The organism is Lactiplantibacillus mudanjiangensis, from assembly GCF_005405385.1.
Classification (GTDB): Bacteria; Bacillota; Bacilli; order Lactobacillales; family Lactobacillaceae; genus Lactiplantibacillus; species Lactiplantibacillus mudanjiangensis.
Genome location: NZ_BJDY01000004.1, coordinates 115,343 through 173,013 on the forward strand (window position 1 = coordinate 115,343; position 57,671 = coordinate 173,013).

The 57,671-nt window shown below is 42.5% G+C and carries 46 protein-coding genes and 1 tRNA gene (2 of these 47 running past the window's edge); 40 read left to right on the forward strand and 7 right to left on the reverse strand.

Translation table 11 applies throughout. The features are described 5' to 3' along the window. The 3 genes in view from lgt to galU are tightly spaced (at most 40 nt apart) and all read left to right on the forward strand, a layout consistent with a single transcriptional unit that may run on beyond the window. A protein-coding gene (lgt, locus tag FFM84_RS08785) for a prolipoprotein diacylglyceryl transferase (protein ID WP_130844896.1) crosses the window boundary here: on the forward strand, nucleotides 1–774 show its 3' portion. Its footprint begins 63 nt before the window's first position; 774 of the gene's 837 nt are visible here — the last part of the coding sequence; its start codon lies beyond the left edge, outside the window; it ends in the stop codon at nucleotides 772–774. A 27-nt stretch (nucleotides 775–801) separates the two neighbouring features. Further along, nucleotides 802–1,818 (forward strand): NAD(P)H-dependent glycerol-3-phosphate dehydrogenase, encoded by a 1,017-nt coding sequence (locus FFM84_RS08790; RefSeq protein ID WP_130844897.1) that lies wholly within the window; start codon nucleotides 802–804, stop codon nucleotides 1,816–1,818. 40 nt (nucleotides 1,819–1,858) lie between these two features. Further along, entirely contained in the window at nucleotides 1,859–2,773 is a 915-nt protein-coding gene (galU, locus tag FFM84_RS08795) for a UTP--glucose-1-phosphate uridylyltransferase GalU (RefSeq protein ID WP_130844898.1), read from the forward strand. Between the two features lie 41 nt (nucleotides 2,774–2,814). Here the strand turns inward: galU and FFM84_RS08800 are convergent, their stop codons facing one another. After that, on the reverse strand, nucleotides 2,815–3,495 hold the full coding sequence (locus FFM84_RS08800; RefSeq protein ID WP_130844899.1) for an EAL domain-containing protein: 681 nt from the start codon (nucleotides 3,493–3,495) through the stop codon (nucleotides 2,815–2,817). 392 nt (nucleotides 3,496–3,887) lie between these two features. Between FFM84_RS08800 and FFM84_RS08805 the strand changes: the two genes are divergently transcribed. The 9 genes from FFM84_RS08805 (at nucleotide 3,888) to trxB (ending at nucleotide 15,855) form a co-directional block, all read left to right on the forward strand. Then, complete coding sequence (locus FFM84_RS08805; RefSeq protein WP_130844900.1) at nucleotides 3,888–4,871, forward strand: glycosyltransferase family 2 protein; 984 nt, start codon at nucleotides 3,888–3,890, stop codon at nucleotides 4,869–4,871. 47 nt (nucleotides 4,872–4,918) lie between these two features. Next, a complete protein-coding gene (locus tag FFM84_RS08810; RefSeq protein ID WP_130844901.1) occupies nucleotides 4,919–6,322 on the forward strand; it encodes an FAD-dependent oxidoreductase in 1,404 nt (467 codons plus the stop codon). A 14-nt stretch (nucleotides 6,323–6,336) separates the two neighbouring features. Then, the gene (locus FFM84_RS08815; protein WP_130844902.1) at nucleotides 6,337–7,467 is read left to right on the forward strand and encodes a glycosyl hydrolase family 8; all 1,131 of its coding nucleotides are present in this window, start codon (nucleotides 6,337–6,339) and stop codon (nucleotides 7,465–7,467) included. Between the two features lie 18 nt (nucleotides 7,468–7,485). After that, on the forward strand, nucleotides 7,486–8,982 hold the full coding sequence (gene wsfD / locus FFM84_RS08820) for a glycan biosynthesis hexose transferase WsfD (RefSeq protein ID WP_130844903.1): 1,497 nt from the start codon (nucleotides 7,486–7,488) through the stop codon (nucleotides 8,980–8,982). Next, nucleotides 8,979–10,556, forward strand: coding sequence for a hypothetical protein (locus FFM84_RS08825; protein ID WP_130844904.1), 1,578 nt, complete (start codon nucleotides 8,979–8,981; stop codon nucleotides 10,554–10,556). The genes wsfD and FFM84_RS08825 overlap by 4 nt, the downstream gene beginning before the upstream one ends. 44 nt (nucleotides 10,557–10,600) lie before the next feature. Next, a complete protein-coding gene (locus tag FFM84_RS08830; RefSeq protein WP_371852223.1) occupies nucleotides 10,601–11,827 on the forward strand; it encodes a glycosyltransferase family 2 protein in 1,227 nt (408 codons plus the stop codon). After that, nucleotides 11,766–13,955, forward strand: a complete 2,190-nt coding sequence (locus FFM84_RS08835; RefSeq protein WP_225425299.1) for a cellulose biosynthesis cyclic di-GMP-binding regulatory protein BcsB — start codon at nucleotides 11,766–11,768, stop codon at nucleotides 13,953–13,955. Before FFM84_RS08830 ends, FFM84_RS08835 begins: the two co-directional genes overlap by 62 nt. Then, on the forward strand, nucleotides 13,948–14,805 hold the full coding sequence (locus FFM84_RS08840; protein ID WP_130844907.1) for a diguanylate cyclase: 858 nt from the start codon (nucleotides 13,948–13,950) through the stop codon (nucleotides 14,803–14,805). Before FFM84_RS08835 ends, FFM84_RS08840 begins: the two co-directional genes overlap by 8 nt. Before the next feature lie 111 nt (nucleotides 14,806–14,916). After that, nucleotides 14,917–15,855: a thioredoxin-disulfide reductase gene (gene trxB, locus FFM84_RS08845; RefSeq protein ID WP_130844908.1), complete on the forward strand. Its 939-nt coding sequence runs from the start codon at nucleotides 14,917–14,919 to the stop codon at nucleotides 15,853–15,855. A gap of 38 nt (nucleotides 15,856–15,893) precedes the next feature. Here trxB and FFM84_RS08850 read toward each other — a convergent pair whose 3' ends face one another. Beyond that, nucleotides 15,894–16,526 carry a DUF421 domain-containing protein gene (locus tag FFM84_RS08850; protein ID WP_130844909.1) on the reverse strand — a complete coding sequence of 211 codons (633 nt, stop codon included), beginning with the start codon at nucleotides 16,524–16,526 and terminating at the stop codon, nucleotides 15,894–15,896. 7 nt (nucleotides 16,527–16,533) lie between these two features. Beyond that, the gene (locus tag FFM84_RS08855) at nucleotides 16,534–16,980 is read right to left on the reverse strand and encodes a DUF3290 domain-containing protein (protein ID WP_130844910.1); all 447 of its coding nucleotides are present in this window, start codon (nucleotides 16,978–16,980) and stop codon (nucleotides 16,534–16,536) included. Between the two features lie 219 nt (nucleotides 16,981–17,199). Between FFM84_RS08855 and FFM84_RS08860 the strand changes: the two genes are divergently transcribed. After that, nucleotides 17,200–18,927: a phospho-sugar mutase gene (locus tag FFM84_RS08860; RefSeq protein WP_130844911.1), complete on the forward strand. Its 1,728-nt coding sequence runs from the start codon at nucleotides 17,200–17,202 to the stop codon at nucleotides 18,925–18,927. 87 nt (nucleotides 18,928–19,014) lie between these two features. Here FFM84_RS08860 and FFM84_RS08865 read toward each other — a convergent pair whose 3' ends face one another. Beyond that, nucleotides 19,015–19,572: a M15 family metallopeptidase gene (locus tag FFM84_RS08865; RefSeq protein WP_130844912.1), complete on the reverse strand. Its 558-nt coding sequence runs from the start codon at nucleotides 19,570–19,572 to the stop codon at nucleotides 19,015–19,017. Between the two features lie 686 nt (nucleotides 19,573–20,258). On the opposite strand from FFM84_RS08865, the gene FFM84_RS08870 reads away from it, so the two are divergent. From FFM84_RS08870 to whiA, 11 genes are all read left to right on the forward strand, one after another. Next, a complete protein-coding gene (locus FFM84_RS08870) occupies nucleotides 20,259–21,455 on the forward strand; it encodes an MFS transporter (protein ID WP_130844913.1) in 1,197 nt (398 codons plus the stop codon). A gap of 106 nt (nucleotides 21,456–21,561) precedes the next feature. After that, nucleotides 21,562–22,209 (forward strand): YfbR-like 5'-deoxynucleotidase, encoded by a 648-nt coding sequence (locus FFM84_RS08875; protein ID WP_130844914.1) that lies wholly within the window; start codon nucleotides 21,562–21,564, stop codon nucleotides 22,207–22,209. A gap of 144 nt (nucleotides 22,210–22,353) precedes the next feature. After that, nucleotides 22,354–24,357, forward strand: a complete 2,004-nt coding sequence (uvrB, locus tag FFM84_RS08880; protein ID WP_130844915.1) for an excinuclease ABC subunit UvrB — start codon at nucleotides 22,354–22,356, stop codon at nucleotides 24,355–24,357. A gap of 11 nt (nucleotides 24,358–24,368) precedes the next feature. Next, nucleotides 24,369–27,224, forward strand: coding sequence for an excinuclease ABC subunit UvrA (gene uvrA / locus FFM84_RS08885; RefSeq protein ID WP_130844916.1), 2,856 nt, complete (start codon nucleotides 24,369–24,371; stop codon nucleotides 27,222–27,224). 58 nt (nucleotides 27,225–27,282) lie between these two features. Then, nucleotides 27,283–27,759, forward strand: a complete 477-nt coding sequence (locus FFM84_RS08890) for an S-ribosylhomocysteine lyase (RefSeq protein ID WP_130844917.1) — start codon at nucleotides 27,283–27,285, stop codon at nucleotides 27,757–27,759. Nucleotides 27,760–28,532: 773 nt separating this feature from the next. After that, a complete protein-coding gene (locus FFM84_RS08895) occupies nucleotides 28,533–29,768 on the forward strand; it encodes an argininosuccinate synthase (RefSeq protein WP_130844918.1) in 1,236 nt (411 codons plus the stop codon). Then, nucleotides 29,768–31,168, forward strand: a complete 1,401-nt coding sequence (argH, locus tag FFM84_RS08900) for an argininosuccinate lyase (protein ID WP_130844919.1) — start codon at nucleotides 29,768–29,770, stop codon at nucleotides 31,166–31,168. The genes FFM84_RS08895 and argH overlap by 1 nt, the downstream gene beginning before the upstream one ends. 199 nt (nucleotides 31,169–31,367) lie before the next feature. Next, the gene (locus FFM84_RS08905; protein ID WP_130845315.1) at nucleotides 31,368–31,904 is read left to right on the forward strand and encodes an HdeD family acid-resistance protein; all 537 of its coding nucleotides are present in this window, start codon (nucleotides 31,368–31,370) and stop codon (nucleotides 31,902–31,904) included. Nucleotides 31,905–32,025: 121 nt separating this feature from the next. After that, nucleotides 32,026–32,910 carry an RNase adapter RapZ gene (gene rapZ / locus FFM84_RS08910; RefSeq protein WP_130844920.1) on the forward strand — a complete coding sequence of 295 codons (885 nt, stop codon included), beginning with the start codon at nucleotides 32,026–32,028 and terminating at the stop codon, nucleotides 32,908–32,910. Further along, the gene (gene mgfK / locus FFM84_RS08915; protein ID WP_130844921.1) at nucleotides 32,907–33,908 is read left to right on the forward strand and encodes a gluconeogenesis morphogenetic factor MgfK; all 1,002 of its coding nucleotides are present in this window, start codon (nucleotides 32,907–32,909) and stop codon (nucleotides 33,906–33,908) included. Before rapZ ends, mgfK begins: the two co-directional genes overlap by 4 nt. 12 nt (nucleotides 33,909–33,920) lie before the next feature. Beyond that, complete coding sequence (whiA, locus tag FFM84_RS08920) at nucleotides 33,921–34,853, forward strand: DNA-binding protein WhiA (RefSeq protein WP_130844922.1); 933 nt, start codon at nucleotides 33,921–33,923, stop codon at nucleotides 34,851–34,853. Nucleotides 34,854–34,900: 47 nt separating this feature from the next. Here whiA and FFM84_RS08925 read toward each other — a convergent pair whose 3' ends face one another. Then, nucleotides 34,901–35,563 carry an MmcQ/YjbR family DNA-binding protein gene (locus FFM84_RS08925; protein WP_130844923.1) on the reverse strand — a complete coding sequence of 221 codons (663 nt, stop codon included), beginning with the start codon at nucleotides 35,561–35,563 and terminating at the stop codon, nucleotides 34,901–34,903. Nucleotides 35,564–36,266: 703 nt separating this feature from the next. On the opposite strand from FFM84_RS08925, the gene yjeM reads away from it, so the two are divergent. Together yjeM and FFM84_RS08935 are read left to right on the forward strand one after the other, a co-directional pair. After that, entirely contained in the window at nucleotides 36,267–37,751 is a 1,485-nt protein-coding gene (gene yjeM, locus FFM84_RS08930) for a glutamate/gamma-aminobutyrate family transporter YjeM (RefSeq protein WP_130844924.1), read from the forward strand. 312 nt (nucleotides 37,752–38,063) lie between these two features. Continuing rightward, on the forward strand, nucleotides 38,064–39,716 hold the full coding sequence (locus tag FFM84_RS08935) for a peptide ABC transporter substrate-binding protein (protein ID WP_130844925.1): 1,653 nt from the start codon (nucleotides 38,064–38,066) through the stop codon (nucleotides 39,714–39,716). Nucleotides 39,717–39,829: 113 nt separating this feature from the next. On the opposite strand, the gene clpP is transcribed toward FFM84_RS08935, so the two are convergent. Beyond that, nucleotides 39,830–40,420, reverse strand: a complete 591-nt coding sequence (clpP, locus tag FFM84_RS08940) for an ATP-dependent Clp endopeptidase proteolytic subunit ClpP (protein ID WP_130844926.1) — start codon at nucleotides 40,418–40,420, stop codon at nucleotides 39,830–39,832. Between the two features lie 329 nt (nucleotides 40,421–40,749). Then, nucleotides 40,750–40,821: transfer RNA gene (locus FFM84_RS08945), tRNA-Arg, on the reverse strand. Between the two features lie 83 nt (nucleotides 40,822–40,904). Between FFM84_RS08945 and rpoN the strand changes: the two genes are divergently transcribed. From rpoN to FFM84_RS09015, 14 genes are all read left to right on the forward strand, one after another. After that, nucleotides 40,905–42,239: an RNA polymerase factor sigma-54 gene (gene rpoN, locus FFM84_RS08950; RefSeq protein WP_130844927.1), complete on the forward strand. Its 1,335-nt coding sequence runs from the start codon at nucleotides 40,905–40,907 to the stop codon at nucleotides 42,237–42,239. A gap of 219 nt (nucleotides 42,240–42,458) precedes the next feature. Then, on the forward strand, nucleotides 42,459–43,487 hold the full coding sequence (locus FFM84_RS08955; protein ID WP_130844928.1) for a sugar-binding transcriptional regulator: 1,029 nt from the start codon (nucleotides 42,459–42,461) through the stop codon (nucleotides 43,485–43,487). A gap of 65 nt (nucleotides 43,488–43,552) precedes the next feature. Further along, nucleotides 43,553–44,575 carry a type I glyceraldehyde-3-phosphate dehydrogenase gene (gene gap / locus FFM84_RS08960; protein WP_130844929.1) on the forward strand — a complete coding sequence of 341 codons (1,023 nt, stop codon included), beginning with the start codon at nucleotides 43,553–43,555 and terminating at the stop codon, nucleotides 44,573–44,575. A gap of 120 nt (nucleotides 44,576–44,695) precedes the next feature. Next, complete coding sequence (locus FFM84_RS08965; RefSeq protein ID WP_130844930.1) at nucleotides 44,696–45,898, forward strand: phosphoglycerate kinase; 1,203 nt, start codon at nucleotides 44,696–44,698, stop codon at nucleotides 45,896–45,898. 27 nt (nucleotides 45,899–45,925) lie between these two features. Beyond that, nucleotides 45,926–46,681: a triose-phosphate isomerase gene (tpiA, locus tag FFM84_RS08970; protein WP_130844931.1), complete on the forward strand. Its 756-nt coding sequence runs from the start codon at nucleotides 45,926–45,928 to the stop codon at nucleotides 46,679–46,681. 82 nt (nucleotides 46,682–46,763) lie between these two features. After that, nucleotides 46,764–48,092, forward strand: coding sequence for a phosphopyruvate hydratase (eno, locus tag FFM84_RS08975; protein ID WP_130844932.1), 1,329 nt, complete (start codon nucleotides 46,764–46,766; stop codon nucleotides 48,090–48,092). A 616-nt stretch (nucleotides 48,093–48,708) separates the two neighbouring features. Beyond that, entirely contained in the window at nucleotides 48,709–50,451 is a 1,743-nt protein-coding gene (gene spxB / locus FFM84_RS08980; protein ID WP_130844933.1) for a pyruvate oxidase, read from the forward strand. Nucleotides 50,452–50,566: 115 nt separating this feature from the next. Beyond that, the gene (locus tag FFM84_RS08985; protein ID WP_130844934.1) at nucleotides 50,567–51,466 is read left to right on the forward strand and encodes a phosphotransferase; all 900 of its coding nucleotides are present in this window, start codon (nucleotides 50,567–50,569) and stop codon (nucleotides 51,464–51,466) included. A 5-nt stretch (nucleotides 51,467–51,471) separates the two neighbouring features. Continuing rightward, on the forward strand, nucleotides 51,472–53,022 hold the full coding sequence (locus tag FFM84_RS08990) for a ClC family H(+)/Cl(-) exchange transporter (RefSeq protein ID WP_130844935.1): 1,551 nt from the start codon (nucleotides 51,472–51,474) through the stop codon (nucleotides 53,020–53,022). A 100-nt stretch (nucleotides 53,023–53,122) separates the two neighbouring features. Continuing rightward, on the forward strand, nucleotides 53,123–53,359 hold the full coding sequence (gene secG, locus FFM84_RS08995; RefSeq protein ID WP_130844936.1) for a preprotein translocase subunit SecG: 237 nt from the start codon (nucleotides 53,123–53,125) through the stop codon (nucleotides 53,357–53,359). Between the two features lie 52 nt (nucleotides 53,360–53,411). Beyond that, nucleotides 53,412–54,167, forward strand: a complete 756-nt coding sequence (locus FFM84_RS09000) for an alpha/beta hydrolase (RefSeq protein WP_130844937.1) — start codon at nucleotides 53,412–53,414, stop codon at nucleotides 54,165–54,167. Between the two features lie 23 nt (nucleotides 54,168–54,190). Continuing rightward, on the forward strand, nucleotides 54,191–56,596 hold the full coding sequence (gene rnr, locus FFM84_RS09005; RefSeq protein ID WP_130844938.1) for a ribonuclease R: 2,406 nt from the start codon (nucleotides 54,191–54,193) through the stop codon (nucleotides 56,594–56,596). A gap of 27 nt (nucleotides 56,597–56,623) precedes the next feature. Further along, a complete protein-coding gene (gene smpB, locus FFM84_RS09010) occupies nucleotides 56,624–57,094 on the forward strand; it encodes an SsrA-binding protein SmpB (RefSeq protein WP_130844939.1) in 471 nt (156 codons plus the stop codon). 287 nt (nucleotides 57,095–57,381) lie between these two features. Next, nucleotides 57,382–57,671, forward strand: the beginning of a protein-coding gene (locus FFM84_RS09015; RefSeq protein ID WP_130844940.1) for an amino acid ABC transporter substrate-binding protein/permease. Its footprint extends 1,147 nt past the window's final position; the window shows 290 of its 1,437 coding nt (coding positions 1–290); it begins with the start codon at nucleotides 57,382–57,384; its stop codon lies off the right edge, out of view.

Sequence of the window (57,671 nt, forward strand, 5' to 3'; positions counted from 1 at the left end):
TGGTACGGTGTCTTTATTGCCACCGCAGTTTTGATCGCGGTCGCATTAGCCGTTCGAGAAGGCGCCAAACGAGGGATTCGTTCAGACGATATTTATGACATGATTTTGTGGGCGCTACCGTTTACATTAATTGCGGCGCGTACTTATTATGTGGTGTTTCAGTGGTCCTATTATAGTCAACATCCTGGTGAGATTATCCGAATTTGGGATGGCGGGATCGCGATTTACGGTGGCCTAATTGGCGCTGCTATCGTCGTGGTCTTGTTCTGTCGGTCACGGTTAATTCCAGTCTGGTTGATGTTAGATGTTGCGGCACCTACCGTCATCATGGGCCAAGGAATTGGTCGCTGGGGTAACTTTATGAATCAAGAAGCTTTCGGCCGGGTAACTAGCTTGAGTTTCTTACAGGGGTTACATTTGCCTGATTGGCTGATTTCACAGATGTATATTAATGGCGCTTATCGTCAACCCACTTTTTTGTATGAATCGGTTTGGGATTTGTTAGGATTTGTGTTGTTGATGGTGACACGGCATCGATCAGGGTTATACAAGCAAGGGGAAGTTTTCCTTGCCTATGTGGCTTGGTATTCCTTTGGCCGCTTCTTTACAGAAGGGATGCGGACGGATTCCTTAATGTTGTTTAATGTCATTCGGGTTTCACAAGTCTTATCGGTTATTTTATTTGTCGGTAGTCTTGGAATTTTGATTTGGCGGCGGCGACATTTAACAGAAAACCGCTGGTATTTGGCTGGTTCTGGTCAAAAGATGGCGTAGAAAAAAATAGATTAGAGGGTTATTAGTATGGCAGAAAAAATTGCCGTTTTAGGCGCTGGCTCATGGGGTAGCGTGCTTGCAAACTTATTAGATGAAAATGGAAACGATGTGCGACTTTGGTCGAATAATCCCGATCAAGTGGCTGAATTAAATGAAAAGCACACCAATGAACATTATGTGCATGATTTTAAATATTCCGAATCGCTTAAAGCGTATACGGATTTAACGGCTGCATTAGACGGTGTGGCAGCGATTTTATTCGTTGTGCCAACTGGTGCAATCCGGATTGTGGCGCAACAAGTTAAAGCCGTGTTACAATCAACGGACAATCAACCAATCATTATCCATGCTAGTAAAGGTTTGGAACTTAATACACACAAGCGGTTGTCAGAAGTCTTGTCGGAAGAAATTCCAGCTGACTCACGACAAGCCGTGGTGGTCTTATCAGGTCCAAGTCATGCGGAAGAAGTGGCTAAGCGTGATATCACGTTAATTACGGCAGCAAGTGCCGATAATGCGGCAGCTAAGTTTGTCCAACAATTATTTATGAATGATTACTTCCGGATTTACACCAACAATGATGTTATCGGGGTCGAATTAGGCGCCGCTTTGAAAAATATCATTGCGTTAGGTGCGGGAGCATTACATGGCTTAGGCTACGGGGATGACGCTAAGGCGGCGTTAATGACACGTGGTTTGGCCGAAATCAGTCGGTTAGGGGTTGCGTTAGGCGCACAACCACTGACGTTTATTGGACTCTCTGGGGTTGGTGATTTAATCGTCACGGCTACCAGTGTTCATTCACGTAACTGGCGGGCTGGTAATGAATTAGGTCAAGGTCAAAGTTTGAAGTCAGTGATTGACACGATGGGCATGGTGATTGAAGGAATTCCGTCAACTAAAGCCGCGTATGAACTGGCTCAACAACAAGGCATCGAAATGCCAATTACCGAAGCTATTTACGATGTGTTATACAATGAAGCGGATATTAAGAAAGTTATTCCGCAATTGATGCAACGTGAAGGTAAACCAGAAATTCAGTAGGCAATTAGTTAGGATTTTTCATTCTTAGGAGGTTCAGCACATGTCAAAAGTTAGAAAAGCGGTTATTCCAGCTGCCGGATTAGGGACACGTTTTTTACCAGCTACTAAAGCAATGCCCAAAGAAATGTTACCAATTGTTGATAAACCCACGATTCAATTTATTGTGGATGAAGCCCGTAAATCAGGGATTGAAGACATTGTCATTGTCACTGGGAAAAGTAAACGTAGTATTGAAGATTACTATGATTCCAATCCCGAACTAGAAGATAATTTACGCGCTAAGCACAAGGAAGAAATGTTGAAGTTAGTGCAAGAAACCACTGACATCAATTTGTACTTCATTCGTCAATCTCATCCCCGTGGCTTAGGTGACGCCGTTTTAACGGCCAAAGCCTTTGTTGGTGATGAACCATTCGTCGTCATGCTAGGTGATGACTTGATGGAAGATAAGGTGCCATTAACGAAACAGTTAATGAATAGCTACGATAAAACCCACGCTTCAACTTTAGCCGTGATGAAGGTGCCACACGAGGAAGTATCTAAGTATGGCGTCATTAATCCTGAGAGTGAAAAAGAACCCGGCTTATACAATGTGAATAACTTTGTTGAAAAGCCAACGCCTGAAGATGCACCAAGCGACTTGGCGATTATTGGTCGGTACTTGCTAACCCCTGAAATTTTCGATGTGCTCGAAAAGCAAAAACCAGGGAAGGGCGACGAAATCCAATTAACCGATGCCATTGATACGTTGAATAAAACCCAACGCGTCTTTGCCCATGAATTTAAAGGTACTCGGCATGATGTCGGCTATAAATTTGGTTATTTGAAGACAACGATTGAATATGGGTTGACTCATCCAGATGTAAAGGATGATTTACGGACTTACCTTAAAGATCTTGGTCAACAACTAACCAAAGAAGATCAAGCGGCGACTAAGAAGCCGACTAAAAAATAGTACTAAAAAACCACTTGAATTTTAAAATTCAAGTGGTTTTTTTAATGGTCAGATTTCAATTGAAATAGATGCGGTTTGCCGTAGTAATAACCTTGGCGAAGCGGAATTTCAAGATCGTCAGCAAGCTGATCTTCTTCATCGTTTTCGACCCCTTCAAGAATTAAGCGCATATCATGTTCGACTGCCACTTCACGCCAAAATTTAAGTTGAGCGGGAATTTCATCAGTTCGTTCTTCGTTACGGAAGTTTTGCATGGCGAACTTAATCTCTTCAGCATAACCCAATAAGGGCTTGATATGATCATAGACATTAATCCCAGTGCCCACATCATCCAAGCTGAATTGTAGCCCGTGCGACTTGATCAATTCAATTTGTTTTTGCATATCTTCCAAGGCATAATTATCTTCACCTGGTTCTTCAGTGACTTCGACAATCACTTTTACGGGGAATAATTTTGCTTGAGCCTCAATCACAGCTGCGGCAATATCGGGATTTAAAAATTGTTTCCGATTAAAGTTAATCGAAACGGAACCGATCTTTAAAGACAGCTCACTAGCCGTCGCCTTTAATAAGTCAATTTGAACATCAATCGGAATGGCTTCAAAGTTAGCCGGTAACGTCCAACGGTCGTCGGCTGTAGCCCGATAGCGAATGAGCATTTCATAACCGATTAATGAGTTATTGAATTTATCTAATTGTGGCTGAATAAAATAGCGATACATAGATTTGCCCCTTGTATTTTTTAAGTGTGTATTTAAAGTCCTTTACAAGTTATCATAACCCAAATACCATGTTAACGGAATAATTAACCCTCGTAATTTTTAACGTGTTCATGGAATTTGTGGGCTTAAATGACTATTGGATAGTCGTCAGTTATCCTATTATTCTTTTAAGTATAATATTTATTTATATTGATTGCCAATTTTTTGCCTACAATTAAAGGATTGTTACTAAAATATTATAATTAAAAGTAATACACTGGCTTATTAAGGTGGTGATTAATTAATGAGATTTGCAAGTTTTTTGTTAAAAACAGGTTTCCCCTGTAAAAAATTAAAGTATAATTGATGTGTCATAAACTTTATTATATCTAAGGGGAATTGGGGGCGTTAAAATGGCGGCTTTACAGCAATTAACGATTATTGTACCGTGTTATAACGAGCAAGAAGTCTTACCTGAAAGCTCGAAAGAACTATTGGCGGTGGTCAGGCAGTTAATTGATGCTCATTTAATTGCAGCGACTAGTCGATTGCTATTTGTCGATGATGGGAGTCATGATCGAACTTGGTCTATTATTCAGGATTTAGAAGCAACCGACCCTATTTATACCGGAATCAAGTTTAGTCGTAACTGTGGCCATCAGAATGCTTTAATGGCTGGCATGACAATTGCTTATCCAGTATCAGATATGATCATTACGATTGATGCGGATTTACAGGATGATGTGCAGGCGATTCCTAAAATGGTGCAACAACACTTAGCTGGTTTTGATGTTGTCTATGGCGTGCGCAGCAGCCGTGATACGGATACGTTTTTTAAACGGGATACCGCGCTAGCCTTTTATAACTTAATGCGGCATTTAGGTGTTGATATGGTGCCCAATCATGCTGATTATCGGTTATTGAGTAAGCGTGCATTAGGTGCATTATTGAGCTTTAGAGAGCGAAATATGTTTTTGCGTGGAATCGTGCCTTTAGTCGGGTATCCAGCGACTAAAGTTTATTATGCCCGTAAACCACGGTATGCAGGGACATCGAAATATCCGCTTAAAAAGATGTTGGCATTTGCGTTGGATGGCATTACGTCCTTTTCGATTATCCCAATTCGAATGATTTTAAACTTAGGTATACTATCAGTTGTTGGGGCGATTATTGTGATTGTGTATTCGTTAATTCAAAATTTTCGTGGTAACGTTATTCCAGGCTGGACGTCATTAATGACGTCAATTTGGTTTATCTCGGGTGTTCAGTTGATTGCGATTAGTATTATCGGGGAATATATTGGTAAGATTTTTACCGAAGTTAAGCATCGCCCACGTTACATTATTCAAGAAGATGATTTCACTTCCAAAGTGGGTCAGTCGAAATCATTAGATTAAAAAAGTTGGTTAGCACAGACTAAATAAAGTTAAATGGAGGGTTATTCATGAAAATTGTTATTGTTGGTTGTACCCATGCTGGAACTGCAGCCGCAGCACAGATTTTACAAAATCATCCCGAAGCAGAACTAACGATTTATGAACGGAATGATAATATTTCGTTCTTATCTTGTGGGATTTATTTATACTTAGGTGGCAAAGTTAATCGTTTGGAAGATATGTTTTATTCGTCACCAGAAGCACTCACTAAACTAGGTGCAACGGTTAAAACGAAACATAATGTGTTAAAGATTGATGCTGAAAATAAGACATTACAAGTTGCTGATATGGAAACTGGGGATGTCTTTGACGATACGTATGACAAACTCATTATGACAACAGGATCGTCAGTTAAGGTCCCACCGATCTTTGGGATTGATGAATCAAAAGTTTTACTTTGTAAGAACTACGATCAAGCTCGTGAAATCTATAAAACGGCTAAAGATAATCAACGGATTGCGATTGTTGGTGCTGGGTATATTGGGACTGAGTTATCAGAAAGTTATGCCAACACGAACCATGAAGTGACGTTATTCCAGTCACATGATCAAATCTTAAATCACTATATTAGTAAAGATATGTCAGATCGGGCGGTCACTTTATTGAAGGAACACGGGGTTAATGTGAAACTAAACCATCGTGTTAGTGCCTTTACTGGGAACGATAAAGGTGAACTTGTCATTGAAACCAATCAAGGGGATTTTATCGCTGACTTAGCTATCGTGGGGACTGGGTTTGTACCCGTAACTGAATTATTACGAGGCCAAGTTGAGATGGATAAACATGGTGCCATCGTTATCAACGATTATGTTCAAACTTCTGATCCTGATATTTATGCTGCGGGGGATTCATGTGTTCAAAACTTTAACCCAACTGGTGAAGCGGCCTACACACCATTAGCCACTAATGCAGTGCGGCAAGGGGCTTTAGCCGGGATTAATATTTTTGGTAATCTCCAACGATACATGGGCACTCAAGCAACATCGGCCATGCAATTGTTTGACCATACGTTAGCCACAACTGGATTGACGTATGACATTGCCAAGTTAAGTCATGTTCCGGTTGAACGCGTGGTCTTTGAAGGCAACTGGCGGCCAGCCTATATGGAAACAACGGACCCATTGACGATTGAACTGACTTATAATCCCGAAAATCGTAAAATTTTAGGGGCTCAATTATGGAGCCCTCATGAAATCGCACAGTCAGCCAATGCCTTATCAATTGCCATTCAAAATGGAAATACGATTGATGATTTGGCGTTTGTCGACATGCTCTTCTCACCAAATTTTGACGATCCATTTAATTATTTGAATGTTGTTGGTCAGATGGCCGTGGCCCAAGAACGTGAAAATGGTCGTGATAATCCACGGATTACGGCGATCGGTAATTGGGAAGAACAACATCAAGATTAAGCTGGAGGGGTAATATGCGTTGGAAATGGGGCTATGTTTTGTTGTTGCCGTTATTGGTGATGTTAAGCGGATGTCAAAAAAAGGTGACAGTTAAAACGCCAACCCAGGCACCAACCGCTTTTGCGACATCAAGTCAGTATGCGACGCAAACTGATCAAAGGCATCGGCAACAACTTATCGCTTTTATAAAAAAAGGGTTGTTGACTAAGCAGGGTATTTACACTAACTATCGTGATACAAAGAAACGGACAACAGGTGCTGCGACTGGTCATGAACTGTTAAGCGAATCATCGGGCATGTGGTTGCAGTATCTAGCGACAACAAAACAATGGAAAAAATTTCAAAGGTTTTATCGAGTCACAAAGAAGACGTTCGATGATCATGGTCAATTTAGCTATCGCTACGATCCACGTACTAAGAAGCGGCATACCGTTAATGCCACGTTAGATGATTTACGGATTATTCGGGCGTTACTCGCGTATGATCAGATGCATCAGACCAAAACGTACCGTCGTGAAGCGACTCAACGGTATCAAACATTAGTGAACACAAGTATTAAAGATGGTCATCTTGTTAATTATTATGATACACATACGAAAAAGGCAACGACGACTGGTAGTCTGGCGTATTTTGATTTAAAGACGTTAGCTTACTTTGAAAAAGGAACCAAAAAAGGTCGTGCTAACTATCGTAAACAGTTAACAGTTGTGCAAGGTGGTTATTTAGGTGATGTCTTTCCACTGTATGCTGCAAGTTATCAATGGACGACTAGTAAGTATAGCAGTGCTAGCTTGAATACGTCAGAAGCCCTGACGACGCTGCTGCATTTAGCAGAAGTTGGTAAATTAAAAGCGACTAGTCGGCGTTGGTTAGTTCAACGATTACAGCAACATAACTTGGAAAATGGCTATACCACGACTGGGACCGTTAGTGTAGGTGGTGAGTCAGCTGCTAATTATGCATTAGCCGCCATGATCTTTGCGGCGATTAAAGATCAGGCCCACTATCAATTGGCGATGAAGGATGTCTGGCGTTTGCAAGTCACCAAATCATCAGCAGCAATTGTTGGTGGCATTGGCGATGCTAAGACTGACCAGGCCTATTCGTATAATAACTTGACGGCCTTAAATGCCGCATTGAAATAAGATTAAGGTGGGATAGAGTTGCCAAAGCTAAAACAAGCATATTTTCGTGCGATTAAGGTTTTTAAAAGAATCTTGCCGCCGCCATTACTAGCCATGTTAATATGTGCGGGATTAGCGGGTTATTTAATCTTTATTCCGCCCATTAATGGTTTGGCGGATAATGGGGATTTTTACCGAGCCATGTACAGTAACGGCATTTATAAATTACTTGGGACGCATTATAGCTATTTTAGTTATGTTACGCAGCATTTTGGCTTAATGCAGTACTACAATGAAAATCAGTCAGTAATCTTTTCATCACAACCATGGTTTGTACATTTAGCCGTTTTTTTTAATAAAATTTTTTATAGTAAAACGGTTTTTGATTTACGGTTTATGGGATTGGTTAATTATGTCCTCTATTTAGGCGCGATTTATCTTTTAACGGATGCGTTAACCTTTCCGTCAAAACGGCTACGTAACTATTTAATTGCGGCGTTGGTGGTCTTTGTATTTGGGGACTCATCGTTCACCTTGTATTTCAATTCTTTTTTTGCGGAGCCGCAGATGTTGAGTTTAACGATGTATTCATTTGCCTCATTTATCCTTTTGGCAAGGCAACGTTACCAGCATCGGTGGCCACTGTTACTCTTGTTTGCGATCAGTACATTAGTTTTGATTGCTAGCAAATCGCAGAATGCACCGTTAGCGTTGAGCTTTACGGTGGTCGCGTTAGGGTTATTATTTTTACCGCACTTTCAGGCACAACGACTCTATATTTTTGCCGGAATTGGTGTGTTATTAGTTACTGGTGTTTTAACATATAAGTTAATTGGAAAAGATTTTGCTTACGTTAATCAGTATCAAGCCTTTTCACATGGGGTTTTAACCCAAACTGGTGATCCTAGTAAAGCCTTGGCTAAGAATGGGATTGATGAACAATATGCTTTGATGAAAGACCAGGATTATTATGCCAAACAATTCGCGACGATTCAACCGTCACAAAGTTATGTGGAAAAGAACTTACTTTCTAAATACGGCTTTGGTTGGATTGTGAAGTATTATTTGCAGCATCCAAAGCAGTTTGGCAAGTTAATGGATTTAGCCGCAGCTGATGTCATGATCACGCAAACAAAGGCGGTCGGGGATTATACCAAAGCCTCGGGGGCTTCACCTGGCAAACAGCTCACCTTCTTTACGGGTTACAGTTCGATCGCTGGCGCATTCTTTCCACAAAAGTTTGCCTTTAATTGTTTGTTAGCAGTGGCGCTGGTCATGGTTTATGCGGTTGGCTTTTATAATGATTTAAAACATGGTGAAATTGAGGGTGTTTTAAAGTTTTTCCAAGTAACGGGGTTATTAACCATTTTCATTTTTGTACCGATTATTGCGATTGTCGGTGATGGGGATGCCGATTTAGCTAAGCATATTTTTATGGCCCCCGTTAGCCTCGATTTGATCTTTGTCCTGTTTGTCTCGGATATCTTAAATCATCGCCTCTGGCATGCTTATCATGAAGGGGGGCCAACCACGTGAAGTTAAAAACATTGTGGCGTTGGGGACTGCTGATCGTGGCCTTGTTTAGTTTTTGGTATTGGGGTCAGCCATCGTCAGTTGAAGCAGCGACAAGCAAAGTTTTATTAGTCTATGATTCTCAAAATGTGGCCCAAAATGATCAAACTAAAATTGCTGCTGTTCAGCGCTTGTTAACGAGCGTGGGTGTACGAGTGACAACCAAAGCGGCAGCTGATTATCGGGCCGGTACGTTAAAACATTATCAAGGTGTCATTACGATGATTAACTGGCCCCAGACGGACCTAAATAATGCGGATTTTGTACGTGATCGTCAGCGATTCAAGGGTATTCGGTTGCATATTGGTCAAAATTTAACGGCGGCAGAAGCGCAAGGCCTACAGGCAAAGCGACAAAAGTTATATCATCAACAATTTACCTTGCAGAATAAAAGTGGATCACGTCATCAGTTATTGGCTTTTAGTGAGACAATGACGACGTTAACGCAATTACCAGCCAAGGCGCAAACGATTGGTTGGTTGAAAAGTCAATCGGTGACCAAAAAGACGTATCCGTATGGCACGATTGTTGGTAATCAAGGCTATTTGCCTTACTTTTCAGCTGGTGGCTATAGTTTTGTATTAGCGGCACAAACGATTGCACAATTATTTGGTAAAGTCGGGCATTATCAACCGTTATTGACGATTACGAAAGTGACACCATATTCAAATATGGCGGTTCTAGATCGATTGAGTCGTTATTTATATCAGCAAAGTATACCATTTGCCATTAGTACGACGACCGTTGGATCCAATGTACACTTTAAGGCTTATCAACGTTTTGCACGGGTCTTACGTAATATTGAGAATCGTGGTGGCGTCGTTTTTCTAAAGACACCAGCGGTTGGTGGGGTAACGGCCAGTAGTGGCAAAGAATTAGCAACATTAATGGATAACTATTTGATTCAATTTGCGCAAAACCAAGTTTTTCCAGTCGGTATTAGTACATCTGGTTATTGGAATCAAGATCAAGTTTATCGTCAGTACGCGTTAACCAAAGCCGATCATATTCTACTGTTGCCTAATCCAGCTAGTCCGGTATATGCCAAGCAAGATAATCAGGCAACGACTTTTAAGCAGGCCATTTATGGATTGAATGCCACTTCGTTAGAAACCGTAAGGCAAGGGTCAGCATTAGGGAAATTAGCGGATGATTTCCCAGTGCCAACAGCAGTGACGTTCACGATGCCAAACAGTCAACGTAGTTTGAACAATTTGAAGCGACGACTTAGTCAATTGAATTATCAGTGGTTTAATCCGGCTACTGAAGGCACGGCAACTAAAATTGTGAGTGGCACGGCAACTTTTCAGTATCGAAATGGCACTTATTTTCTTAACGGTCAAGCCACTACGATAACAGCGACACAGCCACATACTAAAACGTTGGCGGCGGTGAAACCAGAAGAACTTTGGGTTAATCGCTTCTTTAAAATGCAAGGAACAGTCTTACTAATCTTTTTTGCCATTACTTTTGGTGTCTTTGTCCTGTTTATCTTCTTAGGACGACGTGTCTACGTGAATATGTTTAAGCGAAAATGAGTTAGGAGGGTCTAGCTATCACTATTTTAGATGGGTTCTTGTTTGTGGCTATTTTGGCAATTTGGGGGATTTTGGTTGTCAATGTGGTCCTAACAATTGCGGGTTACGTCAATTATTTACAAAAGGCTCGACGACCAGAACCGGTGTTGCCAGCCGAAGTACCATTTGTCAGTATCATGGTACCGGCTCATAATGAAGGGATCGTCATTGTCAAAACGCTCCAGTCGTTATTGAATTTTGATTATCCACATGATCGCTATGAGATTATTGTGATTAATGATAACTCTGATGACAATTCGGCAGAATTATTGGCTAGGGTACAAACTTTATACCCGCAACGTAATTTAGAAGTGATTAATACGGATAAAGTAACGGGGGGCAAGGGAAAGTCTAATGCGTTAAATATTGGACTTAAACGTGCTAAAGGATCAATCATTTCAATCTATGACGCTGATAACACGCCACAAGCGAGTGCGTTACGGTATTTGGTTGCCGAATTAATGAGTGATGATCACTTGGCAGCGGTTATCGGCAAATTTCGAACTCGTAATAAAAATGCCTCATTGTTAACTCGTTTTATTAACATCGAAACGTTATCTTTTCAATGGATGGCGCAAGCTGGTCGTGAGCGGCTATTTAAGTTATGTACGATTCCTGGGACCAATTACGTTATCCGGCGGGATATTTTAGAGAAAATTGGTGGCTGGGACGTTAAAGCGCTAGCCGAAGACACCGAAATTAGTTTTCGCGTGTATCGTATGGGGTATCGGATTCGGTTCCAACCGTTAGCGGTGACTTGGGAACAAGAACCGCAAACTTTGGATGTGTGGTTTCATCAACGTACACGTTGGGTTAAAGGCAATATTTATGTCATTCTAAAGAATGCCCGGCTAATGTTTACCAAAACGGGGCGGCCGATTCGATTTGATCTATTGTACTTTTTAGCCATTTATTTCCTATTAATGACCTCGCTGATATTGTCGGATACAATGTTTGTGTTATCAGTAGCTGGTGTGGCACATTCGGATCTAATCGGGTTTAGTAATGCACTATGGTTAATGGCCGTCTTGACGTTTGTGATCAGCACCTTTGTCACAATTACGACGGAAAAAGGTGAAATGACCATTGCAAATTTTATGATCATTATCTTTATGTATTTAGTTTATAGTCAAATGTGGTTAGCGGTAGCGGCACATGGAATGGTGGGATATATACGTGAGCAAGTTTTTCATCAACAAGCCAAATGGTACAAAACGAAACGGTATCAGTAAATGGCTCATTTTAATAATTAGTTTTGGATTATTGAGTGGATTTTGGGCAACGATAGATCCGACAATTCCAATTGTGGGGCAGGCTAAGACAACACAGTCGAAATCCAAACAGACTAAGAAAAAGTCTAGTTCAGCATTAAAGTCATACACGCAAGCTTTTCAAAATTCCACGACAACCTTATCGGGAACGTCGGTTGAAGCTAATATGTATTTTATCAAAATGGATTATTGGCAAGTCAAGCAAGCAACGTTGAATTTAAACTTTCAGATTTCACAACTGGCTAATCGGGCAACTTCAGATATTACGTTGTCGTTGAATGGGACCAAGTTTTACTCGTTTCGACCTAAAAATCGTACCGGGTTACAAACTAAAGCGATTAAGGTGCCATTGCGGTTGATTCAGGGCGAAAATCAATTGACGATTAGTGGTCAAATTTTAAATAAGGCTGGCAGCAAAGACTATCGATTGGCGCAAACACCGGCTAATTGGTTAACGATTTATGACGGCGCTAACGTCAATTTCCAATATATTTTGAAGCCACCGACGACGGCGATTAAGTCGTTTTATGCGCATTTTTCGGGAACGGATACGATTGCCTATCAAAACTCATACATTACGGTGCCACAAGCGGCTAGTAACGCAGAGTTGACGGCAGCCATGTATGCCTTGTCCGGTGAAGCACGGACAATCACGACCGAAAATTCACAAATTCAGGTGACTACTTATCAAGATAAAGCCGCACAAGCTGCAGATTATCAAATGGTGATAGGGACTTATGATCACTTGCCGGCCCGGTTTAAAAAATTATTATCGAAGCAACAGTTGCAACAAAATGCCGTTATAAAAACAGTCTACCAGGGTGACAAGCATTATTTGATTGTTAGTGCGAAAACGGGCAGTCTATTAAAGAAGGCTAGTCGCTTCATTGCTAACCAAGAATTGATGCAAGAAACCCGTTCTAGTACGGAACTAGTGAGCGATCAGACCCGGACTTATACATCATCGCTTCAGTATGATGGCAGTTATCAACTGACAAGTAGTGATGATACCTTGACGGGAGCTAAACATCAGTCTAGTACGTACTTTGTGAGTTTACCGGTTGATCGAACGAATGCGAATGGCTCACAAATTCGAGTTCATTTCCGTTATTCAAAAAATTTGAATTTTAAACGATCATTAGCGACAGTTTCAATTAATGGCAGTCCATTAGGCAGTAAAAAGTTGAGTGCTGCGCATGCGGATAATGATTCCTTAACGGTCGATCTACCAAAAGGTAAGGCCCTTGGTAATAGTTTTACAATTCAAGTCGCGTTTGATCTCGAAATGCACGACCAGACTAGTTCGGATAACGCGCAAACCCCATGGGCGACGATTGAATCTGACTCGAAGGCTTATATTAAGTCCAAGCCAGTGAGTGATTTATTATTGACGAATTATCCAAACTTATTCTTAAAGAACAATACGTTCAATAATATTGCCGTTGTCCGGCCAGCCAAGTTAACCAAGTACGATTATCAAACGATGTCGAATATCTTTAACCTGATTGGCAACTACGCCCAAAGTAATACCGGGAACGTGCAGTTTTATACGAAAACGCCTAGTAAGTCAGTGCTGAAGCAGAGTAATGTGATTGCGTTTGGGACGCCCCAGCAAAATGCGTTTATCAAAAGTTTAAACAACAAGCTCTACTTTAAGTTTGGTGCTGGTGATAAGGGCTTCGTTTCCAATGAAAAATTGAGTATTGAACATCAATACGGGCAAAATATTGGGACGGTTCAGTTGTTAAGATCACCTTATAATGCCCGTTCCGGGTTACTCGTCTTAACGGCGGGCAAATCGAGCGATGTTTATCGGGCGTCAACCCAAATTAATTTTCAACGTAATATTGAACAATATAAAGGCGATGCGATTGTCGTGGATCATGATAATAATCACTACAACTATCGCTTTAAGAAGCATAAATCAGTCGATGATCAGGCTAATATTAAAACGGTGCTCAGTAATAATTCTCAACTCGTGATTTATTTGGCCATTGCAATTGCCATTTTGATCTTAATTGCGTTTGCGGCTTTCTTAGTCTTACGTAAAAACGGGTTGATGAGTCGAAAGGGGCGACGGCATGAATGATGATCAACGGTCAGCGGTGATGGCTGACATCTATTTATTGTTGTTTTTGGCACTCTTTAGTGTGACGGCGATTTTAATGACGTTGACAGCTAACCTAACGTTAAATACCATCTATTTGGGGTTAACGTTAGTGATGATCTTGATGACGTACTTCTTTGGTGCAATCACTGGCTTAACTGCCAATTTGATTTTTATCTTTTTACAAGCGATCGTGATGATTTATATCAACACGACCCACCATGCCACGATTCCAATGATCATGATCTTTTGGCTGGTGATGCCGTTACTTTTATCAGCGACATTTTATGGGATGACGCGTCATCTAACCCAATTACAAGTCGCTAACGCGAAGTTACGTGGCGATATCATGAAGCGTGGGGCCTTTGATGAACGGACCGATCTACGGACGACGGTGGCTTATATTCAAGATGCCCAAGTGTTCATTGAAACGAATCGACGGTTCCAATTGCCAGTGACGACGGTGATTATTCGGATTCGCTACTTTAATGAAATCAAGCGGATGATGAATGAGCAACAGTTTTCAGACTTATTGCGATTAACGTCTGATACGATTGCATCAACAACCCGGGATAATGATATTACGTATTCGCTAGATCAAGATAATCCTACTTGGGCGGTGTTGCTTTTTTCCGATACGCCAGGGGCTCAAATCGCGGCTAACCGGTTAAAGTCGGCATTTGATAAACGCTTAAAAGAATCGGTCAGTTTAAATTCGCTAGAAATTTTGCTGGTTGTCGGGATTGCGAGTTGGGATGCCGATAAGATGAAGAGTCCATACGACTTGATGAATACCGGGATTAAAGAAACTGAGTACGACGTTGCTCGTTAAAAGTACTTTTTTCAGTTGTGTACAAAACAAGTTAGTCGACAAATGTAAATTTTCGGGGTATATTAAGCGACATAGGAATTTAAGGCAGTTAGTGAAAGGGGCTTTTTAGACATGGCAAAGCGTTACGACGTGATTATTATTGGTGCGGGTCCTGCAGGGATGACGGCTGCGTTATACGCATCTCGCGCTAATTTATCAGTATTAATGTTAGATCGCGGGATTTATGGTGGTCAGATGAACAACACCGCCGCAATTGAAAACTATCCAGGGTTTAAATCCATTTTAGGACCAGACCTGGCTAAGGATATGTATGAATCTTCAACTCAATTTGGGGCTGAATATGCATATGGGAGCGTTGAATCAGTTGAAGATCAAGGCGATATTAAGATCGTCAAAACGGATTCTGATACGTTTGAAACAAAAGCAATTGTGATTGGAACTGGGTCTGAATATCGTAAACTTGGCGTTACTGGCGAAGAAACTTACGGTGGTCGGGGTGTTTCCTACTGTGCAGTTTGTGATGGGGCATTCTTCCGTAACAAGCACGTCGTTGTCGTTGGTGGTGGTGATTCAGCCATTGAAGAAGGGACTTACTTAACCCAATTAGCGGCTAAGGTAACGGTTATTCATCGGCGTGATCAACTCCGGGCGCAACAGATCTTACAAGATCGGGCTTTTGCAAACGATAAGATGGAATTTGTCTGGAACAGCAACGTGACGGAAATTGTCGGTGACGACAAGAAGGTTACTGCAGTGAAGGTCAATAACAACCAGACTGGTGAAGATACTGAAATTCCAGTTGATGGTGTCTTTATCTATGTCGGTATCAACCCAATTACGAAGCCATTCACTAATCTTGGGATTACGGATGAAAATGGTTGGATCGAAACGAATGATCATATGGAAACCAAAGTTCCCGGCATCTTTGCGATCGGTGACGTGCGTAAGAAAGACTTACGTCAAGTTGCGACCGCTGTTGGTGAAGGTGGCACGGCTGGTCAACAAGTTTATAGTTATATTACTGCATTGGGCGATAAAGCCCGCGTGTAAGGAAAAAAGATTCCCGACAGTTTTGTCGAGAATCTTTTTTAGTGTTGATAAGGAAATAATAGCAGTTGTTTATTCGTATAAGTGGCCAAATAAATCTCGCTAATCTCGTAATGTTTGGCAGCCAATTGGGCCATTAACCAGGCCTCGTCATGGTCGCTGGTTTCTAGGGCGTCCAAATTTAATTGGCCATCAACAATCAGCGGGTACTTAATCGAATCATCACCGACTTGAGTGATGGTTAGTTGGCCATTTTGTTCAAGCACGGCCCGTTTGACGTAACGAATGTCAGTGATCCCTTCAGTTCGTAAACGAAAGGCTAAATCATTGGCACTGAGGCCGTTTTTTAAAGCCGTATTGACTAGTAATTCACCATTTTTAATGAGTAGCTGGGGCTTACCATCAATGAGTTGTTTCAAGTAATGGTTATGATGGGTTAAGAAACGCAAGACCAGCACTAAGACAGTCCAGATTAAGAGCACTAAGATGTACTGGAGTACCGTCACACTGGTACTATAAATCATGCCCCCAACGATGGCCCCGAGTACGTAGTTTTGCACTTGATCTAACGCGCTGATTGGCGCGAGGTTACTCTTACCTGATAAATTGATTTGTAAAATAATGGTTAACAAGCCTAAAGCAAGCTTGATGGTGACGTCCCAATAAGAAAACATCGTTTACTCACTCCCGTACGTATTTGATTGGTTGATTAATTGGGGTGGCTTTGGTTAATGTATAACTATTGCCGTCTGGGTTAATGGTGACATTATAGATGTGACCAGCGACTGAAATCAGCATGCCGTTATTAACCGAGGCTGTATTGGACCAAACTTGCGATGGCTTAACCCCTTTGTCCTTAGCGACGCGTTGCATAATTTGTGTCACTTGGGATTTTTGTGAAAACGTGGACTGTAAAGTTTGCCATTCATTCACTTGAATCCCAACCAGCAGTAGCAGAACTAAAACCATGATGATGAATAAGTCGCGGTATTTTAAATCCGTTTTATGCCGATACCAGAGCCAACTGAGTAACGCGATGATCAAAATGATGATACTGATGACCGTCAGCTGGATGAGCAAATGATTGCTATTCTGATTGGTTAAATAAGTGTAAGCGTAAAAAGTCATCGACAATCCCCTCCATAAATTATATTATAACAAGATTCGGTGTTGTGGTAAGGAACCCTAGACTTAGATCGGTTAAGTTACTCAATTAATCAACGTAAATTTTAGTAAGGATTCGATGACAAAAGCTATTTTTTCAGTAAAATTTACTTGGCTAATGAATGACATGTTGTATACTGTGATTGTAAGCACTAACAATTATACGAATGGGGATGGCCTATTTTGAATTGGAAAGAAAACTATAACACTTGGAACGCGCAAACAACGCTCGAACCGAGTTTAAAAAAAGAATTAACCACCTTAGCTGGTGATGATGAAACCTTGGAAGATGCCTTCTATCAACCAATGGAATTTGGGACAGCCGGGATGCGTGGACTATTAGGACCTGGTATCAACCGGATGAACATTTATACGGTACGCCAAGCAACTGAAGGCTTAGCACGTTTTATGGATACGCTAGATGCCGATGTTAAAGCACGTGGGGTAGCGATTAGTTTTGACTCTCGTCATCATTCCGAGGACTTTGCCCATGAATCAGCGCGGGTTTTAGGCGAACATGGCATTAAGTCGTTTGTCTTTGAAAGCTTACGGCCAACACCAGAACTATCATTTACGGTACGGCACTTACACACCTATGCCGGGATCATGATTACGGCGAGTCATAACCCTAAGCAATATAATGGTTACAAGATTTATGGTGAAGATGGTGGTCAAATGCCACCTAAGGAATCTGACATGATTACGTCATACATTCGTAAGGTCACTGACTTGTTCGCCATTAAAGTCGCTGACGAAGCGGCCTTATTAGCTGATGGCACGATGAAGATTATTGGCGATGACGTCGACCAAGATTACTTAGCCAAGGTTAAAACAGTCACTATCAACCAAAAATTAATCGACGAAACTGGTAAGGACATGAAGCTGGTCTTCACGCCATTACACGGAACTGGTCGGATGTTAGGCGAAAAAGCCTTACGTAACGCCGGCTTTGAACACTTTAGTGTGGTTAAAGAACAAGCGGTTGCTGACCCTGAATTCTCAACGGTTAAATTCCCGAACCCTGAATTTCCAGCGGCCTTCAAGATGGCGATTGATTTAGGGAAAAAGGAAGGCGCTGATGTTTTAATCGCGGTCGATCCTGATGCTGACCGGTTGGGGACAGCGGTGCGGCAACCTGATGGCGAATACGTCTTGTTGACCGGGAACCAAATTGCGGCGGTCTTATTACACTACATCTTACAAGCCAACAAAGACGCCGGGACGTTGCCAGCCAATGCAGCAGCTGTGAAGTCGATTGTCTCTAGTGAATTTGCAACCAAGGTGGCAGCTTCATACAACGTTAAGATGATCAATGTCTTGACTGGATTTAAGTATATCGCCGAACAAATTGAACATTTTGAAGCGTCTGGTGATCATACTTACATGTTTGGGTTTGAAGAAAGCTATGGCTACTTAATCAAACCATTCGTGCATGATAAGGATGCCATTCAAACGACGGTCTTATTGGCTGAAGTGGCAGCTTACTACAAGCATCAAGGCAAGAATTTATATGACGGCTTACAAGAATTATTTGCTGAATATGGGTATTTCCGTGAAAATACGACTTCTGAAGAATTTGACGGTGTTGGCGGTAGCGACAAGATTGCGGCGCTAATGACGAAGTTCCGTGAAGAAGCGCCAACGAGTTTCAACGGTTTCGATATTGTGGCCACTGAAGATTTCCAAACACAAGTAGAAACCTTCGCCGATGGTCATACGGAAACAATTGCGTTACCACAAGCCAATGTATTGAAGTACAAATTAAGCGATGGGACTTGGATTGCGATTCGTCCATCTGGGACAGAACCTAAGATCAAGTTCTACATCGGGACGCTTGGTGACTCATTGGATCAAGCCAATAGCAAGTTAGCTCAATTCGAAAAAGCTTTACAAGATTTTATTAAAGCCTAAATTGATTGTAAAAAAAGACGCCTAAGTGGGCGTCTTTTTTGATGGGGTATTAAAGGTTAAACTTAACGTTTTTGCTGACTAGTTAAGTTAATAGTCGTTAGGATCAGCACTCAACGGCTGATAATCATCCATCTGACTATCACGATAATCCCACCATTCATTTTCATAACCGATGAAGCCAGCTTGATGCATAGCCTGATCGAGGATTTGATAATTAGCGTCTTGTTGTGTGGCTCGTGTTGCTTGGCGATGGGCTTGCGGTGAAAAGTCATCAAAAGCGGTTGGCATGAGACAATCATGACCAGCCATATCGGTTAACGTTAAATCTAAAGTTACCCCTTTTTGATGGCTAAAATTAGGATCGGGTGGGGCCACAAAGTTGGGATCAGGGTAGACGTCAAAAAGACGTTTTTGTGCACTTACTGGTCGATACGCATCCCAAATCTTAAGTCGATAACCTTGTGCCTGGACTAACGCACTCGCTTGAGCCAGCTTTTGAGCGGTGCCGGTGCGAACGATGGCGGTTGTGAAGTCATAAATGACTTGATGAGTGAAATTATTAGTCGTGGCATACCGCAAGTCGACGAGGATCATTGGGTCTAGTGTTTGTACATTAGTAAAACCAGTTAGATCTTTGGGTAACATGGGGATAACCTCCTTTAAATGGCACTTTGTTAAAGTGGCTTTTTAGCAATTATTGTTGATCTAATAAGTGTTCATCGGAAACTTGCCGCCTTACCGTTCGCCCACATTGAGCCGGAACGCTGTGGGTGGACCGGTTCAGCCAAAAAGCGGTCTGAACCGTCGTTTTGAACCGCAAAAATCCGCGTTTCAAAAGCGCCGAGCTCTAAGCGATAAATCGCTAAGAGCTTCCCACGGCTGGGCTCAATGTGGACTCGCTCTCGGCTATTATAGCGATTACTAGATCGATCCGTATTCGCAAATTAGCCGGAATCAGGTAGTGGTGGCGCCGGCCGTGAAAACATCGTTAGTCCGGATGATTTTACCGGACTTTACGATGTGGACGACTTTTGAGACTAGTGGTTTTGACTAGGCTTAAAAGCGAGGTGGAAGCCTTTACTGTGGCTGGAACCGGTCCCCACAGCCGGCAGAATCACTGGCTGACGGAGGTGGCCAATTTAGCCTAGTACTGATATGAGTTCTACCACCATATTTAACTTTCAACCTCTAGTTACTTTTCTTTTATTGTACGTAATTGATACAAATTTGTCTGATGAGATGACTTGGGGAACCTTTAACTAGACATTTAGTTAACAAGCTTGGTAAGATAGCAGCATTGTGGTTTAAAAAATTCGGAGAAGGTGAAGTTCATGACGCGTCAAACCAAGCGGGCTATTTTTATTTTAGTTTTTAGTGAGTTTCTAGTTTGTTTAGGCATTAGTCTGGTTATTCCAGTGATGCCGTTTATTAAGAATGAGTTGCACTTAACGGCAACCGATATGGGGATTATGAACGCCTTGTTTGCGTTGGCGCAGTTTGTGGCTTCGCCAATTATTGGGCGTTTATCGGATAAAATTGGTCGAAAACCAGTGTTAGCAACGGGCTTGTTTTTATACATGGTTTCTGAAGTATTATTCGCCTTAACTAATCAATTGTGGGTCTTTAATATTTCGCGGTTAGTCGGTGGGGTGTCGGCTGCTATGGTCGTACCAACGGCGATGGCTTTGGCTTCTGATATCACGACTAAACGGCAACGGGCTAAAGTTATCGGCTGGTTATCAGCAGCGTTTAGTGGTGGCTTGATCTTAGGCCCTGGGATTGGGGGCATCTTGGCAGGGATTAGTTATAAAACGCCATTTTGGGTAGCTGGGGCGTTAGGCTTAATTAGTGCGATTGTTTTAATTGTCCTATTACCGAGTGATAAAGATGTTTTGGCTGCTTCAGATTTGGAACCGGCAGCTGATGCCCAAGAGCCAGCTCATCATCCGATGTCACGAGCCTTTTGGACGGTCCCAATTATTATTTTATTTACGATGATCTTAGTCTCATCGTTTGGATTACAAGGCTTTGAAAGTATTTATAGTATTTATGTTAATGAAGTCTTCCACTTTAGTTTGAGTAACATTGCGTTAGTCTTGACCTTAAACGGGTTGATTTCACTTTTTCTACAAGTGGCACTATTCGATACGATGGTTCAACGCTGGGGTGAACGGCATGTGATTCGATTCTGCTTTGCGGCAGCCGCAATCTGTACGATTTGGATCACGCAAGCTCATACGAAGTGGGAAGTGATTGTGGCCACCTTAGTGATTTTCTCAGCATTTGATTTATTACGGCCAGCGATTACAACCTTGTTGACGAAAGCTAGTGCAAGCAATCAAGGCCTGATTAATGGGTTGAACATGTCACTCACGAGTGTTGGGAACATTGTTGGCCCGATTATGTCAGGGATGCTACTTGATATGAACTACCACTATCCTTATTTAGTGGTTGCTGGATTCTTGATTGTGTCTTATTTAATGGCATTCATGTTACGTTATCCAGGCCAGAAACCGGCGAATAATTAACAAAACGCGACGTTACCTGCGGGTGACGCCGCGTTTTGCTTGCAACGAGAATGGGTCTTTGCTAGAATTAATCAAATTTAGGTCAAAATGACGGGAGGTTGATCGCATGGGGATGCATCAATATTTACAAAGCTTAAGCAATTTAGAAACGATTCAACGGGCACCGGGATTTTTCAAATATCAAAATCATTCGGTAGCGGCGCACTCTTTTAAAGTGGCAGAAGTCGCACAGTTTTTAGGCGATGTCGAAGCGCATAGTGGGCAAACCGTTAATTGGCGGGCGTTATATGAAAAAGCATTGAATCACGATTATAATGAGCGGTTTATTGGTGATATTAAGACACCGGTAAAATATGCCACACCGTCCTTGCGATCAATGCTGGCCGATGTCGAGCAAAAATTGTCGCAAAATTTTGTTGAAAATGAAATTCCAACCGAATTTCAGGCCGATTATTTACGGCGGTTATCTGAAGGTAAGGATGAGACCCTGGAAGGGCAAATTCTCTCAGTTGCGGATAAAGTGGATTTGTTATATGAGTCTTTTGGTGAGATTCAAAAAGGAAATCCGGAGTCAGTTTACACGGATATCTATCGTGAAAGTTTACGGACTATTGTGAGTTTCAAACAGTTAGCCAGCGTGCAGTACTTCTTAAAGGAAGTCTTACCAGAAATGTTGGCTGAGTCATTTATGAATCAAGATAAATTACAAGCATTGACGAAACGAATTCTGAGTGACAATTCGCAATCCGTTTAATGGCGAAAGTATGTTCGATGTGCTAAAATGAATAGCGGTTTTGTAGTTGATAGGGAAGCAAGCAGCTTGCCTATTTTTTGTTGAGCAGCGTGAATAGAAACGCTGATAAATAAGTAAAAAGAGCACCTTGAAGGAGGAGTTACCTTGATTGATCGGGTTGATAATAATCGGTTTGACTTAGTTTCAGACTACCAGCCAACGGGGGATCAACCGAAAGCGATTGAACAGCTGACGGCAGGCCTCAATGCTGGCGAAAAAGAACAGATCTTAATGGGGGCAACGGGGACTGGGAAAACCTTTACGATTTCCAATGTCATTGCCCAAGTGAATAAACCGACGTTGATTTTGTCACATAATAAGACGTTAGCCGGCCAATTATACGGCGAATTTAAGAAATTCTTCCCGAATAATGCGGTGGAATATTTTGTGAGTTATTACGATTATTATCAACCCGAAGCGTATGTGCCTTCGAGTGATACCTATATTGAAAAAGATTCTGCAATCAATGATGAAATCGATAAACTCCGACATTCAGCGACCAGTTCGTTATTGGAACGTAATGATGTCATTGTCGTTGCTTCTGTTTCCAGTATTTTTGGTTTAGGGGATCCGCACGAGTATCAAGATCATGTGGTTTCTCTACGTGTTGGGATGGAATTAGAACGCAATGACTTGTTACGGCGATTAGTGGATATTCAATTCGATCGTAACGATATTGATTTCCAACGAGGCCGGTTCCGAGTGCATGGTGATATCGTTGAAATTTTTCCAGCTTCACGTGATGATCATGCCTTGCGCGTGGAATTTTTTGGTGACGAAATCGATCGAATTCGTGAAATCGACGCGTTAACGGGTGAAGTTGTTGGCGATCGTGATCATGTGGCGATTTTCCCAGCGACTCACTTTATGACTAATGATGACATCATGGAACACGCCATCAATGGGATTGAGCATGAAATGGAAGATCAATTGGCTAAGTTCACCAAGGAAGGCAAACTACTTGAAGCCCAACGCCTCAAGCAACGAACTACTTACGATATTGAAATGTTGCGGGAAATGGGGTATACCAGTGGAATTGAAAACTATTCGCGTTTTATGGATGGTCGAAAACCTGGTGAACCACCTTATACGTTACTCGATTTCTTCCCGAAAGATTTCTTAATGGTCGTCGATGAATCACATGTAACGATGCCACAAGTTCGTGGGATGTATAACGGTGACCGGGCGCGGAAACAAATGTTAGTGGATTATGGTTTCCGGTTGCCAAGTGCCTTAGACAACCGACCATTAAAGCTTGAAGAAGTCGAACAACACATTAATCAAGTGGTTTACATGTCAGCGACACCAGGTCCTTACGAAATGGATCGGACCAAGCATGTGATTCAACAGATTATTCGACCAACTGGCTTGCTTGATCCAACCATTGATGTGCGGCCGATTATGGGTCAAATTGATGATTTAGTTGGCGAGATTAATCAGCGAATTGAACGCGATGAACGAGTCTTTGTCACCACGTTAACTAAGAAAATGGCCGAAGATTTAACGGATTACATGAAAGACCTCGGTATCAAAGTTCGTTACTTGCATAGTGATATCAAGACATTGGAACGGACCAAGATTATTCGTGACTTGCGACTAGGTAAATTCGACGTCTTAGTCGGGATTAACTTGTTGCGGGAAGGGATCGATGTACCGGAAGTGTCATTAGTGGCGATTTTGGACGCGGATAAGGAAGGCTTTTTACGTAACGAACGGTCATTGATTCAGACGATTGGTCGGGCAGCCCGAAACGAAAACGGGGCGGTCATCATGTATGCTGACCACACAACAGATTCAATGCAGGCTGCGATCGATGAAACGGCGCGTCGGCGTCAGATTCAGGAACAATATAATATCGATCATCATATGACGCCACATACGATTAAGAAGTCAATTCCAGATCTGATTGCGTCAACGAAGACCACCGAAGATACTGGGAAGCAAGATGACTTCTTAGAAACTGACTTTGATGACATGACACACGAACAACAATTAGATATGATTAGTAAACTTGAAGAACAGATGAAGACAGCGGCGAAGAAGTTGGACTTCGAACAAGCCGCAACCTTACGGGATACCGTAATGGAATTGAAAGCACAGATCAGCTAGGAGGTCTTTCTTTGGCGAATGATAAGATTGTGATTCATGGCGCGCGCGCCCATAATTTAAAGAATATTGATGTGACGATTCCACGAAATAAGTTGGTCGTCATTACGGGACTATCAGGTTCTGGGAAGAGTTCATTGGCATTTGATACCTTATATGCCGAAGGACAACGTCGCTACGTGGAGAGTTTATCGGCCTATGCACGCCAATTCTTAGGCCAAATGCAAAAGCCAGATGTCGATTCAATTGATGGGCTGAGTCCCGCGATTTCAATTGATCAAAAGACGACCTCTAAGAACCCCCGTTCAACAGTTGGGACCGTCACTGAAATTAACGATTATTTGCGGTTGCTTTGGGCGCGGGTCGGCAAGCCGATTTGTCCTAATGATGGGACCCCGATTGCGAGTCAGACGGTTGAACAGATGGTTGATCGCGTTCAGAAGTTACCTGAACGCACGAAGTTGCAAATCTTGTCACCAATTGTCCGTCAAAAAAAGGGCGAACATAAGAAAGTCTTTGACAAGATTAAGCGTGAAGGTTTTGTCCGGGTTCGAGTTGACGGTGAGATTCATGACATCAGTGAAACGTTCGATCTTAACAAGAACCAACAACACACGATTGAAATTGTCATTGACCGAATTGTGATTAAACCTGGCGATCGCTCACGGTTGTTTGATTCGTTTGAAGCGGCGTTGCGGTTGAGTGGTGGTTATGCCATTGCTGATGTTATTGGTGGTGAACCAATTCTGTTTTCTGAACACTATGCTTGTCCAGTCTGCGGATTTACTGTGGGTGAACTAGAACCACGGTTGTTTTCATTCAATGCCCCACAAGGCGCTTGTCCTGATTGTGAAGGCTTAGGGATGAAGTTGGAAGTGGATGAAGACTTAGTGGTGCCTGATCCAAGCATGACATTAGCTGAGGGGGCTTTAGCCCCATGGAACCCAATCAGTTCCCAATATTATCCTGAATTATTGAAACAAGCCTGTAAACAATTAAAGATTCCGATGGATGTGCCATTTGAAGATTTATCAAAAGCTGATCAACAAACGATTCTATATGGCTCTAAAGGCAAAGAATTCCACTTCCATTATCAAAATGACTTTGGCGGTGTGCGTGATGTTGATGCCGTTTTTGAAGGGGTGATCAACAATGTTGATCGTCGTTACCGGGAAACCAATAGTGATTTCACGCGCGATGTGATGCGGAAGTATATGACTGAACTGACTTGCCAAACGTGTCATGGGTTCCGATTAAATCGCAGGGCCTTGTCCGTTAAAGTAGCTGGTGAACACATCGGCACGATTTCTGATGAAGCTATCGGTGACGAATTGGCGTTCTTTGACCAACTCACCTTATCTGATCAAGATTTAGTCATTGCCCAACCGATCTTAAAGGAAATTCGTGATCGTTTAACCTTCTTACAAAACGTGGGGTTAGCCTATTTGACCTTAAGTCGAGCTGCACGGACGTTATCTGGTGGGGAAGCCCAACGAATTCGATTAGCTACCCAAATTGGGTCTAATCTATCGGGTGTGCTCTACATTTTGGATGAACCGTCAATTGGGTTACACCAACGGGATAATGATCGGTTGATCGACTCATTGAAGAAGATGCGTGATCTTGGGAACACCTTGATTGTCGTGGAACATGATGAAGATACGATGCGGGCGGCGGACTACATTATTGATATTGGGCCGGGCGCTGGTGAAAATGGTGGTGAAGTCATGGCTGCCGGGACACCAAAACAAGTGGCACGATCACGTAAATCATTGACCGGTCAATATTTGGCTGGTAAACGATTCATTCCGGTCCCAACTGAACGGCGAGCGGGTAATGGCAAGAAGATTCGGATTACCGGTGCGGCTGAAAATAACCTCAAGCAAATTGATGTCGACTTCCCATTGGGTGAATTTGTCGTCGTAACTGGGGTTTCAGGTTCTGGTAAATCAACGTTAGTGAATGATATTTTAAAGCGTGCCTTAGCTCAAAAATTGAACCGAAATTCTGAAAAACCAGGTAAATATAAGTCAATTAGTGGGGTTAAGAATATTGAACGCCTCGTCAATATTGATCAAAGTCCAATCGGGCGGACGCCACGGAGTAATCCGGCAACTTATACTGGCGTCTTTGATAATATTCGGGACCTATTTGCCCAAACCAATGAAGCTAAGTTACGTGGATATCAAAAGGGTCGGTTTAGTTTTAACATCAAGGGTGGCCGCTGTGAGGCCTGTCATGGTGATGGGATCTTAAAGATCGAAATGAACTTCTTACCGGATGTTTTTGTGCCATGTGAAGTTTGTCATGGGCAACAATACAATTCCGAAACATTGGAAGTTGAATACAAAGGCAAAAATATTGCGGATGTTTTGAAGATGACGGCGTCAGAAGCCGTGAAATTCTTCGAACCAATTCCTAAGATTCGACGCAAACTACAAACGTTAGTTGATGTTGGTCTAGGCTATGTCAAATTAGGCCAACCTGCGACAACTTTATCTGGTGGGGAAGCCCAACGGATGAAGCTAGCTTCCGAATTACACAAACAACAATCTGGGAAGAATTTCTATATTCTAGATGAACCGACGACTGGGTTGCATAGTGAAGATATTCGGCGGTTAATCGGTGTGTTGGAACGGTTAGTGGATGCCGGTAATACGGTCTTGATCATTGAACACAATTTAGACGTTGTGAAATCAGCGGATCACCTGATCGACTTAGGTCCTGAAGGTGGTGCTGGCGGTGGGACCGTCTTGGCAACTGGGACGCCAGAAGAATTAGCAGCGGTACCAGAAAGCTATACCGGTCAGTATTTAAAGGCCGTTTTAGACCGGGATACAGCGCGGATGGCGGCTGCTACGACCAAATAATGCTTAATTGTGCTACACTGAAGTGGTTAAGATTAATTCATAGAGGAGTGTTTTTGGAATGGCAAAAGTTGAAAGTTTTACTTTAGATCATACAAAAGTTTTGGCACCTTATGTACGTAAAATCACGGTGGAACATGGCCCACAAGGCGATGCAATCACTAATTTTGATTTACGGTTAGTCCAACCAAACAAGACGGCGATTGATACCGCTGGCTTGCATACCATTGAACATATGTTAGCTGGGTTATTACGTGACCGGATGAGCGGTGTGATTGACTGTTCACCATTTGGTTGCCGGACTGGCTTCCATTTGATTACTTGGGGTGAACACAGCACTGAAGAAGTGGCTAAAGCTTTGAAGTCATCACTTGAATTTATCGCGGGACCTGCTGAATGGTCAGACGTTCAAGGAACCACGATTGATAGTTGTGGGAACTACAAAGATCACTCTTTGTTCTCAGCTAAAGAATGGGCTAAGCTCATCTTATCTGAAGGCATTTCTTCTGATCCATTTGTCCGCAAAGTTGTGGAATAACTCATTAAAATTGTCTAAGCAAAGTGGACTGGCCTCTCGGCTGGTCCACTTTTTTTGTGGCCTATTTTAGAGATTAAAAGTTAAGTATAGTGGTAAAAGCCGTACTAGTATTGGTTTGAGTTAGGCTAAATTAACCACCTACGTCAGCCAGTGATTCTGCCAGCTGTGGGACCGGCTCCAGCCAAAGTGCGGGCTTCCACCTCGCTTTTAAGCCTAGCTAAACCCGCTAGTCTTAAAAGTCGTCCACATCGTAAAGTCCGGGAAAATCACCGGAATAACGATGTCGTCACGGCCGGCGCCATCACTGGCTGACTCCGGTTATCATGCGGATGCTAGTTAATTAGCAATCACCATCATAACCGAGAGTGAGCTCACATTGAGCCCAGCCGTGGGAGTCTCTTAGTAGAGACTGGCGTTTTTGAAACACGGGTTTAGTGGTTCAAAACGACGGTTCAGACCGCATTTTGGCTGAACCGGTCCGCCCACAGCGTTCCGGCTCAATGTGGGCGAACGGTAGGTGGCAAGTATCACTATTTTTGATCGATGAACACTTATTATATTAGTGATTATTGCTAAGACGTAACGTTTAACTGTTAGTGACAAAAATGAGGAGAAAAATACAATCAGCACTGTATAAATGTATAAAAATCCATTAATTAAGTGAATATTTGAAAAATAACGAATATTTTATAAAAATCATTGCATAAAGTTAAAACCGGTGGTACGATACTGTCATCGAATCAAACATGATTAAATTTTGGAGGTATACATCAATGGTCAAACAAAATGATAAAATTATTCTCGCTTATTCTGGTGGCTTAGATACGTCGGTTGCAATTAGCTGGTTAAAGGACAAGGGTTACGATGTGGTCGCTTGTGGAATCGATGTTGGTGAAGGCAAAGATATGGATGCCATTAAGGCTAAAGCCTTACAATTAGGCGCCGTTGCATCTTACATGATCGACGCAAAACAAGAATTCGCTGAAGAATATGCGTTAATCGCTTTACAAGGACATACCTTGTATGAAGGTGAATATCCATTAGTTTCAGCTTTATCACGGCCATTGATTGCTAAGAAGCTAGTAACGTTGGCAAAGAAAGAACATGCCGTTGCCATTGCGCATGGTTGTACTGGTAAAGGGAACGATCAAGTGCGTTTCGAAGTGGCTATTCATGCTTTGGCACCTGATATCAAGATTGAAGCCCCAGTTCGTGACTGGCACTGGTCACGGGAAGAAGAAATTGACTACGCTAAAGAACACAATATTCCCGTACCGATTAACTTGGATAGCCCATACTCCATTGACGAAAACTTATGGGGCCGGGCCAACGAATGTGGGATTTTGGAAGACCCATGGGAAGGTGCGCCAGCCGATGCTTTTGATCGAACCAAAGCTTTAGCTGATACCCCTGATACGCCAACAACGTTAGAAATTACGTTTGAAGCTGGTGTGCCAGTTGCGTTAGACGGCGAATCCATGAACTTAGCTGACCTGATTATCAAGTTAGATAAAATTGCTGGTGAACATGGAATTGGCCGGATTGACCATATCGAAAACCGGTTAGTCGGGATCAAGTCTCGTGAAGTTTATGAAGCGCCAGCGGCAACGGTCTTACTCAAAGCACATAAAGATTTGGAAGACTTAACCTTTGAACGTGAATTGGCTCATTTCAAACCAATTATTGAACAAAAATTAGCTGACACGATCTACAATGGTCTTTGGTTCTCACCATTGATGGATGCGATGATCGTCTTCTTGAAGCAAACCCAACAAGTCGTTAACGGCGTGGTTCGGGTTCAACTCTTCAAGGGTAACGTCATTACTGAAGGTCGGAAGTCACCAAATTCCTTATACGACAAGAACTTGGCTACTTATACTGCTGCTGATGAATTTGATCAACAAGCTGCGGTTGGCTTCATCAAGTTATGGGGTCTCCCAACGCAAGTTAATGCCCAAGTTCAAGCAAAGGCGCAAGCCGAAGCTAAAGCCAACAAGGCGCATGCCTAATGAGTACCGGTAAATTATGGGGTGGTCGGTTTACCGAAACCGGCGCCAAGTACGTAGATGAGTTCGGGGCTTCGATTGGTTTTGACCAATTATTGGCTGCTGAAGATATTACTGGCTCATTGGCGCACGTTAAGATGCTTAAGAAGACCGGCATTTTACCCGCTGAAGATGTGGATAAAATTGTTGCGGGCCTTGAAACTTTGGAACAACGGTTACAAGCTGGTAAACTTGAATTTTCCACAGTTAATGAAGATATTCATATGAATATTGAATCGTTGTTAACTGATGAAATCGGTCCAGTGGCGGGTAAATTGCATACGGCTCGGTCACGAAATGATCAGGTTGCCACTGATTTTCACTTGTATATGAAGCATCAATTGCCAAAAGTTTTGGATCGATTACATGATTTGGAAACTGTTTTGGTGCATAAGGCGAGTGAAAACGTGGAAACGGTCATGCCTGGGTATACCCATTTACAACATGCACAACCCATTTCTTACGCGCACTATTTATTGGCTTACTACCAAATGTTTAAGCGTGACATGGAACGGTTTGAATTCAATATGCAACACACCGATATCTCGCCATTGGGTGCGGCGGCCTTAGCTGGGACAACGTTCCCCATTGATCGGGAATATAGTGCCGAATTACTCGGATTTAGTCAGGTTTATCACAATAGTTTGGATGCCGTTTCTGATCGTGATTTCGTTTTAGAATTTTTGAGCAATGCCTCGATTTTGATGATGCATCTCTCACGGTTCTGCGAAGAAATCGTCTCATGGAGTAGCTATGAATTTAAGTACATCAGCTTGAGTGATCAATTCTCAACGGGAAGCTCGATCATGCCACAAAAGAAAAATCCTGATATGGCAGAGCTCATCCGTGGAAAGTCTGGCCGGGTTTATGGCAATCTAGTTGGCCTATTAACCGTCATGAAGGCCATTCCATTGGCTTATAACAAGGATTTGCAAGAAGATAAAGAAGGCGCGTTTGATACGGTTAATACCGTTTTAACTAGTCTCCATGTTTTCACAGGCATGTTAGCCAGTTTGACGGTCAATGAAGATCGAATGGCGGCAGCCACAACCAATGACTTCTCGAACGCGACTGAATTGGCTGACTACTTGGCTAATAAGGGGATTCCGTTCCGAGAAGCCCATGCGATTGTTGGTAAGTTAGTCCTTGAAGGTCTCCAAAAGAATCGACCACTACAAGATATTCCGTTAGCGGAGTATCAACAAATTTCACCGTTAATCGAAGACGATGTTTATCATGATCTCGATGCTAAAGTCGCTGTTGAACGGCGCCATTCCTTAGGTGGAACGGGCTTTGATCAAATTAAAGCCGAACTCAAACGGGCCCAAGCCCAGTTAGCTGCTTATCCGACTGACAAAAATTAATTAGTTATCAATTTGACCATTGATGAAATAGGATCCGGGGCCAACGTCTCGGATCCTATTTGTTTACCAAATTTGGATTGGAAACGGTTGCGCTATGACCACAAGCTTGGTATATTGAACTTACTAACGTTTGCTGACTAAGGGTGCTTAGTTGTAACGTTAGCGTTGGAATTAAAACAAACTGGAGATGTTAAGTTTTATGTTTAATGATCATCGTTGGGGATTTGATTGGACCGAATTGATGACGGGTGTTGTCTTTTTGGTTGCGGCGTTATTTGTAATTAAGCAACCGAAAGCAGCCTTACTCAGTCTGGTTTTTCTATTCGCGATTGCGGCTATTATTAGTGGGATTACGACAATTGGTGGCTACACCAAGTTGCGGCGTGAAACGGGCTTACGAGCTAATTTTGCCTTAGTCTTTGCCGTCATTGATTTACTCGTGGGACTACTATTCTTGTTCCATGCACCCACCGGAATTGTCATTTTAGGGTACGTCTTTGCGTTCTGGTTCTTAATTGATTCAATCGAACGGTTGGTAGTGGCTTCACATCTTCGAACTTTTGGGATGGGCTATTTTATCTTATCCGTTATCTTTGATATTATTAGTCTGATTTTGGCGATCTTGTTGATTCTCAACCCAGTATTTGCGGCCTTTTCATTCAATGCATTGGTCAGCATTTACTTTGCGATTTTCGGTATCAATGCGATTTTAATCGCCTTTGCCCGGCGTAACTAAAGTGGATGAATTAAAGGCGTGCGCTGGCACGCCTTTTTGGTTCAGTTAGGGCGGTAACTAGAAAAGACACGCCCGGTATGCTATACTTACCATCAATATGGTCTTAAAGGAGCCGACAACTATGGCAGAATCATTACAATTAGTCATTATCTCTGGGATGAGTGGTGCGGGTAAAACCGTGGCCGTCCAGAGTTTTGAAGACCTTGGTTATTTCTGTATCGACAATATGCCCCCAGCTTTGTTACCGAAGTTTTCGGAATTAGTTGAAGAATCTGGGAAGATTGAAAAAGTCGCCTTGGTGATTGATTTACGATCACGGGCTTTTTACGATGAAATTATTGATATGTTGGCCAATTTGGATAACACGGACTTTGTTTCCGTCAAAATCCTCTTTTTAGATGCCTCCAATGAAGAGTTGGTTTCACGTTATAAAGAGACGCGTCGCTCTCATCCGTTAGCGATGGAAGGTCGCATCATGGATGGGGTTTTAATGGAACGCGATTTACTGGCACCATTAAAAGATCGTGCGTCTTACATGATTGATACAACAACCTTAACACCGCGTGAATTGCGGGAATCTATCTTTGATAAATTTGAAACTAGTGACGATGAAACTTTCCATATCGAAATGGTGTCATTTGGATTCAAATACGGCTTACCGATTGATGCGGATATTGTCATGGATGTTCGGTTCTTACCGAACCCGTATTATATTCCAGAATTGAAGCATCAAACCGGGATGGATAAGCCAGTCTATGACTATGTCATGTCACAGCCGGCAACTGAAAAATTTTATCAGCAATTCCTGGGGATGCTTGAAAGTATCATGCCAGGATATGAAGAAGAAGGCAAAACTAGTTTGACGATTGCGATTGGTTGTACCGGTGGACAACATCGTTCGGTGGCATTAACGCAACGAATTGGCGAGGCCTTAGCGCAAAACTATAAGGTTCATATTAGTCATCGCGATGTCAAAAAACGGAAGGAAACAGTTAATCGCTCATGAGAAAATACACATTCAAGACCCAACGGCCGAAGATTGTGGTGATTGGCGGGGGGACCGGGTTACCGGTTGTCTTAAAAGGCTTGCGTAAACAAGCTGTTGATATCACTGCGGTTGTGACGGTGGCCGATGATGGGGGTTCTTCAGGCATTATTCGCAATTACGTTAACGTGGTGCCACCTGGTGATATTCGAAATGTCATGGTGGCGCTCTCGAACTTACCACATCTGTATAAGGATATTTTCCAATATCGTTTCCAAGGTGATGACCAATTCTTTGCGGGTCACGCGATTGGTAATCTGATTATCGCGGCTTTAACTGAAATGAAGTCCGGGGTGTTTGATGCGGTTCAAGAATTATCGAAGATGATGGCTGTTGATGGGCACGTTTACCCAGCAGCTAACGAGGCGTTGACGCTACATGGCAAATTCAAAGACGGTTCTGAATTAGTTGGTGAAGCCGAGATTACAGCGGCCCACAAATCATTAGATCGTGTTTGGGTAACGGATAAAGATGGCAATAAACCAGCGGCCGTACAGCCGGTTATCGATGCGATCATGGAAGCTGATCAGATTGTGCTGGGCCCAGGGAGTTTGTTTACCAGTATCTTGCCTAACTTAACGATTGATAATATCGGTAAAGCAGTTTGTGAGTCGGATGCTGAAGTGGTTTATATTTGTAACATCATGACGCAAAAAGGGGAAACGGATAACTTCTCCGATGCCGATCATGTGCGGGTACTCAACCGGCATCTAGGTGAAAACTTTATCAATACAGTGCTCGTGAATACTGAAAAAGTGCCCGAGGACTATATGGACTTTCATAAATTTAATGAAGTGTCACGGCAAGTCAGTCATGACTTCCGGGGCTTGCGGGATCAAGGCTGTAAGGTCATCTCTTCCAACTTCTTGAAACTCCGAGACAACGGGGCCTTTCATGATGGTAGCCAAGTTGTGATGGAATTGATGAACTTAGTCGGTCATTCCGATATTTTAAGATAGGAGGACGCACCCATGTCATACGCCAGTGAAGTTAAAAAAGAATTGACTAACCTTACTGTCCATCGCGAGAATGCTAAAGCGGAGTTAATGGCTTTAATTCGAATGAATGGGACGATTAGTTTAGCTAATCATCATTTCATTTTAAATATTCAAACCGAAAATCCCGCTATTGCGCGGCGTATCTATCGGTTATTGAAGCAATTTTATGACGTTGCCAGTGAATTAATTGTGCGGCGGAAAATGAAATTGAACAAAAATAACCTGTATATCGTGCGCCTAAAAACTGGGACTGATATGGTCTTGGCTGATTTAGGGATTTTAAAAGATTTTCAAATTGTAGAGGTAGCGCCAACCGAGGTTTTAACTGATGATGCGGCGGTCCGCTCTTATTTACGTGGGGCCTTTTTAGCTGGTGGATCAGTGAATAATCCTGAGACGTCACGCTATCATTTGGAAATCTATTCACTATATGAAGAACACAATAAGATGATTTCGGACATGATGAACAAGTATGGCTTGAATTCACGGACGACGGATCGTCGTGGCGGATTTATCACGTATATCAAAGAAGCTGAAAAAATTGCGGACTTTTTATCGTTAATCGGCGCGACGAATGCGATGTTGAAGTTTGAGGATATTCGAATTATGCGGGATATGCGTAATTCGGTGAATCGCTTAGTTAACTGTGAAAATGCCAATATGGATAAAGTGGCCAATGCGTCTAGTCGGCAGATTGAAAACATTTTGCTGATTGATGCGACAGTGGGGTTAACCCAATTACCGCCTAAGTTGCAAGAAGTAGCGGTGACTCGGTTAGAACATCGTGAAGTGAGTTTGAAAGAGCTCGGCACGCTGGTTCCTGGTGGGCCAATCTCGAAATCTGGGATTAATCATCGATTACGGAAAATTAATCAATTTGCCGAACAACTTCAAAAAGATGCTTAAAAGTAAAAAGTCGATCACTATCTTAATCAAGATGGTGATCGACTTTTCTAATGGGCCAATTGATAACTATGTTCGAGACGTTGCTTTAATTCTTCAAACGGGACTTGCCCATTCAAGATAATCGTATACCAATGCTGTTTGTTCATATGGTAACCAGGGAAATAATGCTGCTGATCAATCAACTGACTCAGTTGATCGGGTTCTAAACGCAAGTCTAAAACCGTTAGCTCGTTATCGCCAGTTAACCCTAGCTTTTGTGGAGTGACAGTTAGAAGTGCCGCATACCATTTCTTAGTATTGGCTCGTCGCCAGACTGCATTATTAGGAAATTTTTTCCAGAGAAATTCTAGTTGATCATGATGCTGTTGGTCGACATAGGCGATTAAGTCGCGGGCAATCGGTGCCGAAAATACATCAGATTCAAAACAAGAATCGGCCACAGCTTGTAGCGCCGCCAAAACGGCCTCGCGAACTTGGGCGACAAATGAACCGGTTGATGATGCATTGAGATATAGGGTATAGGGCGTTTGAGTGTCGCGATCAATGACTGTTGTCGTGACGGTGTTGGGTAAACTGACGGTGATGGTTAATTCAAAGTTGGCTACTGATAAGGGCTGAGTCAATGTGTACTGTGGAGCGATGGCTTTAAAGCCATAAGCGATTAGTTTATCGGCTTGGCCACGTTGCTGCGAAAATAGATCCGTGATCATGGGAAGGACCTCCGGTTGAAAGTTGCTTACTAAACTTTATTGTAACGGTCTCGTCAGGTTAACACTAGCAAAAATGATCACGCTTGCCACCTGCCGTTCGCCCACATTGAGCCGGAACGCTGTGGGCGGACCGGCTCAGCCAAAAAGCGGTCTGGCCCGTCGTTTTGAACCACCCAACCCGTGTTTCAAAAACGCCAGTCTCTAAGCGATAAATCGCTAAGAGGCTCCCACGGCTGGGCTCAATATGAGCTCACTCTCGGCTAGAATAGTGATTACTAACTAATTAGTATCCGTAATCTAACCGAAGCCAGTCAGTGATGGCGCCGGCCGTGAAAACAGCGTTAGTCCGGGTGATTTTTCCGGGCTTACGCTGTGGACGACTTTTGAGACTAGTGGTTTGGGCTAGGCTTAAAAGCGAGGTGGAAGCCCGCGCTTTGGCTGGAACCGGTCCTCACAGCTGGCAGAATCGCTGACTGGCGTAGGTGATCAATTTAGCATAACTTAAGTCAATTCTAGCAAATCTTTTACGGTCATTTAGTTAATTAATAAAAATAACTAGTCAAAATGACTAAATTATCACATTATAAATTTATCGGTTTATTACTAAACTTGCACGGGAATATCGGATTATCCCTTTAAAATATAATCATAATAGCGGTTTTTTATGCAATCGAATTAAAAAAAGAGTAGTGGGGAGAACAGCATGTCAGAAAATAATAACAAGATCACATTGACCGCATTGGTGATGATGATTTTCACGACCGTCTTTGGGTTTGCCAACGGGACAGTCGCTTTTTATTTAATGGGCTATGCGTCCATTTTATTTTATCTATTAGCGGCGGTTCTATTCTTTATTCCGTTTGCCTTAATGATGGCTGAATATGGCGCGGCGATTAAGTCGGATAGTAGTGGGATGTATAAGTGGCTAGAAGTGAGTGTGAATGCCCGCTTTGCGTTTATTGGAACTTTTATGTGGTTTGCCTCTTACATTATCTGGATGGTCTCAACGGCCGCCAAGGTTTGGATTCCGTTTACGACCACGTTTTTCGGGAGTGATCAAACGCAGAAATTTACTTTTCTAGGATTTAACGCAACGCAAACGATTGGATTGTTGTCCTGTGTTTGGATGATCGCGGTCACTTGGATTTCGATCAAAGGGGTCAAGGGGATTGTCCGAATTACAAGTATTGGTGGACTAGCGGTCACCAGTTTAAATGCGATTTTGCTCGTGATTTCTGGTATCGTCTTGGCGTTACAACATGGTCATTTGGCACAACCATTTACGCATGTGATGCAATCACCTAATCCGAGTTATCAACATCCGATTGGTTTAATGAGTTTTGCAGTCTTTGCGATTTTTGCCTATGGTGGTCTAGAAGTTTTAGGTGGGATGGTTGATAAGACAAAGAATCCTGAAAAAACCTTTCCACGTGGGATTATTATTTCAGCAGTTATTATTACCTTAGGCTACGCATTGGGGATCTTCTTTTGGGGAATCAGCACGAATTGGCAAGCTGTATTATCCAATCCGACTACTAACTTAGGGAATATTAGTTATGTGATGATGCGGAATCTTGGCGTGGTCTTTGGTAACGCCTTGGGGTTATCAAGTGCAACTAGCAATACGTTAGGATTATGGTTTGCACGATATACCGGTCTGGGGATGTTCTTGGCGTATGCCGGGGCCTTCTTCACGTTAACCTATTCACCATTAAAAACGCTCATTTTAGGGACACCCAAAGCCTTATGGCCTAAAAAGTTTACCCAGTTAAATCAGAACAAAATGCCTAGTTATGCGATGATCGTGCAATGTGCTTTGGTGATTGTGATTATCTTAATTGCGTCATTTGCCACGACTGATCCATCTGCGTTTTATAATGTGTTAACGCTGATGTCTAATGTCTCGATGACGTTGCCATACTTGTTCTTACTCTATGCATTTCCTAAATTTAAAAAGAATCAAAGTATTTTGAAACCATTTGAAGTTTATAAATCACAAACGTGGACCAATTGGATTAGTTGGGGCGTGTTCGTCGTCGTTTTAGGGGCGAATGTCTTTACGTTGATTCAACCAATTTTGGTGGATGGTAAATGTCAAAATACGATCTGGATGTTAGCGGGACCAATTATTTTTGGTGCGGCTGGAGCCTGGTGGTATCAGGTTCGTTCGAAGCAACTGACCGACTAAGTGTTAAAAGTGCTTGACAAAAGTAAGTGCCACTCTCTATACTGAACCTATCTTATGAAATCGGAGCGATGTAATCATGAAAACGCAATTAAGCCAATCAATGATGATGTGCTGTCCATGTTGTTTAACTAACAACATGGCTATTTGCGTTGAATTACAAGCATCGCTAGTGCATCAAAATTAACGGGGATTGAGCTCAAAAACGTTATTTTGAAACGCCTGCTTGGAATCTGACGAGATTCTAGGCAGGCGTTTTTTGTTACCCGATTTAAGGTAAATTCAATTAAAAAAAGTGATAAAGGGGCGAAAGTTTTGAAAAAGCGATCAGTGTTAGCAGTTATTTTTAGTTTAGTCTTAGTGACGGTGTTGGCCGCTTGTGGTAAGCAAAGTAGCCAATCAAGCAAAAGTGGACAATATGCCAGTAAGCAAGTTTTAAATTTATCGTACCCAAGTACCTTAGATTCCATCGATATTTCGAATATGTCGGGATATGGTAGTACGGGGAATGTTTTTGAAAGTTTATATCGGTTAGGGAAAAATGGCAAGGTTACGCCGGGATTAGCTAGCCAAACCAAAGTTTCTAAAGACGGTAAGACCTATACCTTTACGATTCGCAATGCGAAGTGGAGTGATGGTTCTGCGATTACCGCGCAAGACTTTGTTTATTCTTGGAAACGGACCGTGACCCCGTCAACGAAGTCTCAATATGCCTACCTGTTCTCAGGTGTGAAAAACGCGGATCAAATCGTCGCGGGTAAGAAAAAGCCTAGTACCTTAGGTGTAAAAGCCAAGGGTAAACACACCTTTATCGTGACACTGGACAAGCCAATTACTTATTTCAAAAAATTAATGACTTATCCACTGTTTGGACCGATTAGCGAAGCGGCCGTTAAGAAGTGGGGCAGCAAGTATGCCACTCAAGCCAAATACATGTTATATAGTGGGCCATTCAAGTTAACTGGTTGGACTGGTACTAACAATAAGTGGGCATTTGTTAAGAACAACCAGTACTGGGATAAAAAAGCGGTTCATCTAAGCCGCATCAACTATAGCGTTAATGAAAGTACAACGACGACGCTGAACTTGTTCCAAGAAAAGAAATTAGATTTAACGCAATTAGCCAGTGAACAAGTGAAAAACTTGAAGACGAATTCGGATTACACGACTTATCCTTACTCAATTACGGCATTCTTGGTTTACAACTTCAACGCGACTAATTCAACAGTCAAAAAGGCTATGAATAATCAAAAGATTCGTCGCGCAATCTCGTTATCAATTAATCGGAAATCCATGGTTAAAAATGTGATTGGAGACGCTTCAAAGACCGCCAAGAGTTTTGTCCCACAAGATTTAGCAAGTGATCCTAAGAATGGGAAAGACTTTGCCGATGAATCAACTGTAAAAAATTCAACGTCATATAACCCAACTTTGGCTAAGAAACTTTGGCAACAGGGCTTGAAAGAAATTGGTGTTAAAAAGTTAACGTTACGGTTACTAACGTCAAACGATGAACCTAATAAAGCCATTTCACAATACTTCAAAGGCCAGTTAGAAAAGATTTTGCCAGGGTTAACGATTGATTTATCTAATATCCCATCCAAGGTTGCTAGTACTCGGGCACAACAAGGCAATTTTGATCTGTATTTAAGTGGTTGGGGAGCTGATTTCAACGATCCAATTTCACACTTGCAAATCATGACTACCGGTAGTGGGTATAACTACGGTAAATATAATAGTAAACAATATAATCAATTAGTTAAAAATGCGCAAAATAAGGATGCTAATAATACGACAGCACGTTGGCAAGATATGCTTAAGGCTGAACGTGTCTTAATGCAAGATCAAGGGATTACACCGCTATATCAAACGGTTTACTCCTTCTTGCAAAATCCTAAAGTCAAAGGTGTTATTCATAATACTGCCGGAACACAGTGGAACTACAAGTATGCCTATATTGCTAAATAAGATCTAAAAACAAGTAAGCGCCAATCTGCCATCACGCAGATTGGCGCTTTTTAGTTGTTAGTACAAAAAAACAGCACTAGCCTAAGAGGCCAGCACTGTTTCGAAAGATTAACCTATTTTAAGCTATTATTTTCCATGATATCATCAATCAAACCATAGTCCTTAGCTTCTTGTGCCGTTAAGTAATGGTCACGTTCAGTATCTTTGTTCAGCTTTTCAACTGGTTGATCAGAATTGCTTGCCAAGATTTCATTGATCTTCTTACGAGTCTTCAAGATTTCTTCAGCGACAATTTCGATTTCAGTTTGTTGCCCTTGAGCACCACCAGATGGTTGATGAATCAAGATTTCTGAGTTAGGTAAAGCAAAACGCTTGCCCTTAGTCCCAGATGATGCCAAGACACTGGCCATTGATGCGGCCATCCCCATGACAATCGTTTGGACGTCAGATTTGATGAAGTTCATGGTGTCATAGATGGCTAAGCCGGCGGTTACGACCCCACCTGGAGAGTTGATATAAAGGTAGATGTCCTTATCAGAATCTTGGGCATCCAAGAAGAGCAATTGGGCAATGATAGCATTGGCCATGTTGTCTTCGATGGGACCAGATAACATGATGATACGGTCCTTTAAAAGTCGTGAATAAATGTCATAAGCACGTTCGCCACGTGATGACTGTTCAATAACTGTAGGTACTGGATACATAACTTGTTAGCCTCCTAATTAAGTCTAGATTGATTAGCGTCTTGCTAATATAAATGTAGTTTACCCCCAAGGTCAGTGAAGGTCAAACGAAAAACCTCAAAAACAAAATTTCGTTTTCATTAGTAACGTGGTATACTTAGGTTTCTATCATATACGGCTTGAGATTGGGGAGTGTCCCAATCTCTTTTTCTTGCTCAAAATTATGAACTTTCGCTGATGGTCAACTGGTGTCCAAGCGCGAGTATGGTAGAATGAAAGCGGTATGCTAGTACGCTTGATTTTTAATTCAAGGTATAAAAAAAGCTGAGCCACTCAGCTCAGCTTAGGAATGCGTCTGGAGGGAATCGAACCCCCATCTCAAGAACCGGAATCTTACGTGCGATCCATTACACTACAGACGCCTAAACAACAAATAATAGTTTAGCGGATAATGGATAAAAACACAAGGGGTATTCGTAAAAAAAGTTTATGGGAGGAATTATTTATGGCAATCGGACCGGGCTTTCGTCAGCAACAACGGCAATCACAAAAGTTGGCTATGACGCAACGACTACAACAATCGATTCAGATGTTGCAGTTTAATGTAGAAGAGTTGCGGGATTTTTTAACGCAAAAGGCCTTAGAGAATCCTTTAATTGATGTTGATACTAATTGGAATGCCAATCACGCGAGTTTAACGGCCGCCCAAAATATGCCGTCCCACGATGATTTTATTGAACGTGTTTCAACAACTAATCAGCACTCACTGTTTGAATATTTATTAGATCAAATTCATTTGACAATGCGTGATACTAAACTTCGCAAAATTGTCTTGACCTTAATTGAATATGTCGATGTTAATGGTTATTTAAAAGTTGATGATGACCAGGTGATGGCTGAACTGTCAGCGACACCAATCGAGTTGCTAGATGCAGTAACCTTACTTCAGCAACTTGATCCACCAGGTGTCGGGGCACGAAACTTACAAGAAGCACTGATGTTGCAAACGGAAAGTGATGATCACGCCCCTAATCTGGCTTACATTATTTTAGAAGAGAATTTTGATGCGCTGGTCAATCGTCAGTGGGACGCTTTGGCTAAAAAGTATCAAGTCAATTTGGCTGATATTTCTAGTGTTTATGACTACGTTCGGACGTTGAGTCCCACACCGGGGGCTGCAGTTGGTCAAGAAACAACGGGTTATATTTTTCCAGATTTGGTAGTTACTCAACGGGCCGGTCAATTGGCATTGAAAACCGCTTCGATGGCTCAACCTGTCGTGAAATTCCAAGGCAATTATTATCAACAGATGAGTCAACACTCAGATCAAGAGGTAACAGAATACTTGAAAGAAAAGAAGTCTGAGTATGAGTGGATTGCTAGTAGCTTACAACAACGTGAAGCCACCATTTTTCGGGTAGGGACAGTTATTATCGAACGGCAAGCCGATTTCTTCCTGGAAAAAACGACAACTTTAAAGCCGTTGCTATTACGAGATGTGGCTCAGCAATTACAAGTCCATGAATCGACGATTAGTCGGAGCATTAATGGAAAGTACATTCAAACGGACTTTGGCATGTTCGAACTTAAACGTTTCTTTACCAAGGCGGTCAATAAACGTCCCACGGATGGCAAAGTTGTGTCAGCGGATGGGGTTCAACACCGAATTGTGGCTCTCATAAAACAGGAAAATAAAGAAAAACCGCTTTCAGACCAAAAAATTGTTCAGATTCTTAAGTCGGAAAATGTCGAACTTTCTCGGCGGACAGTGGCCAAATATCGGGAAAATCTTAACATTCCGTCTTCTTCTAAACGAAAACAATATCTAAGAACCGAATAATAATTATATCGCATGTTTGGACCAGTCGGTTATCAGTCGTCGTTGGTTCTTATTTGCAACCGCACCATGAACCTGCTATAATTCATGTTGTGGTAAGAGAGGTATGCAACATCAATTTCGTCGTAAATTATCGTTGTGTGCTTTGTTTTTTGAAGTCTTTGGGTCGTTATTCGACATAGCTGGACTTAATATGTCCCACTAGAGAGCAGGTTGAATGCCATGCATTCAGATATTCAATGGATTGAGGCAATTGCCCCAGACATGGTTGATATGCTAAGCCATCGTTACTTAGTATTACGTACCATCAATTGGATGGCCCCAGTCGGACGACGGTTATTAGCGCAAACCTTAGATGTTAGTGAGCGAACCTTGCGGACCGAAACGGATACGTTACGGAAACTAGATTTGATCATTACAAATAAGGCAGGCATGCAATTGACACAATCGGGTAAAGATGTTTTACTTGGCTTGAGTCAATTCATGGATGAACTAATGGGCATCCGCCAAAAAGCACGACAATTGGCCCAACGTTTTAATATTAAACGTTGCATCATCGTTTCCGGCGATTCTGATCGACAATTAAAGGTCATCGGATCAATGGGCGAAGAAGTCAACCAACTCCTGCAACAGTTATTGCCAGAAGGTGATAACATCATTGCAGTGATGGGGGGCCATACCATGGAACATGTGGCAAATAACCTTACTAACAACTTGGCTAGTAAACGTGACTTACTATTTGTTCCAGCACGTGGTGGTGTTGGTGAATCGGTTGCGATTCAAGCAAACACCATTGCGTCACAAATGGCACAGCATACCGGTGGAAAATTCCGCTCGCTGTTTGTGCCAGAACAGGTCAGTGAACGAACTTATGAACCGCTTCTCAAGGAACCTAGTATCCAAGAGGTGTTGGGGATTATCCGTCGCGCCAATGTGGTGATTCATAGTGTCGGTGATGCTGATTCAATGGCACATCGTCGGAATATGTCAGAAGATCAAATAAAGGTTTTACGAAGCCGCGCTGCGGTTGGTGAAGCTTTTGGTTACTTCTTCGATAAATCGGGTAACGTTGTTTACCGGATTCCACGCATTGGCCTACAACTCGGAGAACTGGCCAACCGGGAGATTATACTCGCAGTTGCGGGTGGTGCATCTAAGGCTACCGCGATTGAGGCGTATATGAAGATCGCACCTAAACAGACGTGTTTAATCACGGATGAGGGTGCTGCTAACTTGATTTTAAAGAAGTAATTTTCTTCGGAAGATTGCTCCTTAAAATAAAAATATTTTTATTTCCACAAGGAGGAAATTTTAGTATGTCTGTAAAAATTGGTATTAATGGTTTCGGCCGTATTGGTCGTTTAGCATTCCGTCGTATCTTAGAACTTGGTGCAAAGTCAAGTGATATTGAAGTTGTTGCTATCAACGATTTAACTTCACCTGCATTGTTGGCTCATCTTTTGAAGTATGACTCAACTCATGGTACTTTAGATGCTGAAGTTTCTGCTACCGACGATTCAATCGTTGTTAACGGTAAGAACTACCGTGTTTACGCAGAACCTCAAGCACAAAATATTCCTTGGGTTAAGAACGACGGTGTTGACTTCGTACTTGAATGTACTGGTTTCTACACATCTAAAGAAAAGTCACAAGCTCATTTGGACGCTGGCGCAAAACGTGTCTTGATCTCAGCTCCTGCTGGCTCAGACTTGAAGACTATCGTTTACAATGTTAACGATGACATCTTGACTTCTGACGACCGTATCGTTTCAGCTGGTTCATGTACTACTAACTGTCTTGCACCTCTTGCTTTCTTTGAAAACCAAGAATTTGGTATCAAAGTTGGTACTATGACGACTATCCATGCTTACACTTCAACTCAAATGTTATTAGACGGCCCTGTTCGTGGCGGTAACTTCCGTGCTGCACGTGCTGCCGGTGTAAACACTATTCCTCATTCAACTGGTGCTGCTAAAGCTCTTGGCTTAGTTATCCCAGAATTACAAGGTAAGTTACAAGGCCATGCACAACGTGTTGGTGTTGTTGACGGTTCATTAACTGAATTAGTTGCTATCTTAGACAAGAAAGTTACTGCTGACGAAGTTAACGCTGCTATCAAGAAGCATACTGAAGGTAACGAATCATTCGGTTACAATGCTGACGAAATCGTTTCATCAGATGTTATCGGTACTACTTTCGGTTCAATCTTCGATCCTACTCAAACAGAAGTTACTTCTGATGGTGAAAACCAATTAGTTAAGACTGTTGCTTGGTACGATAACGAATACGGCTTCACTTGCCAAATGGTACGTACTTTATTGAAATTTGCTACTCTTTAATATTAAAGATTGCGAATTTTAAAACCGCATAGGTTTTTGACGGCGGGGGGAGGCAATCTTCTCCTGCCGTTTTTTTCTTAAATTAAATTGACTGACGAAATTCCTAGGAGGATTTTAACATTGGCTAAATTAATCGTTTCAGATTTAGATGTTAAAGATAAAAAAGTTTTAATCCGTGTTGACTTTAATGTTCCTATTAAAGACGGCAAGATCGGTGACGACAACCGGATCGTCGCTGCTTTACCAACGATCAAATATGTTAGCGAACATGATGGTAAAGCCATCTTATTCTCACATTTAGGTCGGATTAAGAGCGAAGATGACAAGCAAGGTTTGAGCTTACGCCCAGTTGCTGAACGTCTTTCAAACTTATTAAACAAACCTGTTACTTTCGTACCTGTTACGGAAGGCGAACAACTTGAAACAGCTATCAACAACATGAATGACGGTGACGTCTTAGTTGTTGAAAACACTCGTTTTGAAGACGTTGTTAATGGCGAACAAGTTAAGCGCGAATCAGGTAACGATCCTGAATTGGGCAAATACTGGGCATCACTTGGTGACGTTTACGTCAACGATGCTTTCGGTACTGCTCACCGTGCCCATGCATCTAACGTTGGGATTGCCTCAAACATGGAACAAGCTGCGGCTGGTTTCTTAATGGAAAAGGAAATCGAATTCTTAGGTGACGCGGTTGACAATCCAAAACACCCATTCGTTGCTATCTTAGGTGGTGCTAAGGTTTCTGACAAGATCGGTGTTATCGATCACTTAATCAGCAAAGCCGACAAGATCATCATCGGTGGTGGGATGACTTATACGTTCTATGCTGCTAAAGGCATGGGCATTGGTAACTCACTTGTTGAAAAAGACAAGATTGAATTAGCTAAGTCAATCATCGAAAAGGCTGGCGACAAGTTGGTCTTACCTAGCGACTCAGTTGTTGCTGAAAAATTTGACAACGATGTACCTAACAAAGTTGTTGATGGTTCAATTCCTGATGGCTACATGGCCTTAGATATCGGTCCTAAGTCAATTCAAGAATTCAAAGATGTTTTAAGCGACGCTAAGACGGTTGTTTGGAACGGACCAATGGGTGTCTTTGAAATGAGTAACTACGCTAAGGGTACGCTTGAAGTTGGCGAATTCTTAGGGACGTTATCAGACGCAACAACCATCGTTGGTGGTGGGGACTCAACTGCCGCTGTTAAGCAACTTGGCGTTGGCGACAAGTTAACCCACATCTCAACTGGTGGTGGCGCTTCACTTGAATACCTTGAAGGTAAGACTTTACCTGGTATTGCTGCTATTTCTACTAAATAATTCTGTTCTCCGAAAGGAAGGTCTATCGTGCGTACACCTATTATTGCCGGTAACTGGAAAATGAACAAAACGGCTAGCGAAGCTTTAGCTTTCGTTAATGCTGTTAAGGATCAATTACCAGATCCTACTAAAGTTGAATCTGTCGTTGCTGCTCCAGCTCTTTTCTTACAAGAAATGATCGAAGCTGCTAAAGGTTCAGATTTAAAGATTGCTGCTGAAAATGCTTACTTTGAAGACGCTGGTGCATTTACTGGTGAAACTTCACCAGCTGCATTAGCTGATTTAGGCGTTGACTACGTTGTTATCGGTCATTCAGAACGTCGTGGCTATTTCCACGAAACTGATGAAGATATCAACAAGAAAGCTCATGCTATCTTCAAGAACAACATGTTACCAATCATCTGCTGTGGTGAAAGCCTTGAACAACGTGAAGCCGGCGAAGCCGAATCATGGGTTTCAGGCCAAATCAAAGCTGCTTTGAAAGGTTTATCAGCTGACCAAGTTAGTTCATTGGTTATCGCTTACGAACCAATCTGGGCCATCGGTACTGGTAAGACTGCTACAAGTGACCAAGCTGAAGAAATCTGTGCAGTTGTTCGTAAGACTGTCGCTGATCTTTATTCAGAAACAGTTGCTGACAAAGTTCGGATTCAATACGGTGGTAGTGTAAAACCTGCTAACGTCGTTGACCTCATGAGCAAGGCTAACATTGATGGTGGTCTTGTTGGTGGTGCCTCAATGGAACCTGAATCATTCTTAGCCTTGGTAAACTACCAAAAATAAGTAATTCATTATTGCAAGTTTAATCACAACCCTCTACAATGGGTTGTGAACCAATTATAAGCAAACTTAAGGAGAGAATTTAATGTCTATTATTACAGATATTTATGCTCGCGAAGTCTTAGACTCACGTGGCAACCCTACTGTCGAAGTTGAATTATATACTGAAAGCGGCGCATTTGGTCGCGGTATCGTTCCTTCAGGTGCTTCAACCGGTGAACATGAAGCCGTTGAATTACGTGATGGTGACAAGAGCCGTTTCATGGGCAAAGGCGTAACTAAGGCTGTTGACAATGTTAACAAGTTAATCGCCAAAGAAATCGTTGGTTACGATGTAACTGACCAACGCGCTATTGACCAAGCTATGATCAAGTTAGACGGTACTCCTAACAAAGCTAAGTTGGGTGCTAACGCTATCTTAGGTGTTTCTATCGCTGCTGCACGTGCTGCTGCTGACGAACTTGAAATGCCATTATACAACTACCTTGGCGGTTTCAATGCGCACGTCTTACCAACACCAATGATGAACGTTATCAATGGTGGCGCACATGCCAACAACGACGTTGACTTCCAAGAATTCATGATCATGCCTGTTGGCGCATCATCAATCAAAGAAGCTGTTCGTATGGGTTCAGAAACTTTCCATAACTTGAAAGCTATCTTGAACGAACGCGGTTTCTCAACTGCCGTTGGTGACGAAGGTGGTTTCGCACCTGACTTGAAGAACAACGAAGAACCATTCGAAATCTTAGTTGAAGCTATTGAACGTGCCGGCTACAAGCCAGGTAAAGATATTTCAATCGCCTTTGACTGTGCCGCTTCAGAATTCTACAATACTGAAACTGGCAAGTATGATTTGAAGGGTGAAGGCGAAAATGGTAAATCATTTACTGCCGAAGAATTCGTTGACTTACTTGACAGCATCGTTGACAAGTACCCAATCGTTTCTATCGAAGATCCTTTGGATGAAAATAACTGGGAAGATTGGCAAATGGCTACTGCTAAGCTTGGCAAGAAAGTTCAAATCGTTGGTGATGACTTGTTCGTTACTAACACTGACTACCTTGCTAAGGGGATCAAGATGGACGTTGCCAACGCTATCTTAATCAAGGTTAACCAAATTGGTACTTTAACTGAAACTGTTGAAGCTATCGAAATGGCTAAAGAAGCTGGCTACACTGCCATCGTTTCACATCGTTCTGGTGAAACTGAAGACACGACTATTGCTGACTTAGTTGTCGCAATGAACGCTGGCCAAATCAAGACTGGTTCAATGAGCCGTACTGAACGGATTGCTAAATACAATCAATTAATGCGGATCGAAGACCAACTTGAAAGCACTTCAGAATACAAGGGTCTTAACGGTTTCTATAACTTGAGTGAAGACGCTCGTAACACGATTGCTAGCAAATAAGTAATTGGTTAGAAAAAAGTCCTGCAATTGCAGGGCTTTTTTTTGCAAATAAAAATGCGGACTTGGTTCAAGTCCGCATTTTGTGTATATATCTATAATACTAGTCGGAATAAATTGCAATGTCAACGCTTACAATTGGTGCAAGAATGCACAACCATAGCTAAAGACTCAGGGCATGGCCTTTGTTATGATCAATTAATTTTTTTGATGGATTGATACACAGAAACTATCAATTTTAGTGTTAAATAATATCAAAAAAATATATATAATTTTTTATCGATTATTAATAAGGCAAAGAATGCCGACTTATCAGGGCTGAGAACTTTTGCTCAATAATGCACTTGTGATGCGGGTTTGATAAGCTCGGGAAAAACGTTTGACTTATAGTTAAGGCAAGTTGTATGATGACCTTGTTGATAAGCGGAGCAGGTTTTCGCGAATTGACGGGGATGACAATTAAGTCTTAATTATTGCAAATTTATATAGTTGAATCAGGTTAGCTGGTCGGCATTTGAGAAGAGCGGTCCATTGGCAGATGGACCTATTTAAAAACATCATTTGTAACCGCTTACTAAGCTGACTTGATAACTTAAAATCTAAGGAGCGCGACGTTGTCATGAGTAAAATTAAAGCAGCTACTGCCGGTTTAAAAGTTTTGGAAGCTTGGGGTGTTAAAAACATCTATGGGTTACCAGGTGGGTCATTTGACTCAGGAATGCAAGCCATTTATGAACGCAAGGATACCTTACATTATGTTCAAGTACGGCACGAAGAAGCTGGCGCGATTGCCGCTTCTGCGGAAGCTAAACTAACAGGTAAGGTTGGGGTGACTTTCGGGTCTGCCGGCCCTGGTGCGGTTCATTTGTTAAATGGGTTGTATGATGCTAAACATGACCATACGCCAGTCGTTGCAATTATTGCACAAGTGCCAACTAAGCGGATGAACATTGACTTCTTTCAAGCGATTGATGAAGAACCAATCTTCGATGATGTTTCAGTTTGGAACCGGACCGCGATGACGGCCGAATCTATTCCACAAATGTATGACGAAGCCATTCGTCAAGCTTACAAGCATTCTGGTGTCGCAGTTGTGACAGTGCCAAAGGACTTAGGCTGGACTGAAATTGAAGACCAATTCGAACCAACTGCGGATCTCTATCAACAACCAATTATGCCAGAACCAGATCCAAAACGGATTGATGACGCTTGGGAATTAATCAAGAATGCCAAAGCACCGTTAATCTACTTTGGGATTGGGGCTAAGCATGCTGGTAAAGAACTCAAAGCCTTATCTGAAAAATTCCATATGCCAATGATTTCTTCCGTTTTAGCGAAGGGCATTGTGGAAGATGAATACGAAAATTACTTAGGGTCAACTGGTCGAGTTGCGCCTAAGCCAGGGGTTGAAGCTGGGTTTGCTAACGACTTAGTGCTTTGGGTCGGGAATGATGTGCCATTCAGTATCTTCCTAATTAATCCACGGGCCAAAGTCATTCAAATTGATATTGATGGTGAAAAGCTAGGCAAGCGTCATCATGTGGATGTGGCTATTTTAGCTGATGCGAAGAAAGCCTTACAAGCGTTGATCGACAAGGGGTCCGACTTACCAGAATCAGACTTCTACAAGGCGTCATTATTGAACCGTCAAAACTGGCGTGACTGGCAAGCTAGTTTCAATGAAGATGACAGTCAACCATTACGGCCAGAACCCGTCTTCAACGAAATCAACAAAGCTGCTAGTGATCAAGCCGTTTTCGGTGTGGATGTCGGTAATGTCAACATTAACTTTATGCGGTTGATCAACTTACACGGTGATCAAAAATGGACAACTTCTGGTCAATATGCAACGATGGGTTATGGGATGCCTGCAGCCATTGCGGCCAAGACTTACTACCCAGAACGTGATGTCTTTAGTTTGAGTGGTGATGGTGGCTTTGCAATGTTATGCGAAGAAATCTTAACGCAAGTGAAATATCACTTACACATCATCAACATCGTGTTCAGCAACGAAACGTTAGGCTTCATTGAAGCTGAACAAACCGATGACAGCAAACAACCATTATCTGGGGTTGATTTGATTGATACCGATTGGGCTAAAGTTGGCGAAGGCATGGGCGCTTTAGGAATTACCGTCCGGACGTTGGCCGAACTTAAAGATGCCTTAGCTCAAGCTAAAGCAACTGACAAACCGGTCTTAATTGATGTGAAGTTAACGCATGAGATGCCATTCACAACGGAACACATGGCCTTAGAAACCAACAAGTGGACCTCACAAGCAGATGTTGATGCCTTCGTTAAGAAGTATCAAACGGAAGGCTTACACCCATATGGTTACTTCTTGAAGGAAGTTTCTAAATAAAATTAAAATAATGAGCTTGGGTTAAAACCCAAGCTTTTTTGTTGTCGTCAAGTCGGTGCACAAGTTACATCTCGTGGTAAAATAAGAACACGAGCGTTTAAAGGAGAATTAGAAAATGGATTTTTTTCAACATCAATTACAACAATGGACGGATTGGCAAGCGGTAATGACGTCAACGGCGACGTTTGAACCATTAGTTCGTCAAATCTATTTAAGTGAAAACGACCCATTTAAAGCGTTAGAACCGGTTCAAAGTGATTTTGCGGCAACCTTTCATGTTGGCGGCACCCAGATTGCCATTTTTCCGCCAGCAGTGATTGCGCCAACAACCCGTGATCGTTATCAAACGGAACGGTTTAGTCTAGCGCGGGTTAAACGATTAGGTTTGGCAGCACCGTTACTGCGCCATGCAGGTTTTATTTTTGATCGTTATCAATTTTATTATGTCATCTACGAACCATTAATGGGTGTGCCATTAACGAACTTCAAAGCAACGGCTAAACCTGATGTTAAACAAGCTTTGGGTCAACAAGTTGGGCTAATGTTAACGCAACTAAATGGCCCCGTTACTAGCTTTAACACGATGCCGACAACGACACCTAGTGCCGATGACTTGTGGGCTGATTTTGGGACTGACTTTGTAACTGAACGGCAACGCTTTTTAGCGGCGCATCCGGTAACACCGAATCAGTTTGTGCACGGTAATTTGGTTGGTGATAACTTAGTGGTCATGACTGGTCGAATCGGTCTACAACACTTTGAAACAGCGTGCCAAGGTCCGCGTGAACTAGAACTAGTGCCGTTAATTCTTGATGCCTTTGCGGGTGATTCGGACTTCTTACACGGGTTATTAGCTAGTCTCGGGCAACTTGATTTGGTTGAAGCTGTTTTATTTGGGTTACTTTGGCGTGCTGATGGGCCGATGTGGCTAGATTGCTTGATGCCGACTGTGCCAACTAATTTGGCCGCAGTTCGGACGGCGTTAACCAAATTGATTAAAGAAAGTAAGGAGTGAGTAGTTTGCAGCGTCAACGTCAGCCGCATCAACGCCGACTTGATTTAACACGATTTAGTGCGATTGGCCGGGGGTTAATTGTCGGCGTCTTGGCCGGGTTTGTCGTGAGTGTTTTTCGATTTTGCATTGAAGAAGGCCTCCATTTGGTTCAGTGGTGTTATCAGCAAATCAGCTCAAATATGTGGCTGTTGCTCCCTTGGATCGGCTTAAGCGTACTGGTCGCAGTCGCAATTGGACTGTTGGTCAAACAAACGCCAGATATTAAAGGTTCCGGAATTCCACAAGTTGAAGGCCAGTTGGCGGGCGAGCTCGACTACGACTGGTGGCCAGTATTATGGAAAAAATTTGTTGGTGGTATTCTTGGCATTGGATCTGGTCTGTTTCTAGGTCGTGAAGGGCCATCGATTCAGTTAGGCGCTACGATTGGTCAGGGGTTTGCAGCTAAGACTAAGCAGACTGGGGCCGATCGCCGGTCCCTCATTGCTGGGGGAGCAGCGGCTGGACTATCGGCGGCTTTTAATGCGCCAATTGCCAGTACGCTATTTGTCCTGGAAGAAGTTTATCATAATTTTTCACCAATTATTTGGACAACGGCTTTGGCGAGTGCGATTGCCAGTAATTTTATTTCAATGAATTTCTTTGGTCTCGTACCGGTATTGCATATCCCGTATGCGCGTAATTTGCCAATCAGTCAATATGGAAATTTAATTGGGTTAGGGATCTTTTTAGGACTCTTAGGCTATTGTTATCAAAATGTGACTTTGGCAGCGCCAGGTTGGTACGCTAAATTACGATTGCCAACTTGGCTAGATGGACTAATCCCATTTATATTGGTTATTCCTATTGGGTTATTTTGGCCGCAATTTTTGGGTGGAGGTAATGCGGTGATTTTAAATCTCGCGGCAATGCCTCCAGCGCTGATTGTCTTGATTGGGATTTTTGCATTACGCTTTATTTTTTCAACGGTTTCATATGGGTCGGGGTTGCCTGGGGGGATCTTTTTACCGATCTTGTCGTTAGGGGCGGTTTTAGGTGCCGTTTATGCACAAACCATGGTCAACTTAGGCCTGATGCCCGCTCATTATGTGACGAACTTCATCATTTTTGCAATGGCAGGATACTTTGCTGGGATTGGGAAAGCACCGTTTACGGCGATTTTGTTAATTACGGAAATGGTGGGCACTTTGACGCATCTGATGCCATTAGCGGTGGTGTCACTAACGGCTTACTTAGTGGTCGACCTACTAGGGGGCGCACCAATCTATGAAGCCTTACTAGAAAAACTCACACAGCCGAAGTTGCCAGAACACAGTGGCATTCAAGATCGACTAGAGTTTCCTGTCTTTGAAGGCTCGGCACTTGAAAGTCATCAAGTTCGGGATTTTCAATGGCCTAAAGAATCATTGCTCATTGCGATTCGGCGTGGCGAACGTCAAGTGATTCCGCATGGTGATACGTTGATGCGAGCTGGGGACACCTTAATTATTTTAACCGATCGCAGTAATCGGGCGTGGGTGCACCATCAAATTGATCGGTTAACCGCTACCACGAGTTAACCGGCTTTAGAAAACAACTAATTCGGCAGCAGACTGGAAAAGTTGCCTTAAATATGTTAAATTGTTATAGACATAGCGGACTCTTTAGGAGGACATTTTTTTGTATAATACATTAATGACGATAATTTTGGTGGTTTCTGTGATCATTATCATTGCGGTAATGATGCAACCATCTAAGACAAATGATGCCATGTCTTCATTGACCGGTGGTGCCGACGATTTATTCGCCAAGCAAAAACCACGGGGCTTTGAAGCCTTCATGCAAAAAGTGACCGTCGTACTCGGAATTATTTTCTTCGTCGTCGCACTCGCTTTAGCTTGGTATTCATCGAAGTAACTGACCGTCCTCCTGTGATTTCAGGAGGCTTTTTTTTAAGGCAGGTGTAAATTTGATTAAGCAACCGGCACCATTCTTATTTGAACATGGCGACCAGGCGGTGATTTTGCTCCACGCCTATGCGGGGAGCGCCAATGACGTGCGGATGTTGGCCCGGGCGTTAGAACGTGCCAATTATACGGTCTACGGCCCACAATTGACGGGACATGCTACCGGCCGTCCGCAAGATATTCTGGAACAAGGATCACCGCAACAATGGTGGCAGGATACCCAGCAAGCAATATCATTTATGCGGCAAAAAGGCTATACTAAACTTAGTATTTTTGGCTTGTCGTTGGGTGGCCTGTTTGCCACGATGGCTTTGGAAAATGACCCCACGTTACTCGGTGGTGGGACGTTTAGTTCACCCGTTTTGGCGAGTGCCCATAGTCATGTAGCACCGATGTTTATCAAATTAAGCCAACAGCAACTCCAACAACAAGGGCTTACGACAGCTGAGCAAGCCCCAGCACTAGCGGCCTTGAAGCCAGCTGTTAAGGCCCAATTAGCGGCAGTAACGCAGTTCACGACGACGGAGATTGCGGCACACTTGGATCGGCTAACCAAGCCATTTTTTATTGGTCAAGGTGGTCAAGATGAATTGATCGAAGCCACGGTAGCGCAACGGCTACGTGATCGTTTGTTAGGTCAAGGAACACCCGTTGACTTCCATTGGTATGCCGATGCGGGGCACGTGATTACGGTAAATACCGCCCATCACCAATTGGAACAAGATGTCTTAACGTATTTAAAAAAGATTAATAAATAAACTAAAAAATAATGAGGTAAATAATGTCAGAATCTAACTTACAAGAACAAATTATGACTTTCTTGCAAGCTCATCCCGACCGTAGCTACAGTGTGGAACGGTTATGCGATGAATTGCAGTTTACAGGTGCGACGGCCTTTACGTTCTTGGTTAAAGAATTAGCCAACTTGGAACGTCAAAAGAAGGTCACTACCGATGATCAAGATCATTTTAAAATTGTACAAGATACCAAAGTTGTGGAAGGGTCTTTCCACGGTAACGACAAGGGCTTTGGTTTCGTGCGCTACGATCCAGATTTGCCAGATATTTATATCAACCCAGATAACACGATGTTTGCGTTCACTGGTGATGATGTCCAAGTTGAAATCATTCGTCCAGCCCGGCCCGGTTCTGATCGTGGCCCTGAAGGTAAAGTCACGAGTATCGCGCAACGTAATTACACCCAAATCGTCGGTGCTTTTACGCCTAGTACGGATAATCCTGAATTTATTGGGACGATCGAAATTAAAGAAAAGAAACTTTCTAAGTATCAACTCTTTGTGACGGAACAAGGCATTCACCCAACTGAAGGTGAAGTTGTCATTGTTGAAATTGCGGCTTATCCAGATGCCCAACATCCAACGCGAATTATCGGGTTGGCTAAACAAGTTATTGGGAGTGTTGATGATCCAGGGATGGACGTCTTACAAGTGGTTTACCAACACGAAGTGCCATCGGTCTTCCCAGAAGAAGTAACGGATGAAGCTAATCGGATTCCGGATTATGTGACTGAAGAAGATAAAGCAGGGCGTGTCGACTTAACCGACCAACCATTGGTGACCATTGATGGCGCGGAATCAAAAGACTTGGATGACGCGGTTGTTGCTTGGCGATTGCCTAATGGGAACTTCCATTTAGGGGTTCACATTGCTGATGTCAGTCATTATGTGACTGAAAACTCAGAATTGGATCGTGAAGCTTTCAAACGTGGGACATCAGTTTACTTAACTGATCGGGTCATTCCAATGTTGCCACGGCGCTTATCAAATGGCATCTGTTCACTGAATCCAGATGTTGAACGCTTAGCAATGTCTTGTGAAATGGAAATTGATCAAGAAGGTAACATCGTTAATCATAAGATCTTCCAAAGTGTGATTAAGTCACATGCACGAATGACCTATGATGCGGTTAACCAAATTTTGGAAGCTCATGATCCTAAGACTCGTGAAAAATATGCAGATCTAGTAGACATGTTTGATGCCATGGGTGACTTGCATCGGATTCTTTATAAGAATCGTCGTCATCGTGGGGCGATCGATTTTGATGACAATGAAGCAAAGATCATTGTTGATGAAGCTGGCCATCCAATTGATATTCAATTACGGGTGCGTGGGTTAGCTGAACGAATGATTGAAAGTTTTATGTTATCTGCCAATGAAACGGTTGCTAAGCATTATAGCTTATTAAAAGTCCCATTCATCTACCGGGTCCATGAAACACCTGATAGTGATCGGATGCTTAGTTTCTTCGAATTCGTCACGAACTTTGGGGTTAATGTGACCGGTAGTTCTAAGGATGTTAAGCCGAAGATGTTACAAGATGTCTTGAAGAAGGTTGCTGGTAAACCAGAAGAAGCAATGGTTTCGGTCATGATGTTGCGGAGTATGAAACAAGCCCGGTATGCTGACCAATCATTAGGTCACTTTGGGTTAGCAGCACCATACTACACCCACTTTACGTCACCAATTCGCCGGTATCCAGATATGATGGTTCATCGTTTGATTCGCCATTATGCTGAAAATGGGACTGGTGAAGATGCACGCGCCAAGTATCGTGATAATTTGCCTAATATTGCGGAAACAACCTCAAGTAATGAACGTCGCGGGATCGATACTGAACGTGATGTTGATTCCATGAAGAAAGCCGAATACATGGCCGATCACGTTGGTGAACACTTTGACGCGGTCGTTGATTCAGTGATGAAGTTTGGATTATTCGTTGAACTTGAAAACACCGTTGAAGGTTTAGTTCACATCAGTGTGATGGATGACGACTATTACGAATATGTTGAAAAACAACTCGCCTTAGTTGGCCGTAAGACAAAACGGACGTTTAGAATCGGTCAACCCGTGAAGGTCGAATTACTTCGGGTTGACAAAGATCAACGTGAAATCGACTTTAAGTTGTTGAACCCAGAAGAAGCGCCAAAGACGGACTTATTACCAAAACGTGAACCACGTGATAACTATCGTGGCAATAACCGTCGCGGTGGGAACGGCAACTATCGTCGTAATGGTAACAATAGCAATCGTAATAATAACCGGAATGGCAATGGTGGTAGTCGTAATGGCAACCAACGTAATACCAACAGCAATAACCGAAACCATAGCTCTCGGTCAAACAACAATCAAAATGGCCAACGCCGATCGAGTACCACTGATCATCGGTAGATGCCTTAAGTAAGGGGATGTGCGGCAATGGCCAAACAACATGGTAAACACCCCGATACTGCCCTCGCACAAAATCGGAAGGCACGGCACGATTACGCGGTTGAAGACACCTATGAAGCTGGTATTGCTTTAACGGGGACTGAAATCAAGTCAGTTCGTGATCGTCGTGTGAACCTAAAGGATGGCTTTGTGCAAATTCGTAATGGCGAAGCTTGGATGATGAACGTCCACATTAGTCCATTTGCTGAGGGAAATCGATTTAATGTCGATCCACTGCGCAACCGCAAATTACTGCTTCATAAGAAGGAAATCAGTAAGTTGGGGGAAGCAACGCAGACTAAAGGGGTCACGATCATTCCATTGAAGATGTATCTCAAACATGGCTTTGCTAAAGTCTTGATTGGGGTCGCCCATGGGAAACGTGAATACGACAAGCGTCAAGATATTAAAAAACGCGAACAGCAACGACAAATTGATCGCGTGATGAAACATTACTAATTGGTCTAGAAGCACTAGCTTAGGAACAACCTAAACTAGTGCTTTTTTTTGTGTCTTTGGTCTAAATAAACCAGATAAACGGGAATCATGGAATATCGCTGTATTTTCCTCGGAATATTAAGTGGGTAACTCATTTTTGATTAAGAAAGTTAAGTGAACGCTCAATAAAATCGCTATCATTAGATTGATATTAGAATATTATGATAAAACGGATTGGCGTATTCACAATGCTTATGTTATATTTTATGACATACCCATTAAGGGTGAACGAATTAGGAGGTCTCCACATGAAAAAATGGCAAGTTGCAGTTGTCATGCTGTTAGCCGCCGTCGGAAGCTGGTTTAGTTTAAATACCCATGCTCAGGCGAAGACGTACACCATTGCAACAGATACGACGTTTGCACCGTTTGAGTTCCAAGCTAAAGGTGGCAAATATAAAGGGATTGATATTGATATTTTAAAGGCGATTGCCAAAAAAGAGCATATCAATTATAAATTGAAAGCAATTAGCTTTGGGGCTGCTGTGCAGCAATTAAGTGCTAATCAAGTGGATGGCGTGATCGCTGGGATGAACAT

Bases quoted from the DNA above. Each gene is read 5' to 3' on its own strand.
- FFM84_RS08790 (WP_130844897.1), top strand. From the start codon at position 802: ATGGCAGAAAAAATTGCCGTTTTAGGCGCTGGCTCATGGGGTAGCGTG.
- galU (WP_130844898.1), top strand. From the start codon at position 1,859: ATGTCAAAAGTTAGAAAAGCGGTTATTCCAGCTGCCGGATTAGGGACA.
- FFM84_RS08800 (WP_130844899.1), bottom strand. From the start codon at position 3,495: ATGTATCGCTATTTTATTCAGCCACAATTAGATAAATTCAATAACTCA.
- FFM84_RS08805 (WP_130844900.1), top strand. From the start codon at position 3,888: ATGGCGGCTTTACAGCAATTAACGATTATTGTACCGTGTTATAACGAG.
- FFM84_RS08810 (WP_130844901.1), top strand. From the start codon at position 4,919: ATGAAAATTGTTATTGTTGGTTGTACCCATGCTGGAACTGCAGCCGCA.
- FFM84_RS08815 (WP_130844902.1), top strand. From the start codon at position 6,337: ATGCGTTGGAAATGGGGCTATGTTTTGTTGTTGCCGTTATTGGTGATG.
- FFM84_RS08840 (WP_130844907.1), top strand. From the start codon at position 13,948: ATGAATGATGATCAACGGTCAGCGGTGATGGCTGACATCTATTTATTG.
- trxB (WP_130844908.1), top strand. From the start codon at position 14,917: ATGGCAAAGCGTTACGACGTGATTATTATTGGTGCGGGTCCTGCAGGG.
- FFM84_RS08850 (WP_130844909.1), bottom strand. From the start codon at position 16,526: ATGTTTTCTTATTGGGACGTCACCATCAAGCTTGCTTTAGGCTTGTTA.
- FFM84_RS08855 (WP_130844910.1), bottom strand. From the start codon at position 16,980: ATGACTTTTTACGCTTACACTTATTTAACCAATCAGAATAGCAATCAT.
- FFM84_RS08865 (WP_130844912.1), bottom strand. From the start codon at position 19,572: ATGTTACCCAAAGATCTAACTGGTTTTACTAATGTACAAACACTAGAC.
- FFM84_RS08870 (WP_130844913.1), top strand. From the start codon at position 20,259: ATGACGCGTCAAACCAAGCGGGCTATTTTTATTTTAGTTTTTAGTGAG.
- FFM84_RS08875 (WP_130844914.1), top strand. From the start codon at position 21,562: ATGGGGATGCATCAATATTTACAAAGCTTAAGCAATTTAGAAACGATT.
- FFM84_RS08890 (WP_130844917.1), top strand. From the start codon at position 27,283: ATGGCAAAAGTTGAAAGTTTTACTTTAGATCATACAAAAGTTTTGGCA.
- FFM84_RS08895 (WP_130844918.1), top strand. From the start codon at position 28,533: ATGGTCAAACAAAATGATAAAATTATTCTCGCTTATTCTGGTGGCTTA.
- argH (WP_130844919.1), top strand. From the start codon at position 29,768: ATGAGTACCGGTAAATTATGGGGTGGTCGGTTTACCGAAACCGGCGCC.
- FFM84_RS08905 (WP_130845315.1), top strand. From the start codon at position 31,368: ATGTTTAATGATCATCGTTGGGGATTTGATTGGACCGAATTGATGACG.
- rapZ (WP_130844920.1), top strand. From the start codon at position 32,026: ATGGCAGAATCATTACAATTAGTCATTATCTCTGGGATGAGTGGTGCG.
- mgfK (WP_130844921.1), top strand. From the start codon at position 32,907: ATGAGAAAATACACATTCAAGACCCAACGGCCGAAGATTGTGGTGATT.
- whiA (WP_130844922.1), top strand. From the start codon at position 33,921: ATGTCATACGCCAGTGAAGTTAAAAAAGAATTGACTAACCTTACTGTC.
- FFM84_RS08925 (WP_130844923.1), bottom strand. From the start codon at position 35,563: ATGATCACGGATCTATTTTCGCAGCAACGTGGCCAAGCCGATAAACTA.
- yjeM (WP_130844924.1), top strand. From the start codon at position 36,267: ATGTCAGAAAATAATAACAAGATCACATTGACCGCATTGGTGATGATG.
- clpP (WP_130844926.1), bottom strand. From the start codon at position 40,420: ATGTATCCAGTACCTACAGTTATTGAACAGTCATCACGTGGCGAACGT.
- rpoN (WP_130844927.1), top strand. From the start codon at position 40,905: ATGGCAATCGGACCGGGCTTTCGTCAGCAACAACGGCAATCACAAAAG.
- FFM84_RS08955 (WP_130844928.1), top strand. From the start codon at position 42,459: ATGCATTCAGATATTCAATGGATTGAGGCAATTGCCCCAGACATGGTT.
- gap (WP_130844929.1), top strand. From the start codon at position 43,553: ATGTCTGTAAAAATTGGTATTAATGGTTTCGGCCGTATTGGTCGTTTA.
- eno (WP_130844932.1), top strand. From the start codon at position 46,764: ATGTCTATTATTACAGATATTTATGCTCGCGAAGTCTTAGACTCACGT.
- spxB (WP_130844933.1), top strand. From the start codon at position 48,709: ATGAGTAAAATTAAAGCAGCTACTGCCGGTTTAAAAGTTTTGGAAGCT.
- FFM84_RS08985 (WP_130844934.1), top strand. From the start codon at position 50,567: ATGGATTTTTTTCAACATCAATTACAACAATGGACGGATTGGCAAGCG.
- rnr (WP_130844938.1), top strand. From the start codon at position 54,191: ATGTCAGAATCTAACTTACAAGAACAAATTATGACTTTCTTGCAAGCT.
- smpB (WP_130844939.1), top strand. From the start codon at position 56,624: ATGGCCAAACAACATGGTAAACACCCCGATACTGCCCTCGCACAAAAT.